Genomic DNA, 55288 nt, shown 5'->3' with positions numbered 1-55288 from the left:
GTACGCCGCCCGCGCTCCACCACGAGAGCTCGTCGCGGACCAGGTCGGGCAGGCGGGGAAGCCCGGCCGCCAGCAGCGCCGCCGGTGGATCGGTGAGGGCGAGAGCGGCCGAGCGCCACGCCGCCAGCGTGGCCGCCAGTTCGGCCGGCCGCCACGGGAGGGCGGGGATGTGGCCGTCGATCGCCGCCAGGGCCAGCACGTAGTAGCCGTCCACCTCGCAGGTCCACAGCGGGCGCGCGGCGGGCACGCCGTCCGGCAGCAGGGCTGTTATGTGCGCCTCGCGGGCGTACGCATAGCCGGTGTTTCCGAAGGGTGCGGCCTTGACGAACACGCGCCGGCCGGACCCGGTCGTCAGCACCCCGGCGAACGCGGTGGTGAATCCGCTGGTCGCGCTCGTGGCGGAGGTGATCGGCGCGTCCAGGCGCCGCGAGACGGCGTCGCGCACGGCGGCCGGCAGATCATCCCAATCAGGGCGTACGGCCGTCGCCGAGTACGGGATCTCGGGCAGCGATACCGGACGCATGACGTCCATCCTGCCGTTCGAGGCTCGGCCGCATTTTGTCGTACCCGAATGGCACGATCCTGTTCCATGAGAACCGACGACTTCTGGGCGGTCATCGCCCGCGCGACCGCCGACCGGCCGGGCTCGCCCGCGGTGGTGGCCGAGCGCGCGGTCGACGAGCTGACCTCGCGTGACCCCGAGGAGATCGCGGCCTGGGGGCGACACCTCGACAAGGTGATGGCGGCCTCCGGCACCGAAGACCTGTGGGCGGCGGCCTACCTGATCAACGGCGGGTGCTCCGAAGAGGGCTTCGACTCGTTCCGGGGGTGGCTGATCGCCCATGGGCGTGACGTGGTGGCGCGGTCGGTGCGCGAGCCCGATTCGCTGGCCGAGCTGCCGGCGGTGCGGGCGGCGGCGGCCAGCGGCGCGGTGTTCGAGGCGGGCGAGGTGCTGTCCATCGCGCAGTCCGCCTACCAGCAGGCCACGGGCACCGACCTGCCGCCGTCCGATGTCAAGGTGACCCGTCCCGACCCGGCCGAGTTGTGGGACTTCGACGACGAGGAAGAGATGGGCAAGCGCCTTCCGAGGCTGTCCGCGCTGTTTCTGGAGCCTCCGGAGTAACAGCGGGAGCCTCCGAAGCAGCAGCCTGGAGCCGCCGGAGTAAAACCACGCGGCGCGGCGTGGGACGATGGGAGGCGCTTGGACCCTGAGTTACTACGAGAACGGACGACCGTTGCCCGACCCCGTCGTGAACATCATCGGGGCGACCGACCCGGGTCGCATCCGCAACTTCTGCATCATCGCGCACATCGACCACGGCAAGTCCACGCTGGCCGACCGCATGCTGCAGATCACCGGGGTGGTCGACCCACGGCAGATGCGAGCGCAATACCTCGACCGGATGGACATCGAGCGCGAGCGCGGCATCACGATCAAGTCGCAGGCCGTGCGTATGCCCTGGGTGATCCGTCAGGGCGACCGCAAGGGCGACACGGCCGTGCTCAACATGATCGACACTCCGGGCCACGTCGACTTCACCTACGAGGTGTCGCGCAGCCTGGCCGCCTGTGAGGGCGCCGTGCTGCTGGTCGACGCGGCCCAGGGGATCGAGGCGCAGACGCTGGCCAACCTCTATCTCGCGATGGAGAACGACCTGCGCATCATCCCGGTGCTCAACAAGATCGACCTGCCGGCGGCCCAGCCCGAGAAGTACGCCGAGGAGCTCGCCAAGCTGATCGGCTGCGAGCCCGACGACGTGCTGCGCGTCTCCGGCAAGACCGGCGTCGGCGTGGAACACCTGCTGGACGAGATCGTGCGGAACTTCGTGGCGCCGGTGGGCGACGCGGCCGCGCCGGCCCGGGCGATGATCTTCGACTCGGTGTACGACGTGTACCGCGGCGTGGTCACCTACGTCCGGGTGATCGACGGCCGGATCGAGGCCCGCGACAAGATCAAGATGATGTCCACCGGCGCCGTGCACGAGCTGCTGGAGATCGGCGTCGTCTCGCCCGAGATGGAGAAGGCGGGCGCGCTCGGCGTCGGCGAGGTGGGCTACCTGATCACCGGCGTGAAGGACGTGCGCCAGTCCCGGGTCGGCGACACCGTCACCGGCCACGCCCGGCCGGCCAAGGAGGCCCTGGGCGGCTACAAGGACCCGAGGCCGATGGTCTACTCCGGCCTCTACCCGATCGACGGCTCGGACTACCCGGCGCTGCGTGACGCGCTCGACAAGCTCAAGCTCAACGACGCCGCGCTCACCTACGAGCCCGAGACGTCCACGGCGCTCGGCTTCGGCTTCCGCTGCGGCTTCCTCGGCCTGCTCCACCTCGAGATCATCGGCGAGCGGCTGGAGCGCGAGTTCAACCTCGACCTGATCTCCACCGCGCCCAACGTGGTCTACCAGGTGATCACCGAGGATCTTCAGGAGTCCACGGTCACCAACCCGAGCGAGTTCCCCGAGGGCAAGATCGCCGAGATCCACGAGCCGGTGGTGCGCGCCACGATCCTGGTGCCCAACGAGTACGTCGGCGCGGTCATGGAGCTGTGCCAGGGCCGCCGCGGCCAGTTGCTCGGCATGGAATACCTCTCCACCGAGCGGGTCGAGCTGCGCTACACGCTGCCGCTGGCCGAGATCATCTTCGACTTCTTCGACCAGCTCAAGAGCAAGACCAAGGGGTACGCGTCGCTCGACTACGAGCCGTCCGGCGAGCAGGTCGCCGACCTGGTGAAGGTCGACATCCTGCTGCACGGCGAGCCGGTCGACGCGTTCAGCGCGATCGTCCACAAGGACAAGGCCTACGGGTACGGCGTGGGGATCGCCGCGAAACTCCAGAAGCTGATCCCGCGCCAGCAGTTCGAGGTGCCGATCCAGGCGGCCATCGGCAGCCGGATCATCGCCCGCGAGACGATCCGCGCCATCCGCAAGGACGTGCTCGCGAAGTGCTACGGCGGTGACATCAGCCGGAAGCGCAAGCTGCTCGAGAAGCAGAAGGAAGGCAAGAAGCGGATGAAGATGGTCGGCCGGGTCGAGGTGCCGCAAGAGGCCTTCATTGCGGCGCTGAGCACCTCCGATTCCCCCGACGCAAAAGGGGCGAACAAGAAGTAATTCAGGGTCATAACCGCTCGAACGGGACTAGATCTCGATCGAGCGGTTTGGGTTCTGGAAGGGTCGGGAACTCCTCGGTTCGACGGACGCAACACCTTGCTCCATCCTGAGGAGGGACCCCCAATGACTGTCACCGGAATCATCATGGCCCTGATCATCGGTCTGGTCATCGGCGCGCTGGGCCGCCTGGTCGTACCCGGCAAGCAGCACATCCCGGTCTGGCTGACCATGCTGGTCGGTGTCGTGGCCGCGCTTCTCGGCACCGTGCTGGCCCGCGCGTTCGGCGTCAACACCGACTCCGGCGGCCTCATCAACTGGGCCGAGCTGGCCTTCCAGGTCGTGCTCGCGGCCATCGGCGTCGCCCTGGTCGCCGGCGTCGGCACCCGTCGCCGTCGCCTGACCCGCTGACCTGAGGCGCCGAAGTCGGCGCCAGGCCACGGAAGCACGCGAAGCGCCGAAGACGGCGCCAGGCAAGCGGAAGCACGCGAAGCGCCGAAGACGGCGCCAGGCAAGACAGGCAAGAGAAGCACGCGAGGCGCCGAGAAAGACGCGAGGCGCCCGAAGGGCAAGAGAGCGCCGGGCCCGTTTCCCCCACGGGTCCGGCGCTCTCGCCTTTCCCGGTCGAGGGTCCGGCCGAGCCGCAGCATGACGGCCATGTCGCAGGTCGATCTGTCCGAGGTGGTCCGCGGCCGCATCCGCGCTGGCCGCGCGGGTCGCCGGCGGGGTCGGCGCCGCGATGATCATGCCGGTCACCCTGGCCGTCATCACCTCGACGTTCCCCGACGAGCAGCGGTCGAAGGCGATCGGCGTGTGGACCGGCGTCGCGGCCGGCGGTGGCCTGCTCGGCATGTACCTGTCGGCGTTGCTGGGCGACGTGGCGACCTGGCGGTGGCTGTTCGTCCTGCCGGTCGTCCTGGTGATCGTGGCGGCGGTGCTGGCGCTGCGGGCGGTGCCGAACTCCCGCGAGGAGACGCGGCACGGCTTTGACGTCGTCGGCTCGCTGACCTCGATGGTGGCCACGGTCGGGCTGACCTTCGTCCTGCACGAGGGCCTTCGTCGACGGCTGGCAGCAGGCCATGTGGGCCGGTGTCGGCGTGATGGCGCTCCTGCTGGTCTTCGTCCTCGTGCGCGGGCCGGTGCGTATCCCGGTGACGGTTCAGTAGCGGAACTTCTGCCGGGCGTTGCGGCGGTTGACCCAGGCCGGCATGTCGTCGAGGTGGTCGACGTGGGGCAGGCGCTCGTCGGGCTCGTGGCCGGTCGGCACGTGGCGCATGGTCACCACGTAGCCCTGGACCAGGCGGTCGTCGCGCAGGTCGCGGTAGGTCGCCTCGACCAGGACCTGCCGGTCGTCGGCGCGTTGCAGGGTGCAGAAGAGCACGCCGTCGCCGTCGTCCTGGAGGGCCTGGCGGACCTGGATGCGGTCGTCGGGGTGGACCAGTTCGGTCAGGGTGGCCAGCGGCGGGAGCTCGTCCGCGCCGATCAGGTCGCGGAGCGCGGGGCTCGCGTACCGGATGCGCTGGTCCTCGTCGATCACCATCATCAGGTCGGCGGTGTTGCTGATGACCGCCCGCAGGTAGAGGTCGCTGTCGCGGCGGCCGACCGCCTCGACCAGGGAGATCCGGTCGAGGGCGAGCGCGGCCTGGCCGGCCAGCACCTCGAGGGCGTCCTGGGTGGCGGTCAGGTCCTCGCGGCGACCGGCCACGACCAGCGCGCCGCCGCTCGGGCGGGCCACCGCGAGCGGCTCCAGCCACAGCGGGCAGACCAGGGTGGCGGCGTCGTTGTCCGAGTCCTCGACCCACCAGCTGCGGCCGCGCGGATCGGCGCCGGCCGGCGGCACCGCCTCGCACGTGAGCTGGCGGTCGTCCATCGCGAAGACGACCTTCTCCAGCGCGTACGCCGGCATCAGGCCGCGGACCGCCGCCCGCACCGCCCGGTCCACGCCATCCAGGTCGGCCGTCGCCACCAGCGCCGCGCTGGCCTCCCGCAGGGCTCGCTCCCGCGACAGGGCCCGGCTGTTCTGCCCGACCGAGTCGGCGAGGCGGGTGATCGTCATGGTGAGCGTGAGCGCGCCCACCACGGCGATCAGCACGCCGTCGGTGACGCCACCACTGACCGCCTCGACGAACAGCACCACCGGCGGCGTGGCGACGGAGATGCCCAGCAGCGCCGCCCAGTGCCCGCGCCAGGGCGACGGGCGGACCGGCATCGGCGCGGTGAGCCGGGCCATCGAGGGGTGCAGCGCGGCCGCGCCCCAGGCCAGGTAGAGCACCCGGTAGCCGGACTCGGTGGCCCAGTTCTCGGCCAGGCCCCAGGCGATGTCCGAGCCCAGCATGCCGACCGCGCCGACCAGCAGCAGGATCGCCGACACGTTGCGGTTGCTCGCCACGATCAGCCGGGCGGCCACCCCGATCAGCAGCACGTCGCCGATCACGTCGGCGGCCGAGATCTGCCCGAACTGGCCGGTGTCGCCGATCACGAAGACCCAGACGACCAGCAACGCCGAGCAGGAGAAGGCGAGCAGGTCGATCAGGCGGGCGCGGTCGACCAGCACCGCGCCACCGCGGGTGAACTGCATCAGTCCACAGGCGACCAGCACGAACATGCCGTAGTAGCAGGCCTCGGCGAACGCGCCGTGGTCGAGGGCCAGGGCGGCGTCGCCGATGGCGAGCACCACGATGGACCCGGCCAGCAGGAGCCAGGGTCCGACTCGGGCCGGTCGGTGGCGGCAGACCCCGAAGACGATTGCGGCGGCGCTGCCGGCTCCCAGCACGATCCACTCGAGGGCGCTCAGCACGACTAACTAGTACCAGCCGCGGTCGCTATCTGTCCATGGCGGTGTATACGCAGCGCTATGACCTGCGAACCCGGTCGACATCACGGAGAGCAATGTGAATGTGTTGGCTCTCTGTTCAGCTGAAGACTTCGACGACCACATGAGCATTGCCGGCCTTGCGATCGTCGGTTACCGGCTGCCACTTGCCGGTGGGGGCATGCCACTCCAGGTCAGCGAAACGTACTCGTTCGAGACCGGTGTCCCGGGCGTGCGAGACGAGCCAGTGCGCGTACCGCCAACCGGTGTCGATGTTGCTGATGGCGAGGGTCAGGCCGGTCGGCTGGGTCACCGGCTGGCCCAGCCCGCGGCCCCAGTCCAGCTTCAGCCCGGCGGTCACCTTGCGGATCGCGGTCTGGCCGCGCATCGCCGGCTCGCCGGTGATCGTGCAGGCGACCGCGCCGGTGGCCTTGCCGGTCAGGGCCTTGGCCAGCACCTCGGCCTCCTCGGCCCACTTCTGGTACGCCTCCGGGTAGGCCGACTTCTGCACCCGCTGGGCCGCGTCGGTGACCCGCATGTTCTGCCAGCCCTTGACCCGCTTGAGCGAGGAGTAGAACTTCTTCGACGAGTAGCGCGGGTCGACGAGCTGGTCCGGCTTGCCCCAGCCCTGGCTGGGACGCTGCTGGAAGAGGCCGAGCGAGTCACGATCGCCGTGTTCCAGGTTCTCCAGCTTGGACTCCTGGAGCGCGGTGGCGAGCGCGACCACGATCGCCCGCTCGGGCATCTTCCGGATGACGCCGACCGCGGTGATGGTCGCGGCGTTGGCCATCTGGACGGTGTCGAGGGCGACCTCGCCGCCGTCGGCGGAGACCACGCAGGCCGGTCCGATGCGCGGCAGGTTGATCGACTTGATCGAGCTGCCCATCGAGTTGACCGCGGCGATCACCCCGGCCACGGCGGCGATGCCGAGCACCAGCAGCACCGCGACCGGCTTCTTGCTCACCCACACCCCTCTCGCTGACGGACGCCAAGCGTAGACAACGAGCGCATCAGGAGATGGTCACTGCGGGATCCACGCGGCCGGCCGCTTCTCGCGGTACGCCGCCACACCCTCGCGACCCTCCTCGGACTTGAAGTATCCGGCCGACCTGGCGGCCAGGTCGGCGAGATCGGCGCGGACGGACTCGGCCGGCGTACGCCGCAGAATCTGCTTGGTCCCGGCCAGCGCGAGCGGACCGCCGCGGACCAGCGAGTCGCAGTAGCGGGCCACGGTGTCGTCCAGCTCGTCGGCCGGCACCGCCGCCGTGACCAGGCCGATCTCGGCCGCGCGGGCCCCGTCGAAGGTGTCGCCGGTGAGGTAGAGCTCGGCCGCGGCGCGAGGGGCCAGCCGGGGCAGCACGGTGGCGCTGATCACGGCCGGGATCACCCCGAGACGCACCTCGGTGAAGGCGAACGTCGCGTCCCGCGTACACACCGCGATGTCCGCCGCCGCGATCAGGCCGAGCCCGCCGGCCCGAGCCGGACCACCGACCCGCGCGACGACCGGCTTGGGGAACTCCCAGATGGCCGCGAGCAGATCGGACATCATCTCGGCCGGCAGCCGACCGCGGCCGGAGGTGACCTGCTGGGTCTCCTTCAGGTCGGCGCCGGCGCAGAAGACCGGGCCGGTGTGGGTGAGCACCACGGCGCGGGCGGAGGCGTCGGTGAGCACGGTCGCCAGCGCGTCGAGCAGCTCGGACATCAGCGTGCTGGACAGCGCGTTGCGGTTGGCCGGGCTGTCCAGGGTCAGCGTGGTGATCCCGGCGGACGTCGAGGTGTGGACCAGCTCCATGCGGAGACCCTATCGGCGGCGGTGCACACTTGACGGATGCCTGGTCCGCTGCCCGAGGGTGAGCCCGTCCCCGCCGACGGGTCGCTGCCCGACGATGTCGCCGCCGGAGCCGGACAAAACGGATTCGGGGTCTATGTCCACGTGCCGTTCTGCGCCAGCCGCTGCGGCTACTGCGACTTCAACACGTACACCTCGACCGAGGCGAGCCAGGAGGGTTACCTGGACGCGGTGCTGGCCGAGTTCCGCCTGGCCGGCAAGGTCGTCAGCCCCCGGCGGGTGGACACCGTGTTCGTCGGCGGCGGCACGCCCACCCTGCTCGACCCCGGCGACCTGGCCCGGGTGCTCGACGCGATCGACGCCACCTGGGGACTCGCGCCGGGCGCCGAGATCACCACCGAGGCCAACCCCGAGTCGGTCACCCCCGGCTCGCTGCGGGCGCTGCGCCGGGCCGGCTTCACGCGCATCTCGCTGGGCATGCAGTCGGCCTCACCACACGTGCTGGCCGTGCTCGACCGCCGGCACACCGCCGGGCGCGCGCCCGAGGCCGCGACCGAGGCCCGCGAGGCCGGGTTCGAGCACGTCAACCTCGACCTGATCTACGGCACGCCGGGGGAGACCGCGGACGACTTCGCCCGGTCGCTCGACACGGTGGTCGCGGCCGGCGTCGACCATGTCAGCGCGTACGCCCTGATCGTCGAGGACGGCACCCGGCTGGCCGCCCGGATGCGCCGCGGCGACCTGCCCTACCCCGACGACGACGTGGCCGCCGACCGCTACCTGGCCGCCGACCAGCGGCTCGCCGCGGCCGGTCTGACCTGGTACGAGGTGTCCAACTGGGCGTCCGGCCCGGCCGCCCGCTGCGCCCACAACATGCTCTACTGGACCGGTGGCGACTGGTGGGGCGCCGGCCCGGGCGCACACAGCCACGTCGGCGGCGTCCGGTGGTGGAACGTCAAACACCCGTCCGCGTACGCCCGGAAGCTCGCCGACGGCGACTCGCCCGGACACGGCCGGGAGATCCTCACCGCCTCGGACCAGCGCATGGAAGATGTGATGCTGCGCGTGCGGCTGCGCGACGGCATGCCGCTGGCCGGGCTCGACCCGTCGGTGACCGCGCGGTTCCTCGGCGACGGCCTGCTCGACGCGGCGGCCTACGGCGCCGGCCGGCTCGAACTCACCCTTCGCGGGCGGCTCCTGGCCGACGCCGTGGTACGCGACCTCGTTACTTGACCATCCGGAACGTGGCCGGGTAGTGGTAGAGCTGACCCTCGTTCGCCTTCATGCCCGCGATGATCGAGAACACGATGACGACCACCCAGGTGATCATCGGCAGGAAGAACAGGATGCCCACCGTGCACGCCGCCAGGATCGAGGCGACGATCGTGGCGATGCCCCAGGTGATCTGGAAGTTCAGCGCCTCGACCGAGTGCGCGCGGACGGTCGGCGACTCGTTGCCCTTGGCCAACATCGCCACCAGCGGCGCGATGAAGCCGACGAGGATGCCACCGAAATGGGCGACGAGGGCCCAGGTCTTCTCGTCATTGTTGGCATAGCCGACCGGGGCGGGACCGGCGCCGGCCGCGCCGTAGCCGGGCTGCCCGTAACCACCGGGCTGGCCGTAGGCCCCGGGCTGGCCGTAGCCGGGATCGGGCGGGGGCGCGCCGTAGCCCCCCGCGCCCGAGCCGGGCGGCGGGCCGTAGCCACCGGCGCCGGAGGACGGCGGCGGACCGTACCCACCCGCCCCTGAGCTGGGCGGCGGGCCGTATCCACCGGCGCCGGAGGACGGTGGCGGGGAGCCGTAGGTCGGCGGCTGCGGCGAGCCGTACGTCGGCGGCGTCGGAGGCGGAGGCGGGGCCGATCCGGAGGTCGGCTCGTTACCCGGATATGGGTTGAGCGGCGTCGTCGGGTCGTACGGATTTCCGTCACCCGGCGGACGAGGCGGTTCAGTCATGGCTGACACGGTAGGACCGCAGCTCAACGTAGTCGAGACCAACCGCCGTGGGTGCGATCATCGCGCGGCGGCGAGTGGCGACGTAGACTGGCACTCGCCGATCAGGAGTGCCAACGAGCGGGGGAGGGGTCAGATGAGTCTCGATGACCGCAAACTCGACGTCCTCCGCGCCATCGTCGAAGACTATGTCGCCACCCAGGAACCGGTCGGCAGCAAGGCCCTGGTCGAGCGTCACCAGCTCGGCGTCTCCCCGGCCACCGTGCGAAACGACATGGCGGTGCTCGAGGAAGAGGGCTACATCCGGCAGCCGCACACCAGCGCCGGCCGGGTGCCGACCGACGCCGGCTACCGCCTCTTCGTCGACCGGCTGTCCCGGATCAAGGCGCTCAGCCCGGCCGAGCGGCGGGCCATCGAGCGTTTCCTGGCCAACCCGGTCGACCTCGACGACGTCGTGCACCGCACGGTGCGGCTGCTGGCCCAGCTCACCCGCCAGGTGGCCGTGGTGCAGTACCCGAGCCTGGCGCGCTCCTCCGTACGCCATCTCGAGCTTGTCCCGATCTCCACCACCCGCGTCATGCTGGTGATGATCGCCGACACCGGCCGGGTCGAGCAGCGCCTGGTCGAGATGCCCGGCCCGATCGCCGCCGACGACGTCACCGAGCTGCGGCGCAAGGTCAACGAGAAACTCGCCGGGCAGCGGCTCGCCGACACGCCGCCGCTCGTGCAGGCGCTGGTCGACGACTGTGCGCCGGAACGCCGTAGCACGATGGCCTGCCTGGCCACCGTGCTGCTCGAGACACTGGTCGAGCGCTCCGAGGAACGTCTGATGCTGGCCGGTACGGCCAACCTGACGCGCGGCGGCATGCTTGACTTCCAGGGTTCGCTCCGGCCCGTGCTGGAGGCGCTCGAGGAGGAGGTCATCCTGCTCAAGCTGATCGGCGAGGTCGAGCCCAGCACCACCCGGGTCCGGATCGGCGACGAGAACGAGATCGACAACCTGCGGTCGGCCTCGGTGGTGAGCACCGGGTACGGCCCGGGCGGCACCATCATCGGTGGGCTCGGTGTGCTCGGGCCGACCCGCATGGACTACCCCGGCAACATCGCCACCGTGCGTGCAGTGGCAAGGTACCTTGGCGACTTGCTGGCCCAGAATTGATGGATCTGCGCGAACATTGAGGACTCCAAAGCCCGTGGCGAAGGACTACTACGGAATTCTCGGCATCGGCCGGGATGCCACCGATGACGAGATCAAGCGCGCCTACCGCAAGCTGGCTCGCCAGTACCACCCGGATGTGAACCCGGACCCGGAGGCGCACGAGAAGTTCAAGGACATCAACGCCGCCTACGAGGTCCTCTCCGACGACCAGAAGCGGCAGATCGTCGACCTCGGCGGTGACCCCTTGGCGCCCGGGGGCGGTGGCGCCGGCCCGGGTGGGCCCGGGGCCGGACCGTTCGTCGGTTTCCAGGACATCATGGATGCCTTCTTCGGCACCGCCGCCGGTGGCGCGTCGCGGGGCCCGCGGCCGCGTACCCGTCCCGGGGCCGACGCGATCCTCCGCCTCGAGCTGGAACTGCAGGAGACCGCGTTCGGGGTCGAGGCGCCGATCACGGTCGACACCGCCGTGCTGTGCACCCAGTGCTCCGGCGCCGGCACCGCGCCCGGCACCCACCTGGCCACCTGCGAGACGTGCGCCGGCCGGGGCGAGGTGCAGAGCGTTCAGCGCACCTTCCTCGGGCAGGTCGTGTCGTCCCGCCCCTGCCAGGTCTGCCAGGGTCACGGCACGGTCATCCCGTCGCCGTGCCCGACGTGCGCGGGCGACGGGCGTATCCGTACCCGCCGCAGCCTGACGGTCAAGATCCCCGCCGGGGTCGAGGACGGCATGCGGATCCGCCTGGCCCAGCAGGGCGAGGTCGGCCCCGGCGGCGGCACGGCCGGCGACCTGTACGTGGAGATCCACGAGCGGCCGCACGACGTCTACAGCCGCAAGGGCGACGACCTGCACTGCCGGGTCACCCTCCCGATGACCGCGGCCGCGCTCGGCACCCGCCTGACCATCAAGACGCTCGACAGCGAAGAGTCCATCGAGGTCAAGCAGGGCACCCAGCCCGCCAGCACGCTCCGCATCCGCGGCAAGGGCGTCCCCCACCTGCGCGGCCAGGGCCGCGGCGACCTGTTCGTGCACCTCGACGTGAAGACGCCGACCAAGCTGACCTCCGACCAGGAGCGGATGCTGCGCGACTTCGCCAAGACCCGCGGCGAAGACGTGGCCGAGCTCAGCAAACAGGGCGGCTTCTTCTCCCGGATGCGGGACGCCTTCAACGGCCACTGATGTCGGCGTCCCTGTTCCTCGTCGCCGAGCTGCCGACGGGTCCTTCCTTCACGCTCGACGGCCCTGAAGGCCACCACGCGGCGGACGTCCAGCGCGTCCGCCCCGGCGCGCCCGTCACCCTGTCCGACGGCCGCGGCGGTTCCATCGCCGCCACGGTCACCTCCGTGGCCAAGGGCAGCGTCGTCCTCCACCTGTCCCCGCCGACCTTCGTCCCCGCCCCCACCCCGTCGCTCACCGTCATCCAGGGCATCCCCAAGGGCGACCGCGGCGAACTGGCCGTCCAGGCGATGACCGAGGTCGGCGTCGACGAGATCATCCCCTGGTCCGCCTCCCGCTGCGTCACCCAGTGGCGCGGCGACCGAGGCGCGAAGGCCCAGGCCAAGTGGGCGGCGACGGCGCGCGAGGCGGCCAAGCAGTCCCGCCGGCCGTGGCTGCCGGTCGTCTCCGGGGCGCCAGATCTGGGAACGTCGCAGGTCGCCGCCCGCTTGTCGGCCGCGGCGGCGGCGTTTGTGCTGCATGAGGACGCGACGTCGCCGCTCACCGCGGCTGAGCTGCCGTCTGAGGGGGAGATCGCGCTGGTGGTGGGGCCGGAGGGCGGCATCACCGACGCTGAGATCGACGCGTTCGTGGCCGCGGGGGCGGTGCCGGTGCGGTTGGGCGAGGCGGTGCTGCGGACCAGCACGGCCGGGGTCGCGGCGATCTCGGTGCTGTCGGCGCGGATGGGGCGCTGGTAGGCGAGCGGGATCGACTACGGGTTGGGGCTTCGGCTTTCGGGCATCCGGGCCCAGGCCGCGGCGCCGCGGGGGGAGAGCCGGTAGCCGACGGGGAGGCTCTCGGTCAGGCCTAGTTCTTTCAGGCGGCGTACGTCGCGCTTGAAGGTCAGCATGTCCGGATAGCCGAGGTCGGACCACAGGTCACCGGCCCGTGTCCCGGGATGGGTGGCTATCACGGCCAGCACCCGCCTCGTCCATGGGCCGCGCGCGCCGGTGGTGTCCATCCGGTCGAGCCGCGTGATCAGGGTCGCCCACTCGTCGTCGGGGAGGTCCGCCGTCTCCCGCAGGGCCACGCGGGGGTCGTCGCCGGCGTACGCCACCTCGATCCGGTAGACGTCGCCCGCCTTCTGGGGCAGGTCGGCCAGGGCTGACCGGGCGTTCGGGTAGCCGGCCGCCCGGGCGTCGGCGGCGGAGATCCGCTTGATCACCGAGACGGCGCGCACCTCGACGACGCCGATCATGGTGCGCAGCCGGCTGCCGGCGCGGACCCGGGCGCGCTCCCAGCGCCGGAAGACCACCGACACCCGTCCGTCGCGGATCCGGTCCAGCGCGTCCTGCCGAAACAGCATTGTCCCAGCCTGCAACCCGCCGCCCCGGCGATCAAGATGAAATGATCGAGGCGTGGATGAATTGATCAGTGAGCTGTCCCTCGAGGAAAAAGTGTCGTTGCTCGGAGGGCAGGACTTCTGGTCGCTGCCGGAGATAGCGCGGATCGGGCTGCGGTCGCTGGTGATGTCGGACGGGCCGGTGGGGGTCCGGGGCACGGGGTGGGCGCCCGAGGATCCGTCGGTGGCGTTGCCCAGCCCGACCGCGCTGGCCGCCACCTGGGACCCGGAGCTGGTCGAGCGGGCCGGGCGGCTGCTCGGGCAGGAGTCCCGGCGCAAGGGGGTGCATCTGCTGCTCGCGCCGACCGTGAACCTGCACCGGACGCCGCTCAACGGCCGGCACTTCGAGTGTTTCTCGGAAGATCCGCTGCTCACGGGCGAGATCGCCGCGGCCTTCGTGACGGGCGTGCAGGCGCTCGGGGTGGGTACGACGGTCAAGCATCTGGTCGGCAACGACTTCGAGACCGAGCGGATGACCGTGGACGTGCGGATCTCCGAGCGGGCGCTGCGTGAGGTCTATCTGCCGCCGTTCGAGCGGGTGGTGCGCGCGGGTGGCTGGGGTGTGATGTCGGCCTACAACGGCGTCAACGGGTCGCCGATGTCATCGCACGCGGAGCTTCAGCAGCGCGTACTCAAGGACGAATGGGGTTTTGACGGGATCGTCGTGTCGGACTGGCGGGCGGCCCGGGACACGGTGGGTGCGGCGCTGGGCGGGCTCGACATCGCCATGCCGGCCATGCAGAACCCGTGGGGCGAGGCGTTGGTCGAGGCGGTGCGCGCCGGGCTGGTTCCCGAGGAAGAGATCGATGCCAAGGTACGCCGGGTGCTTCGTCTCGCCGCCCGCGTCGGTGCGCTGGGCCCGCCGCCCTCGGGTGAATGGCCGGAGCTCGACGGGTCGGCGGTCGCGCACGAGGTGGCGGCCCGGTCGTTCGTGCTGGTGCGGAACGAGGACTTCACGTTGCCGCTGGAGCCGGCCGCGCTGACCCGGGTCGCGGTGATCGGGGCGCTGGCCCTGGACGCCCGGGTGCTCGGTGGCGGCAGCGCCACGGTGACCCCGCCGCATGTGATCTCGCCGCTGGAAGGCATCGGGCGGTCGCTGTCGGGTGTGGACGTGGCGTACGCCACCGGCGCCGACCCGCGGCCCTTCCTGCCGCCGGCACGTGGTCCGGAATGGACGGGGCTGCGGGTCGACCTGGCCGGGAAGTACGACTTCGCGGTGGGTGAGGCGGCGCTGCGCTGGATCGGGGACCTGCCGGGGCGGCTCGACCCGGCGGACGTCGACGGGCTCACCATCGCCGGCACGTTCACCCCGGCCGTGGACGGCGAGCACGTGTTCGCGGTATCGGGCTTCGGCACCTTTGTTCTCACGGTGGGTGAGCGCGAGGTTTATCGGGGCGCGCTTCATGTCGAGGGTACGGAGCGTGGCGAGCTGCTGCTGTCACCGCGGGAACATCGGGCCGCCGTGACGCTGGCGGCCGGCGTACCCGTCGAAGTGATCTTGACCCAGATCATTCCGGCCGGGATGGCGCACACCGTCTCGACCACGCTCGGGCACCGGCCGCCCGGCCCGGACGCGGCCGAGATGATCACCGAGGCGGCGGCGCTGGCGGCCGGCTCGGACGTCGCGATCGTCGTGGTGGGCACCACCGAGCAGGTCGAGTCGGAGGGCTTCGACCGCACCTCGCTGGCCCTGCCCGGCACCCAGGACGAGCTGGTCCGGCGGGTGGCGGCGGCCAATCCGCGCACGGTCGTGGTGGTCAACGCGGGCGCGCCGGTGCTGCTGCCGTGGGCCGATGACGTGGCCGCGGTCGTGCTGACCTGGTTCCCGGGGCAGGAGGCGGGCGCGGCGCTGGCCGACGTGCTGCTCGGCGTGCTCGAGCCGGGCGGCCGCCTGCCGACGACCTGGCCGCGCCGCGCCGAGGACTGCCCGGTCCTCGACGTCACCCCGCAGGGCGGGGTCGTGTCCTATGACGAAGGCGTCTTCGTCGGTTACCGAGCGTGGCAACGGGCCTCGCGGGAGCCGCACTACGCGTTCGGGCACGGGCTCGGCTACACCACGTGGAGTTACGAGGCGCTGCGCGTCGTCGACGGCACGGCGGAGATCACCGTGACCAACACCGGCGCGCGGGAGGGGCGCGAGGTCATCCAGGTGTACGTGCGCCCGGCCGCACCGGACGACGAACGCCCGGCGGAATGGCTGGCCGGCTTCGCGACGGTGACCGCCCACCCGGACGAGAGCGTGACCGCCCGCGTCGACCTGCCCGAGCGCACGTTCCAGACCTGGGCGGACGGCGGCTGGCACACGGTCGCGGGCGACTACGAGATCGTCGCCGCGCATGCCCTCGACGACCCGCGCCTGGTCGTCTCCCTCACCGTCGGGGCGTGAGCCGGCGCAGGCGAAACAAGCAGCCGTCCTCGGGCTGAACAAGCCGCCGGCCTCCGGCAGGGGAGCAGCCGGCCTCAGGTGCGCAGGTAGGACGCGCCGTTCATGTCGATGATCGCGCCGGAGGCCCACACGGCCTCCGGCGAGGCGAGCCAGTGCACGGCGGCGGCCACCTCGTCGGGCTGGGCGACCCGGCCGAACGGGCTCTGCGACCGGATCGCGGCGCCCCGCTCGGCCTTGAGGTGCTCGTTGGTCATGTCGGTCTCGATGAAGCCGGGCGCCACCGTGCCCACCGCGATGCCGAGGTGGGCCAGGGCCACGGCCAGGGACTGGCCCATCGAGTTCATGGCCGCCTTCGACGCGCCGTAGGCCGGCTGCTCCGGCTCACCCCGGAACGCCCCGCGCGACGACACGTTGATGATCCGGCCGCCCCCGGCCCGCATGTGCTGCACGGCCGCCCAGCAGGCGTTGGCCGCCCCGAACAGGTTCACGTCGAAGGTGCGCCGCCACATCTCCCGCCACTCGTCGTAGCCGGCCTCGAGAACCGGCACGGCCGGCGGCGACCCGAAGATCCCAGCGTTGTTGACCAGCACGTCCAGCCCACCCAGGCCGTCCGCGGCGGCGTCCACCATCGCCCGCACGGCCTCCGGCTCGGCCATGTCGGCCTGCACGATCACGTGCCCGTCGCCCGGCAGTTCCGAAACCAGCTGCTCGGCCTGGGCGCGGGTGGCCCGGTGATGCACCGCCACCCGATCGCCGCCCGCCGCGAACCGCTGAGCGATCGCCCGCCCCAAACCCCGCGAAGACCCGGTCACCAGGACCGCTCGTGATGTCATTCCGGGAGCTTAGGGCCTGAGCGACGCCGTTGATCTTGAGATTGCCACCGCCGCACCGCCGCCGCCCCCGCCCTTGTGGGTGGGCAGGAATGTAGCCGACGCGTGGGACGATTTTCGGCGTTGTCCACAGGCGCGGCGACCAAAGCGAGAGTGACCACGCACGCAGAATGAAGGGTGGGCGGCTCTGTTCTGGCCGGTCACGGCCTTGGAGCCGCGCGCCCGGCCTCGGCGGGAGCGACGGTCTGAACCACCCACCCGGCTACGACATGAAGTTCTTGATCTTGATTTTGGGCGGGGTCGGCCAACCGATCCCGATTACGATCTCCCGGTGGACAACTGCCTGTTCTGCCGGATTGTCGCGGGGGAGATCCCGGCCACGGTCGTGCACGAGACCGGGACGACGCTCGCTTTCCGGGACATCGACCCCAAGGCGCCAGTGCACGTGCTGGTGATCCCCAAGGCTCACCACGCCGACGTGGCCGCGCTCGCCGCCGCCGACCCCGCGCTCGCCGCCGACGTGCTGGCCGCGGCGGGGGCGGTGGCCGACGCCGAGGGAGTGCGCGGCGACGGGTTCCGGTTGATCTTCAATTCCGGGGGGTACGCGGGGCAGGAAGTGTTCCACGCGCACGGTCACGTTCTCGGCGGTACGCCGCTCGGGCCCATGCTGAGCATCGCGTGACCGCGGCCGAGAACCGCTACGAGCGGGAGGCCCGCAAGGTCCAGGCCGCGGCGCGCGTGCCCGCCCTGTCGGTCGCCGTGCACCGGGCCGACCGCGGCCTCTGGACCTGCACCGTCGGCGAGTCCGGCGACCCGGCCCGGCCGCTGGACGCCGGCTCCCGGTTCCGGATCGGCTCGGTGACCAAGACCTTCACCGCGGTGCTGATCATGCAGGCCCGCGACGACGGGCTGCTCGACCTGGACGACCCGGTCGGCAAGCACCTCGACCTGCCCGCGCACGGCGACGCCACGATCCGCCGGCTGCTCTCGCACACCGCCGGCTTCCAGCGTGAGCCGCACGGCGACGTGTGGGACATGCTCGAGATGCCGTCCGCCGACCGGATGATCGCCGAGATCGAGCGGGCCGAGCGGGTGCTGCCCAACGCGCGCCGCTACCACTACTCCAACCTCGCGCTGGGCGTGCTCGGGCAGATGGTCGCCCGGCTGCGCGGCGGCAGCTGGTTCGAGGTGCTCAGCGACCGGGTGCTGACGCCGCTCGGGCTGGCCTCGACCAGCTACCACCCGACCGAGGACGCCGTGGTCGGCTGGCTGGTCGACGCCTACTCGGACGCCGCCCGCCCGGAACCGGTCACCGACATGGCCGGCGCGGCTCCCGCGGCCCAGCTCTGGAGCACCGCCGCCGACATGGCGACGTGGGCCGCGTTCCTGGCCGACCCGCAGATCGTCGACCCGGACGGCAAGGTGCTCGCGGCGGCCACGGTCGACGAGATGCGCTGGCCGCTGACCACCACCGACGAGCAGCTCTGGGTCTACGGCTTCGGGCTGGGGCTGATCCTCCAGCCGGCCGGCAAGCGGATCCTGCACGTCGGCCACGACGGCGCCATGCCCGGGTTCCTCTCCGCCGTCTACGGCCGGCGGGGTGGCGACGGCAACCCGGGGGCGCTCGGCTGTGCCGTGCTCGCGTCGTCCGGCACCGCCATGGAGATCGCCGAGCTGCCGCACGACCTGCTGCGCCTGGCCACCGAGCTCGACCCGGCCGAGATCAAGCCGTGGCGGATCGGCGAGCCCGCCCCGGAGCGCTACCAGCCGGTGCTCGGCCGGTGGTGGGGCGAGGGCTTCCCGTACGAGTTCTCCTGGCACGACGGCACCCTGCAGGCGCGCGCCGGTGACGCGCCGGCCGACCGCCCGCCGGCCGTGTTCGAGCCGTCGCCCGACGACCCCGACGTGCTGCGGACGGTGTCCGGACGGGAGGCCGGCGAACTGCTCCGGATCACCCGGGACGAACACGGTGTGATCGTCCGGATGCACTGGGCGACCTATCGCTTCACCCGCGTCCAGGAAGCCTTCGACGGGCTCCCGGTCAGCCACGGCGAGCACCCGTAATGGTGTCGGCGGCACGGGCGCGGAACGGATACGATGGGGCGGTCCTTACGGCGCAAGACAGGAAGCAGGTGGCGTAGGTCCTCGGGGCCGCCCCTATGACCAGCACCGACCACACGTCGAGCGCGTCCGGCGCGGCGCGGGTGCAGACCAAGATCTCGGTCGCCGACCCGAAGATCATGGTGAACCTGCTCGGCGCCAAGGACGAGATCCTGCGCCTGATCGAGCGCACCCTCGCCAGCGATGTCCACGTCCGCGGCAACGAGATCACGGTGACCGGCTCGCCGGCCGACAACGCGACCGCGGAGCGTCTTTTCTCGGAGCTCATCGAGCTGATCGAGAAGGGTGAGACGCTGACCGTCGACGCGGTCCGGCGGACCGCCACGATGCTCGAGCAGAACACGTCCGAGCGCCCGGCCGAGGTGCTGACGCTCAACATCCTCTCCCGGCGCGGGCGCACCATCCGCCCCAAGACGCTGGGCCAGAAGCGCTACGTCGACGCCATCGACGAGAACACCATCGTCTTCGGCATCGGCCCCGCCGGCACCGGCAAGACCTACCTCGCCATGGCCAAGGCCGTGCAGGCGCTCCAGGCCAAGGCGGTCAACCGCATCATCCTGACCCGGCCGGCGGTCGAGGCGGGCGAGCGGCTGGGCTTCCTGCCCGGCACGCTGAACGAGAAGATCGACCCTTACCTGCGGCCGCTGTACGACGCGCTGCACGACATGCTCGACCCCGAGTCGATCCCGCGCCTGATGCAGAACGGCACGATCGAGGTCGCCCCCTTGGCCTACATGCGTGGCCGGGCGCAGCCGCTCGCGGCGAAGGTGCTGACCCCGGACGGCTGGCGCGCGATCGGCGATCTGGCGGCCGGTGACCTGGTCACCGGCTCCGACGGCCTGCCCACACCGGTGCTCGGTGTCTACCCGCAGGGCCGCAAGCAGGTCTACCGGGTCACCACGCAGGACGGTGCCTCGACGATCGCCTGTGGCGAACACCTCTGGACGGTGCGTACGCCGGACGACCGGAGCCACGGCCGTCCGTCCCGCACGCTCGAGACCCAGGAGATGATCGGCAACCTGCGCCGCGGACACGTCCACCGGTACGAGTTGCCATTGGTCGAGCCGGTTGAGTTCGTCGGGCAGGACGTGCCGATGGACCCGTACGCGCTCGGGCTCCTGCTCGGCGACGGCTGCCTGACCACCGCCACCACGCCGTCGTTCACCACCGCCGACCCCGAGCTGGCCGGGGCGCTGGACGCCGCGCTGCCGGGCGTCGAGCTGACCCGCAAGAACGAGGTCGACTACATCCTTCGCCGGGCGGGCGGTGGGGGCCGGGGCGGTGTGATCACGGCGAATCCGGTCACCGCGATCCTGCGTCAGCTCGACCTCGCCGGCACCAGGTCGAACACGAAGTTCGTCCCCGAGGTCTACAAGTTCAACCGCGCCGCGGTACGACTCGCGTTGCTCCAAGGACTGTTCGACAGTGACGGCGGTCCGGTGACCCAGCGCGGTCGCGCCTGCCGGGTGCAGTACTCCACGTCCTCCGAGCAGCTTCGCGACGACGTGCTCTTCCTGGTGCGGTCGCTCGGTGGTGTCGCCTACGTCCGGCGGCGTGCCGCGCTGGGGCGCCGGCCCGGTCTCGCCCGTGGCCGTGACGTGCACCACCGGCACGACGCGTTCGTGATGGACATCCGGCTGCCGGCCGGCCTCGAGCCATTCCGGCTGGAGCGCAAGCAGGCGCACTACAACGCCACCGGCGGCGGTCGTCCGATGCGGTTCATTCACGAGATCGAGCCGCTGGGCGAGGAGGAGACGGTCTGCATCCAGGTGGCGGCGCCAGACTCGCTGTACGTCACCGACGATCTGATCGTCACCCACAACACTCTCAACGACGCGTTCATCATTCTGGATGAGGCTCAGAACACGACGCCCGAGCAGATGAAGATGTTTCTGACCCGGCTCGGGTTCGGGGCGAAGATCGTGGTCACCGGTGACGTCACGCAGGTCGACCTGCCGGGCGGCACGTCCAGTGGGCTGCGGGTGGTGCGAGAGATCCTGCGCAACGTCGACGATGTGCACTTCGCCGAGTTGTCCAGCTCCGATGTGGTGCGACACCGGCTGGTGGCCGAGATCGTCGACGCCTATCAGCGCTTCGACGAGGCGCAGGAGCAAGAGAGCGCACAGCAAGTCCGGGCCGTTCCGGGCCGGGCCGCCGGGGGCGGCCGCGCCGGGCGGCGACGCTAGTTCAGGGGATGAGAAGCACCACTATGTCCATCGAGATCGCCAACGAGTCGGGAGTCGAGGTCGACACCGACGCGATCCTGGCGGTGGCCCGCCACGCCCTGGACGAGATGGGTGTGAACCCGCTCGCCGAGCTGTCCATCCTGCTTGTCGACATCGACTACATGACCGAGCTCAACCATCGCTGGATGGGTAGCGACGGTCCGACCGACGTGCTCGCCTTCCCGATGGACGAGGGCAGCGTCGACCACGGGCCGGGTGAGGCCGGCGCCGGTGAGCCGGCGCTGCTCGGCGACATCGTGCTGGCCCCCGAGGTGGCGGCCAAGCAGGCGGTCGCCGCTGAGCACACGCCGGCCGACGAGCTCCATCTGCTCACCGTGCACGGGGTGCTTCATCTGCTCGGCTACGACCACGCCGAGCCCGAGGAGGAACGCGAGATGTTCGCGTTGCAGGCCAGGCTGCTCCAAAGCTGGCGGTCCGCTCGCCAGGCCGGCTGATTCCGATGGACGGCGGACTACCCGACCTGCAACTGCTGATCTACGCGGTGGTGCTGGTCTTCCTGGCCGGGCTGGCCTCGATGACCGATGCGGCGCTGGCCACCGTGTCGCCGGCCCGCGCGGCCGAGATGGCCCGGGAGGGGCAGCGTGGCGCGGCGGCGCTGGCCGCGGTGGCCGGTGACGTGGTGCGCCACCTCAATCTGCTGCTCCTGCTGCGGCTGCTGTGCGAGCTGACCGCGACCACGCTGGTGGCGCTGGTCTGTGTGGACACGTACGGCGCCGGCTGGCGGGCCGCGCTGGTGACCGCGGGCGCGATGACGGTGGTGTCGTTCGTCGTGGTCGGCGTGGCGCCGCGGACGTTGGGGCGGCAGCACGCGTACGCGGTGGGCAGGGCCGCGGCGCCGCTGGTGCGCTGGATCGGCCGGGTGTTCAACCCGCTGGCCTCGCTGCTGATCCTGATCGGTAACGCGGTGACGCCGGGCAAGGGCTTCCCGGAGGGGCCGTTCGGCAGTCAGGTCGAGCTGCGGGAGCTGGTCGACCTGGCCGAGCAGCGCGGTGTGGTCGAGCACGGCGAGCGCGAGATGATCCACTCGGTGTTCGCGCTGGGTGACACGATCGTCCGCGAGGTGATGGTGCCCCGCACCGAGATGGTGTGGATCGAGAGTGGCAAGACCTTGCAGCAGGCGCTCTACCTGTTCCTGCGGTCGGGTTTCTCGCGGATCCCGGTGATCGGCGAGAGCGTCGACGACGTGCTCGGCGTGCTTTATCTCAAGGACGTGGTGCGGCGTACGCAGAACGGCGACCCGGCCGCGTCCGAGGCGGCGGTGGCCGAGCTGATGCGGGCGGCGACGTTCGTGCCCGAGTCCAAGCCGGTCGACGATCTGCTCTCCGAGATGCAGGCGGCCCGCAACCACCTGGTGATCGTCGTGGACGAGTACGGTGGGACGGCCGGCCTGGTGACGATCGAGGACATCCTCGAGGAGATCGTCGGCGAGATCACCGATGAGTACGATGTCGAGCGCCCGCCGGTGGAGACGCTGGACGACGGCGCGGTGCGGGTGACCGCGCGGCTGCCGATCGAAGACCTCGGTGAGATCTTCGGGGTGGAACTGCCCGCCGACGACGTCGAGACGGTCGGTGGCCTGCTCGCGCAGGCGCTGGGCCGGGTGCCGATACCGGGCGCCGAGGTGAACGTGAACGGCCTGCACCTGACCGCCGAGGGCACCACCGGGCGTCGTAACCGGATCGACTCGGTGCTGGTCAACCGGGCTGTGCCGGAAGGCGCGGCCGACGAAGAGACCGAGGAGAGGCAACACGCTGATGCCTGAGGCAGTCATCCCGCCCGCGACCGCGGACCTGACCGCGGAGGACCAGAAGCTGGTCACCCTGGCGCGCGGCTCACGCGCGCGGGTGGGCGCTGAAGAGGGTGCGGCGGTACGCGACCAGGACGGCCGCACGTATGCGGCGGCGAGCGTGGCCCTGCCGAGCCTGGCGGTGACCGCGTTGCAGCTGGCGGTGGCCTCGGCGGCCGCCGCGGGCGCGACGAAGCTGGAGGCGGCGGCGGTGGTGACCGAGGCGGCGACGCTGGACGAGCTGGGCCGGGCCGCGGTGCGTGACCTGTCGGCCGTCGCGCCGATCCACGTGGCCGGTCCGGGCGGGTCCTTGCTGGGAACGGTCACCACGTGACCGACGAGCGTGGCACCACGGGCTCCAGCGGGGCCAAGAAGGGCAGCGTGCGCAAGCCCCGGCACCGCAAGGCGGGCAGCACCGAGGCAAGCGGCTCGCCCGCCGGGCGTACCCATCGGGGTAAGCAGCACCAGCACAAGGCGGTGGCGCGGCAGGAGGCCGTGGCCGACGTCTATCGCGCGGGTTTCGCGTGTTTTGTCGGGCGGCCGAACGCCGGCAAGTCGACGCTGACCAACGCGATCATCGGGCAGAAGATCGCGATCACGTCGAGCAAGCCGCAGACCACCCGGCATGTGATCCGGGGCATCCTGCATCGGCCCGACTCGCAGCTCGTGCTGGTCGACACGCCCGGCCTGCACCGGCCGCGCACGCTGCTCGGCGAGCGGCTGAACGACCTGGTCAAAGAGACGTGGAGCGAGGTCGACGTGATCGGCGTCTGCCTGCCGGCGGACGAGCCGATCGGGCGTGGCGACCGGTTCATCTCGGCCGAGATCGCCGAGCTCAAGGCCGTGGTGATCGCCGTGGTGACCAAGGTCGACCTGGTCGATCAGCAGACCCTGGCCCAACATCTGCTCGCGGTGAGCGAGTTGTACGACTTCGCGCAGATCGTGCCGGTGAGCGCGGTGTCCGGGCACCAGGTCGAGACGCTGGTCGACGTGATCGTGGGGCATCTGCCCGAGTCGCCGCAGCTGTACCCGGACGACATGCTGACCGACGAGCCCGAGCAGGTGCTGATCGCCGAGCTGATCCGCGAGGCGGCGTTGGAGGGTGTGCGCGACGAGCTGCCGCACTCGATCGCGGTTCTGGTCGAGGAGATGCAGGAGGAGGGCAACCTGGTCCGGATCTTCGCCGACCTCTATGTCGAGCGGGACAGCCAGAAGTCGATCGTGATCGGCACGCGCGGGGCGCGGCTGAAGGACGTGGGCACCCGGGCCCGGCTCGAGATCGAGACGCTGCTCGGCCGCCGGGTGTATCTCGATCTGCACGTGCGGGTGGCCAAGGAGTGGCAACGTGACCCGAAGCAGCTGCGTAAGCTCGGTTTCTGATTAACCCAGCTGTATGTCGGGATTGTGGGTCTTCTCACGCCCGTTTGTAGCCGCCGCGAAGTTTGGGTAGGGCTTAGTTCCGTGCGCAACCGCTACCTGGATCTGCTCCGTGCCGCGGCTGTCGTCCGGGTGGTCGTCTACCACGTCACCGGATTGCCGGCGTTGACCGTTCTGTTCCCGGCGATGCCGATCATGTTCGCGCTCGGCGGCTCGATGATGGCCGCCTCGCTCGACCGGATGGGTCCGTTCGCCGTCGAGAAGCGGCTGCGCCGGCTGTTGCCCTCGGTCTGGGTGCTGTCCGCGATCGCCGTCCCGGCCATGATGATCGACGGGCTGGCCTGGGACTGGAAGCTGCTGATGTGGTTTTTCCCGCTGGAGGACCCGCCGGCCGGTGGCACGTGGCTCGAGGCCCTGAGCGCCATGTGGTACCTGCGTGACTTCCTGTGGTTCGTGCTGCTCTCGCCCATCCTGCTGCCGCTGTACCGGAAGTTCCCGCTGGTCACGATCGCGACGCCGTACGCCGCGCTGATCGTCACCCAGCTGCTCGGGCTGACCGTGCATCCGCCGCTCCTGCGCGACCTGGCTCTCTACGGCGGCGCGTGGCTGATCGGCTTCGCCCACCACGACGGCAAGCTGCGGGCCCGCCGGCTGCTGTGGGTGGCCGCGGCGGCTGCGGCGGCCGCGGCGGTGTGGGTGGTCACCCATCCAGGGCCGCGGGGGTACGACCTGAACGACATCCCGCTGGGCAACGGGCTGTGGTCGCTGGCGCTGATCCTGGTCCTGCTGCGCTTCTCGCCGTCGATCCCGGCGTGGCGCCCGGTGACCGTGCTGAACGCGCGGGCGCTGACGATCTACCTGTGGCACGTGCCGATCATCGTGGCGATGACCCACGCCGGTGAGGCGGCGGGCTGGCCGGTGCGCGGCTGGACCGGCGACGCCTGGCGGATGGCCGTGGTGCTGTCGCTGCTGGGTCTGGCCACGCTGGCCTTCGGCTGGGTGGAAGATCTGGCCGCCGGGCGGCGCGTGACGCTGGTGCCCGCGGATGTCGTACCCAAGGGTCAGGATGAACGGCATGACGTCCACGGCCGCCCAGGTCCGTCGCACGTACTACGTGCTCGGGTTCGGCAACACTCTCGCCGCGTCGCTCATCTGGGGCGTCAATACGATCTTCCTGCTCGACGCCGGGTTGAACAACTTCGAGGCGTTCGCCGCTAACGCGTTCTTCACCGCCGGGATGGTGCTGTTCGAGGTGCCGACCGGCATCGTCGCCGACTCGTGGGGGCGCCGGGCGTCCTATCTGCTCGGCACGATCACGCTGGCCGTCACGACCGGGCTCTACCTGTGGTTGTGGGTGATCGAGGGACCGTTCTGGGCCTGGGCGGTCTCGTCGGTGCTGCTCGGGCTGGGCTTCACCTTCTTCTCCGGCGCGACCGAAGCCTGGCTGGTCGACGCGTTGCGGGCCACCGGCTACCAGGGCGAACTCGACTCGGTGTTCGCCCGGGCCCAGGTGTTCATGGGCGGGGGAATGCTGCTCGGCGCGGGCGGCGGCGGTTACCTCGCGCAGTGGCTGGGGCTGGGTGCGCCGTACGTCGCGCGGGCCGCGGTGCTCGTGGTGGTGTTCGTGGTGGCGGCGGTGCTGATGCGCGACCTGGGGTTCACGCCCGATCGGAGTCAGGGCTTCGCCACCGAGGTACGCCGCATCGCCGGCGACTCGGCCCGGTACGGCCTGCGGGCGCGTCCGGTCCGGTGGCTGATGATCGCCTCGGTCTGCACCGGGGGCGTCGGCATCTACGTCGGGTACGCGCTCCAGCCCCACCTGCTCAACCTGTGGGGCGACGACACCGCGTACGGCGTCGCCGGTCTCGGCGCCGCGGTGATGGCCGCCGCCCAGATCGGCGGTGGCCTGCTCGGCCCGCGGCTGCGCCCGCTGTTCCACCGCCGCACCGGGATGATCCTGGCCATGTCGGTGGTCGGCGTGATCGTGGTGGCGCTGTTCGCGGTGATCCAGGTGTTCTGGGTCGCGCTGCTGCTGATCGTGGTCTGGGCGCTGTCCAGCGCGGCCCTGATGCCGGTGCGTCAGGCGTACCTGAACGGGATGATCCCCTCCCGGCAGCGGGCCACCCTGCTCTCCTTCGACTCGCTGATGTCCTCGACCGGCGGGGCGATCGCGCAGCCCGGCCTGGGCCGCTCGGCCGACGTGTGGGGCTACCCGGCCTCGTTCGGCATCTCCGCCGTGGTCTCGGCGCTCGCGCTGCCGTTCATCTGGCTGTCCCGGCGCTCACGCGACCGGGCCGACTTCACCGCTTCCGAACCAGCAGCGGTTGGGTGACCTGCGCGATCCGTCCGTTCTGGTCGAACAGGTCGCCGGTGCACAGGCCGATGCCGTCCTCGGTGACGTCCGACCGCGCGGCCAGCCGCACCCACTCGCCGGCCGGCGGGCGCAGGAACGTGGTCGCCATGCCGGGCGGGATGCTCAGCCACTCGTGCAGGTCGAAGTTGGTCGAGAGGCCGTTTGCGGCGTCGGCCACGATCAGCGTGCGGGCCACGCCGGTCAGGTCCACGCCGGCGATCAGCGGGTGGTTGACCCGGGTCCACACGTCGCCGCGGCCCTCGGCCGAGAGGATCCGCCCGCCCAGGCCGCGCCAGTCGGTCGCCCGGCCGTACCCGAAGAAGTCCATGCTGTCGTCGGTGGTCGCCGGGATCGCCGGTTGTGCCTCACCGGGTGTGACCACGGACGGCTTCGGGCCGGTCGCGATGTGCCAGCCCCGGGCCACCACTGCGACCTTGTCGTCGACCACCATCCGGGCCTCGACCAGCGAGGTCAGCCGGCCCGGCTTGATCGGCGTCACCTCGACCGCGAGCGGGCGGCGGGGGATCGGGCCGAGGAAGTCGACGGAGAGCCGGGTCAGCCGTTGTCCGTCACCGGGCGCCATGGCGTGCGCGAGCAGGGCCGCCGGTGGGCCGCCGTGCTGCATGCGCGGGTCCCAGGGGCTCTCGGTGAAGTCGGTCGGCTCGTAGCGGTCGTCACCCAGCGGGAGATAGAACGCGGTCATGCACAGATCATGACGTCCGACCGGGTGTGGGCGCCTCCGGGGCGTCGGGAACCAGCGGAATCACGTGCGTGCTGCCGTCGTCCGAGGGCAGGGAGGTGAGCGTCACGTCGCCGCTGTCGGCCGACATCACCAGCTTGAACTTGGCGTTCTGGTCGTTGACCAGGCCGGGGCCCTCGATCTGCTCCTCGCCGGAGGAGGCGCGGGTGACGATCGAGTAGGTGCCGGCCGGCACCCGGGCCATCACGTTGCCGCTGTCGGCCGTGGCGGTCACCGACATCGCCTGGACGGCCTCGACGTCCACGTCGCCGGAGTCGGCCCGCAGGTTGACCGGCCCGCCGGCGATCTTGATGGCGCGTACGTTGCCGGAGTCGACCGAGGCCGTGACCTTGCCGGTGACGTCGCTGATGGCGACGTCGCCCGAGTCGGCCTTGACCGCCACGTCGCCCTTGACCTCGCTGACCATGAGGTTGCCCGAGTCGAGGGTCAGGTCGACCGCGGCCACCCCGGTCAGGCCGACGTCGCCCGAGCCCAGCGAGCCGCGCACCTTGACGCCCACGGGCGCGGTGATGTCGTACGACACCCGGCAGTTGACCCCGCACTTGGTGTCGATGGTCAGGGTCGAACCCTCCAGGTGGTACGACGCGCCCGGGTCGGAGTTGCGGTGCACGATCCGGTTGATCTGGGTCTCGGTGACCGACGGCTTGGTGCGGATCAGCACGTCGCCGCTGTCGCCGGTGACCACGATGTCGGTGACCTTGGCCTTCTCGACGTCGTTGAAGGTCAGCTGGGCGCCGACCCCGCCGCAACCGGTGAGGGCGGTGGCGGCCACCGCCGCGATCAGAGTGGCGGCCCCGGCGCGGCGAAATCCGGGGTGGCGGGACAGAGTCGACGTCATGTCACAGACGCTATGACGGGCCGGATCGGGGACGCCATCAGTTTCATCACCCACCTGACCCTGATACGGCGTCAGGGTTGTCGTACCGGGCGGGCACAATGTTCACCGTGCCCGCCGGATATCGACGCCATGTCTACCGCGACGACGCGGTGGTCCTGCGTGTGCAGAAACTCGGCGAGAGCGACCGGATCATCACGCTGCTGACCCGCCGTCACGGCCGGTTGCGGGCGGTGGCCCGGGGAGTACGCCGCACGATGTCGCGCTTCGGGGCCCGGCTCGAGCCGTTCGGCCACGTCGACCTGCAACTGGCCGGGTCGCCCGAGGGCGTCGGCACCAGCACGCTCCAATCGGTGAGCCAGGTCGAGGCGGTCGCGCTGTACGGCAAGGAGTTCCTGGTCGACTACCCGCGCTACACCGCGGCCAGTGCCATCGCCGAGACGGCCGAGCGGCTCACCCCGATCGAGCGCGAGCCGTCGCTGCGCCTGTTCCAGCTGACCCTGGGGGCGCTCAAGGCCCTGGCCGCCCGCGAACACGCCGGTCCCCTGGTGCTCGACGCCTACCTCCTGCGGGCGATGGCCACGGCCGGCTGGGCGCCCGCGCTGATCGAGTGCGCGGTGTGCGGCCAGCCCGGGCCGCACGGCGCGTTCTCCGTCCCGGCCGGCGGCTCGGTCTGCCCCGACTGCCGCCCGCCCGGCGCCGCCCATCCGGCGCCCGCCACCATCGGCCTGATGGCCGCCCTGACCGCCGGCGACTGGCCGGTCGCCGACGCCACCGAGCCGCCGGTCCGCCGCGAGTGCAGCGGGCTGGTGGCGGCACATCTCCAATGGCACATGGAGCGCGCGATGCGCTCGTTGCCGCTGGTCGATCGACGGGAGAGTCCGTGAGCCCACGTCCGCCCACCCCGCACATCTCCGGGGTCACACCCCCGGCGATCCCGCGCGAGGCGCTGCCCAAGCACGTCGCCGTCGTGATGGACGGCAACGGTCGCTGGGCCAAGGAGCGTGGGCTGTCCCGCACCAAGGGGCATGAGCAGGGCGAACACTCGCTGTTCGACGCCATCGAGGGCGCCGTCGAGCTGGGCATCCCCTATCTTTCGGCGTACGCGTTCTCCACCGAGAACTGGAAGCGGTCGCCCGACGAGGTCCGGTTCCTGATGGGCTTCAACCGTGACGTCATCCGGCGCCGCCGCGACCAGCTCGTCGACCTGGGCGTGCGGGTGGTCTGGTCGGGCCGGCGTGGCCGGTTGTGGAAGAGCGTGATCAGCGAGCTCGAGACGGCCGAGGAGATGTCGCGCGGCAACTCCACGCTGACCCTGCAGTTCTGCGTCAACTACGGCGGGCAGGCCGAGATCGCCGACGCGACCGCCGCGATCGCCCGCGACGTGGCGGCCGGCAAGCTCAAGGCCGACAAGATCACCGAGAAGACGATCGCCAAGTACCTCTACCACCCCGAGGTGCCCGACGTTGACCTCTTCCTGCGTCCGTCGGGCGAGCAACGCACGTCGAACTTCCTGCTCTGGCAGTCCGCGTACGCCGAGATGGTCTTCCTCGACACCCTCTGGCCCGACTTCGACCGCCGCCACCTCTGGTATGCGTGCGAGCTCTTCGCCAGCCGCGACCGACGCTTCGGCGGGGCCCTGCCCAACCCGGTGGCGCCCGTTTAATTCTTGCGGCGGGTTCGCCATTTGGTTTCGAGGCCGTGCAGGTAGCGGTTCTCGAGGTCGGTGTGGTCCAGGGCCCGCAGCAGGAACCGCATGTGCCCGCTGATCTCCAGGGCCCGCCGCCGCGACGGGCACGTCTCGACCAGCTCGGTGGCGTAGCGGTCGGCCTCGGTCAGCTCGTCCCGCAGAACCAGGTCGCTCCACCGGATCACCGCCGACCAGATGTTGAAGATCCGGGCCCGGCGCTCGACGTCGAGCAGGTTCACCGCCTCTTCCGACCACTGCTGGGCCCGGGCCGGCTGGCCCGCGTGGGCGGCCAGCAGGGCCAGGTAGAACGGCGTGGTGATGGTGTTCGGCTCCAGGTCGTGCGCCTTCTGGTGGGCCTTCCGCGCGCCGTCGAAGTCTTCCTGGTCGCGGCGCAGCAGGCCGACACAGTTCCAGTTCGCGGCGTTGCGCGGCGCCGCTGAAAGGGCCCGCTCGGCGTGCTCGTCGGCCCGCGCCGGGTCGGTGTGCCGGAACAACCAGGCCAGCCCGCGCTCGCTGTGCTCCGGGTCGTGCCCGTCGGCCATGGCGGTGGTCAGCTCGGTCAGGGCCTCGTCGTCCCGGCCCAGGTTGGTCAGCGCGCGGCCCAGGCGGTAGCGGACCCGGGCGTTCTTCGGCTGGATCTGCAACGCCCGGCGGAGGAACTCGACGGCCTTGTCGTACTGGCCCTCGTGGTAGGCCTCCTCGCCCTGGTTGAACAGGTACGACATCTCGACCATGGTGTTCATCCGCTGGTCGAGCTCCTGGATCTGGGCCTGGAGGCGGGCGCTGAGCTGGCGTACCTGCTCGGTCTGCACCTCGGTCATGTCGACCGCGGTCCGGGCCCGTCCCAGCAGCGAGTTCGCCTCCTCGGAGAGGTCCTCGGCCGCCTTGATGGCCCGGTTCGTGTTGGACGTCACGTCCTGGGCGATCGCCTTCTGCTGGTCGAGCTCGCGCCGGGCGTCGGCGCCGGTCCGCCGGATCGACCGCAGCTCCCGGACGCCGAAGAAGCCGGCGCCCACGAACAGCACGGTCAAGATCGCCATCAGCAGCGCGAAGCCGCCCAGGACCACCCCCGACCAGGTGACAACGAGTTCGGCGATCTCCGCCAGATCATCGGTGGAGGGTGCGGCAATCGGCATGGGTCGGATTATGTCGGCTCAACCCGCTATCGTGCGCACTGCGTGGTCCACATCGGATAAATCGGGTAAAACGGCTTCGGCGCCCGCGTGGTGGAGTTCGGCCGCCGTGGTGCTGCCGGTGGCCACGCCGACCACGGCCACGTCGTTGGCCAGCGCGGCGGCGACGTCGTTGACGGTGTCGCCCACGACCACGGCCCGGAACGGTTCGGCGTACTTGTCGTGCGCCCGTTCCAGGCTGCGCCGCACCAGGGTGGCGCGGACGGCGTGATCCCCGCCGTACCCGCCGATCTCCTCGTCGAAGACGTCATGCAACCCGAACGCCTCCACCTTGGCCCGGGCCACCGGCGCCAGGTTGCCGGTGACCAGGGTCTGCACGATCCGCGGGTCGGCGGCCAGCCGGCTCAGCACCTCGCGGACGCCCGGCATGAGCGCGCCCTGCTCGGCGAACAGGTGCCGGTCGTGTTCGATCCGGCGGAGGTAGAGGTCGAAGAAGGACTCCGCGGTGTGGTCGGTCACGCCGTGCACCCGGAAGACCTCGGCGCAGATGTCCAGGTCGGTGCGGCCGCCGAACTGCGGCGTCTCGCGCCACTCCAGGCCGGTGAGCTCGGCGAAGGCCGCCTTCCAGGCCCGGGCCGTGACGCCGCCGCCGTGCAGCAGCGTCCGGTCGATGTCCCACATGACCAGCGTGCGTCTCGCCTTTTCGCTCCGGCTCGCCTTTTCGGCCCGGCTCGGCTCGCTTTCGCTCACTCGGCCAGCCGGCGCTCGATGTGGGCGACCTTGGCGTCCAGGGCGCCGGTCACGCCCGGCCGGATGTCCGCCTTGAGCACGACGCTGACCCGGGGCGCCGCCTCGGCCACCACATCCACGGCCCGCTTGACCACGGCCATCACCTCGTCCCATTCACCCTCGATGGTGGTGAACATGGCATCCGTACGGTTGGGCAGCCCCGACTCCCGGACCACCCGCACCGCCTCGGCCACCGCGTCCCCGACCGATTCCCCCACGCCGAGCGGCGTCACAGAAAACGCAACCAACATGCCTCCACCGTAGGTCGTTCGCGGGCCGGACCAGCAGGATTGCACGCATATAAATATCGGTCCATGCCGCACATGTGCGGCATGGACCGGACCTTCCCCCCGACTCACACTCGTCGATGCGAGCGATCAATAGTCAGGGAGGAACATTGACCAGATCAATCCGAAGTAGGGGGCGGCCGCCACGGCTGGCCGCAGCCCTCGTCGGTCTGCCGGTGGCGTTCGCGTTCATCGCGGGCGGTGGCACGGCGGCTCACGCGCGTACTCTGGCCGCTCCGCAAAAGGCGCCGGCCGCGAGCGACTGCCTTCAGCTCGACGCCGGCAGCGGTTGCAACCTCGTCATGACCCGGCCGGACGGCAAGACCGTGCAGCTGTCGCTGGCGATCGCCGAGGTCCGGCCGGCCGCCGACAAATCACAGCAGGTCGTTCTGGCGGTGTCCGCAGTGGACACGGCCAAGGCCTCCACCACGGACCTGTCCACCACCACAGAGACGTCGGCCACCGCCACCGACCTGGCAATGTCCGAGCTGGCCATGTCCGAGGCGCCCAGCATCAGCCTCAATGCGACACAGGCGACGCCGGCCATGGGGGCTGCGCCGGGTGGGCGTGCTCCAGCCCCCGGCACCAACCCGGCCGGCCGGCCCAACGGCACCGCGCCGACGCCGCCGCTGCCTACCGTCACGGTCACGGTCGCGAGGGGCGTCGGCGCTTCGTACACCTATGACCCGAACACCGGCTCACACACGGTGCTGGGCGTCTGGGGCAACAAGGTCGGGATCTCCACCAACGAGATGCCGCCGTCCACCGCGACCGGTGTGGGCTTCGTGGTGCAGGCGGAGATGGACTGGCTGGGCTTCACGTTCCAGTTCTCCCTCCGGGTGGGCCTGGACGGCAAGGTCAGCGGCCGGGTCCAGGGCACCCGCCCGATCGGCATCAACGCGGCCGGCGGCAAGACGAAGGTCGGCGGTGGCGCGAACTTCTCGATCGACAGCAAGGGGGTGCACGTCACCGGGGTGGCCGGTGCGGGCAGCGCCACGACGAAGACCGAGAAGCCGGCCAAGGGAAGCGCGCTGGAGTGGGTGCAGTCGCTCGTGCCAGGCTTCTTCGCGGGTGCGGGAGTTACCTACACCCCTGAGAAGACGCCGGCTCAGCCGCAGCAATCTGGGCAGAATCCGCTGCCTGATGCGCCGCCGGCGCCTGCGGCGAGTCCGCCGCAAGCGTCGCCTGGCAATCAGCCAGACCCTGGTTCCGGGAGTACGTCCATTCCGGACGCTGGCAACCAAGGTGGCGGTGGCGGTTCTGGTCAGGGCGGCGCGAGTGGCGGCTCCGGTTCTGCGTCCGGTTCGGGCTCCGGCTCTAGTTCGGGTTCCGGTTCCGGCTCTGGTTCCGGCTCTGGTTCGGGTTCCGGCTCTAGCTCCGGCTCTGGGTCCGGTTCCGGTTCTGGCGTCGGCGGTGGTGGCACCGGCCAGAGTGATGGCACTGGTGGTGCTACCGGTCAGAGCGGGACTCCCAGCAACAGTGGGCAGAGCAACGAAGCCCCAGCCGGGCAAGCACCGCAGGGCGAGGTGTCGCCTGCGACGGGAGCTGCTGCGGCAGCTGGACGTGACATAGGCCCGACCCTGCATCAGCCGGATGTTCCGGGCGTGCCGGACGACGCCCTGCCTCCGCAGGACTTGAACATCCCGGTGGCCGAGAACGACATGGTCGACCAGTACACCTCGGACTACACCTCGGCCCAAGCGGACGACGTCGACAGCGAAGACGTCGCCGCGGACACCGTCGCCGAGGACTCCGACGACAGCCAGAGCGAAAGCTCTGATTCGTCGGAGGCTGACGGCTCCGACGCTGCGGAGGGCTCTGCCGACGGTGATGTGTCCGATGCCGGAGACACTTCTGCCGATGGTGACGGGTCCGACGCTGGAGACACCTCGGCTGCCGGCGACAATTCCGCCTCGAGCGGCGAGGGCGCCGACGGCGGGGACGGTTCCGCCACTGGTGGGGAGAGTTCCGCTGGTGGGGAGAGCTCCGCTGGCGGGGACAGCTCCAGTGGTGGGGACAGCTCCGGCGGTGGGGACAGCTCCAGCGGTGGCGACAGCTCGGGGGGTGGCAGCACTGGCTCGAGCAGCCACACCTCCGGCAACAGCGGGTCGTCTGCCGGCGACGGTGGCTCTGACGGCGGTAGTTCTGCCGGTGACGGTGGTAGCTCCGGCGGTGACGGCGGTAGCTCCGGCGGTGACGGGGGCGGATCGGGAGACTGATCCGGGCACCGAATGTCGGTAAGCGAGTAGGGCGCGGGTGGGCCACGTATCTGGCTCACCCGCGCTTCGCGTCTGCCCCCGCTCGACCCGGCCGGCATGAGGCTCGGGTGTCAGGGTCGGTCACGGCCGGTCACCCAGTCCCGTATCGCGGCCGAGGTCTCGTCGACCGTGCGACCGGTGGTGTCGAACACCGGGACCGGCCACTCCGCGGCATGCGACGGCCAGCGATCCCAGGCCATCTCCGCCCACCCGCCGACGGTCAGAATCTCGGGGTGATGGCCCGGGTCGGCCGCGTGGCCGCGGTGCCATTGACCCCACTTGACGAACGCCTCGTGCTGGGCCGGCGACCACTTGCCGGGATCGCGGCGCTCGAGCCGACGAACGCGTTCGTCATCGGCGACGTCGAGCACGCAGGTAGCCAGGCCGTCCAGGAGCGGCGCGGACGGCGCGGCCAGCACCTCGCCCAGCGGCGACTGCCCCAGCAGGACGACGTCGATGTCCCCCGCCTGGTAGGCCAGCACCCGCCGCAGCCACGTCTCCAGGCCACGTTGCCGCCACTTCAGGTCCGCGCCGTCGGGCACGCCGAGCTCGTCGAAGTCGTGCACCACGACGCCGGGGATCGTGCCGCAGGCGCGCGCCGCGGTCGTCTTGCCGGAGCAACTGGAGCCGGCCACTGACCAGAGCATGCCCCGACGCTACGTGAGCAGACCGCGCTGGTAGGCCAACGCGACCGCCGACGCTCGATCGCGTGCGCCCAGCCGGTCGTAGATCTGCTGCAGGTACGCCTTCACGGTGGCCTCGCTGACGAACAGCTCGGCGGCCGCCGCCCGGTTGGTGGCGCCGCCCGCGACCAGCCGGAGCAGCTCGACCTCGCGCGGTTTGAGCAACGGCTCCGCCGGTTCGCGTACGCGGTCCATCAGCCGCCCGGCCACCTCGGCCGCCAGCACATGCTCCCCGCGGGCCGCCGCCCGTACCCCATCCACGATCTCGCTCCGGGAGGAGTCCTTGAGCAGATACCCGGCCGCGCCCGCCTCCACCGCCGGCACCACGTCGGCGGAGGACGCATAGGTGCTCAACACCATCACCCGCACCGCCGGCGACCGCCCCGATCGCCGACCAGGCGAACGCCCAGCGGCTGGAGAACAGCGCGCAGGCGTGCAGGAAGACGATCCAGATCCCGAAGACCACCCACGGATCCGTGACGAGGGCGACCGTCATGAGGGTCAACAGTCCCACGTAGTAGACGAACGCGTTCGTGACGATCCAGTTCGTGGCGAAGCCGGCGGCCACCAGGTAGGCGACCAGAAGCAGGGCGGCGATCGAGGGTGGCCAGGCGGTAGCACTGGCCGTGGCCGTCACGCCCGCGGCAATCCACGCCGTCCGCCGGAACACCCCGGGCTTGTTACCCAATATTCGGATTCCGACTCATGAGCTCCTGACCGCCCGTGATGGGATCATGACGAGATGCTCACTGTTCTCGATGTGCTGCGGGGCGAGGTGGACGCGCTCATCCACGCGCTCGGCGACCTGCCGGCGGCGGCGTGGGAGCGGCCCACCCGCTGCGCGCCGTGGCTGGTCAAGGACGTCGTAGGCCACCTGGTCACGACGATGTCCCGGTTGCCCGGCATGATCGCCGGCCCGGCGCCCACGGTGGCCTCAGTGACCGCGGCGGACTACTACCGCGCCGGCAGCCGCTTCGCCGGCGACACCGACGCCGACCGCATCGAGTCCGCCCGCCGCCGTGCCGCCTCGGCCGACCCCGCGACCCTCGTCGAAGCGTTGTCCATGGCCTGCCACGAGTCGATCTCGCTCGGCGCCAACCAGCTGCCGGCCCGCGTCGTGCAGACCCGCCACGGCGACGCGATGCTGCTCAGTGAGTTCCTGTCTACCCGCGTCGTCGAACTGGGCCTGCACGGCCTCGACATCGCCGACGCCGCCGCCCGTCCACCATGGATCACCGCCGCCGCCACCGACCACCTGCTGCGGTTGCTCTTCCCGGACACCGCACCAAAGATCGCCCTGCTCCGCCTGGCCACCGGCCGTGGCCCCGAGAACCGCCTGACCTTCGGCCCCGACTCCTGACCTCCGCCACGCAGCCGCCAGTCGACGCGTCGCTCGTGGTTGTGCCGCCAAGACGTGGTTGAGCGTCGTTGGTCCGGCCAGGTCTTGCGGCGCGTCCTCCGCGGGTTTGCGGCGCTGTCAAGAGCGCGTTTGAGCGGCGGATAGGCGTCGTTGGGCCGATCGGGTCCTCGCGGTGCGTTGCTCGTGGTCGGCGGTCGGGTCCTGGCGGCGGGTTGCTCGTGGTCGGCGGTCGGGTCCCCGCGGCGGGTCACTCTTGGATGTGACGGCCATCAAAAACGCGGACTCCGTGCGCCGATTCGTCGCGGTCAGGCCGATGTAGCCACTCGGTCAATCCCACGAGTGACATACAAACCTTCGCGTTCGCGATAACGTGCCGGATGTGTCCGATCCATACGCATCTCTGCCCGACGACAACAACGAACCGGACCACTGGGTGCTAGACCTGCCCGACAACAACAACGACGAACCGACCCATTGGGTTCTGGACCTTCCGGACGACTTCTACGGGGACGCCGCGTACGTGCCGCTCCGGGATCAACCTCTGCATCTCCGGCCGTTCGGCGTCTTCGACGAAGTCCCCGGCATGCGCACCCTGAACTGAGCGTCGCCGGAGGTGGTCACCCGGTGTGGATGAAGGTGACTTCCTGACGGGCCAGGTCGACGCCGTCGACTCTCCAGCCGGCGTTCATCCACGCATGCGCCTGCACGTGGTTGCCGCCGATCTCGTTGCTCCACCAGGCTTGATAGCGAAAGGCGCTGCGCGGCAGCTGCGCGTCGATGATTCCCTCGAATCGCAGGAATGACATCCGCACGACGCTTCGGAAGCGGGCCACGCGCGGCCCGAAAGAAGAAGGCGGAGCCGCCTGAGGGATGGCAGAAGGAGTAGGGGCCGCCCGAGGACGAAAGTAGAAGTAGCGGTCAGCCCGCGGGATGGCAGAAGAAGTGGCTGACCGTCTGCCGGGACGACAGAAGAGGTGGCGGGGTCGCTTTGGGGCGACCCCGCCAAACTCAGTGGGCGGCGCAGCAGGGGGTGGGGTTGCGGGTCTCGAACGGGACCACGTGACCGTCGGCCGCCGGCATCACCGTCAGCACCAGCTCGCCGTTCCGCCAGATGGGGCGGACGAAGTCGCAGGTGTCGAGGATCAGGGACGGGTCGGCGGGGCCGCTGCCCAGGATCTCGACGTGGTCGATCGCTGACGTGGCCACCACCTGGGCGAGCGGCATCGAGCCGGTCAGCTCGTCGACGCCTGGGTAGCGCACCGCCCTCGCCCCCTCGCGGGGAACCGTCACGACCTCCACGTGCGGCTGCGGGAGGTAGACCAGCAGCGTGCACGCCGTCGCCGGCACCGGGTCGCTGGTCGCGATCCAATGCTCGGCGGCGGCCACGTCAGCGAAGGACGCCGGCGCGGTAGGTGAGGACGCCGGCGCGTGAGAGGAGGCCGCCGGCGTGGAAGGTGAGGACGCCGGCGCGTGGGAAGAGGCCGCCGGCGTGGAAGGTGAGGACGCCGGCGCGTGGGAAGAGGCCGCCGGCGTGGAAGGCGGGGGTGGCGCGGGAGGCAAGGAGGGCGGGGAAGCGGGGGATGACGTCACTTGGGCAGGACCCAGATCGGGTTGGAGTAGAACCAGAGGTCGCCCCACGGGTCGGCGTTGCCGATGGCGTCGAGGGCGGGCCCGAACGGGTCGGTGGCGGCGCCCATCAGGCCGGGCTGGGTGCGGTTGCCGTCGGTTCCGCGTACCCGGAGGTAGAAGGGCTTGTCGAGGCGGCCGAGCTGGTAGCGGACCGTCAGTCTGCCGGTGCGGGCCGAGACGTCGAAGGACTTGACGACCTTGGTGTCGGGCGCGGTGAACTGGTCCTTGCCGGCGGCGGGACCGGTGACCGTGCCGACGATGACGTCGACGCGCTCGAGGACCGGAACGAACTGGCGCCAGTTCGGGATGTCCTGCAGGTCGATGTCGAGGGCCAGCTCGGTGGCCACGCCCTTCTTGACGCGGAGGACGCCGCCGAGCGGGGTGCCCGCGCCGGACGAACCGGCGATCCGGACCCGCGCGTCCAGGTTCTTGATCAGGCGACCGTGGTCGACCCAGACGCGGCCGTCGCGGAGCCCGTCCATGACCGCGCGGTAGCTGCGGTTGCGGGCGCCCACGTTGGTGCGGCCGTAGAAGCCGGGCCAGAAGTCGCCGGCCGACGTGTTGACGACACCGGTGTAGACCGGGTCGTTGTGCCGGCCGTTGGCCTCGAAGTCGCCGCCGGGGCCGCGGTCGGACTGGTCCAGGTAGTTGACGTGGCTGTCCGAGTTGACCGTCACCCACCAGGCCCGGCCCTCGGCGAGCAGGCTGTCCCACAGGCCGCCGACCGTGGCGGTCATCCAGTCGAAGCCGCCCCACGTGCGGTAGCTCTCCGGCGGGTAGCCGGGGAACGACGCGGCCGACGGGTTGTTGTCGTAGTAGCCGCGGGCGCCGCCTCGACCGTTCGGGGCGGGGATGCCGGCGGCCTGGTGGCCGGGTGCGCCCTCCATGCCGATCGCGACCGTGGGGTCGGCGTCGCGCCAGTTGCGGATCTCGTGCGGCGAGTCGATGCCGCGGCGGGCCGGGTGGTTGGCCAGGAACAGCGCGCCCTCGACCTTGCGGGCCCGGACCTGCTCGCCGAGGAACTGGATGCCGGCGATGGCGGCGGCCTCGTTCTGCTCGTTGGTGTTGGTGGCGGGCAGCTGCGATCCGTCGTACGCCTGCTCGAATCGTTTGAGCACGTCGACCTCGTTGCGGCCGGGGTGCACGAAGACGGTCGCATGCTCGGCGCCGGGGATGTTCCACTCCAGACCCTGGAAGGTGAGGAGCTCCGGCAGCGCGGACCGGGTGTTCAGGATGTCCGGGTTGACCTTCTCCACACCGATCTTGGCGTGCGCGTTGCTGCCGTGGTCGGTGATGACCAGCCAGTCCAGCCCGTACGCATGACCGTGTTTGGCCTGGTCGATGACCCGGTACTGTGCGTCCGAGCTGTACTGGGTGTGAATGTGGTGGTCACCGGCGAGCCAGGTGAGACCGCCGGTGGAGGGCTTGTCCGGCGACGACGAGGCGGCGACGGCGGGGGACGAGGGCGAGGCGAGCACGGACGCGGCCGCGCCGGCGCCGAGAAGACCGGCGCCACGCAGGAAACCACGCCGGGAGACGTCCGCGGGTGACAGCTCCGCGTCGGGGATGGTCAGATCCAGAGCCGGGGGTACGTCCGAAGTGCCGCCGACGTGGTCGTGATGGTGGTGGTGGCCGTGACCCATGGGTTGAGCTCCCAAATGATCAAGAGGGTTGACTGCACGAGCGTCCCGGCAGCATCCCAACGCCACATGTCGTGCGTCTGACCTGCGGGCGAACAAGCAAGGCAGGCCTCAGCCGATGATCGGCCGGAACAGTCCGGTCACGACACTCGCGGCGACCGCGGCAGCCGAGAGCAGGGCCGCCGCGACGATCAGCGTTCCGTCGGCCGGGCCGAAGATCTGCCTGCGGGCGTACGTCCGGGGGGTGCCCGAATCGAACCCGCGCGCGTCCATCGCGGTGGCCAGCCGCCCGCCCCGCCGCAACGCCCCGACCAGCAGCGCGAACGCCGTCGAGGCGAAGAGCCGCAGCCGGGCGACCGGGTTGCGCCCGGCGTCCAGTCCGCGGGCCCGCCGGGCCAGGGTGAGCGCCTGCCACTCCTGCCCGAGCAGCGGCAGCAGCCGGAACGCGGCGAGCGCCCCGATCGCGAACCGGGCCGGCGCCTTGGCATTCTGCACCAGCGCGTCGGCCAGGTCGGTGGGGTCGGTGGTGAGGAACACGACGACACCGGGCAGCGCCACCGCGAACACCCGCAGCACCAGCCCGAGCGCCCCGAGCAGCACCCCGGTGGTGACGTCGACCGGCCCGACCGCGAACAGCAGAGCGCCACTGCGGTCGGCGGCGAACAGCACCATCGTGACCAGGATCCCGCCGGCCGCGAGCAGCAGCGGCCACACGCGCCGGGCCAGCTCACGCGCCGAGACGCCGAACAGCGGCAGGACGGCCAGCTCGATCGCCAGCCCGAGCGCGGGCGTGAGCGGGTCCAGTGTGGACACCAGGGGCAGCGCGAAGATCAGGGCGGCGGCCAGCTTGGCGACCGGGTTGCGGCGCGCCAGGGGTGCGGTGGCCGAGGTTGTCGCCGGAGCGGTCATGTGTCGTCCCGGGAGAGAACGTGCGTCCGGTCGGACAGTGACGAGACGAAGTCGGCGTCGTGGGTGACCGCCACGATGCCGTGCCCGTCGTCCCGCAGCGACGCGAACAGCGTGGCCAGCTCGATCCAGGTGCGGCGGTCCTGGCCGAAGGTGGGCTCGTCCAGGACCAGCAGCCGCGGCGCGCGGACCAGGGCGGTCGCCACGCTGAGCCGCCGCGCCTCGCCGCCGGAGAGCGTGTGCGGGTTGGCGTCGGCCAGATGCGAGAGCCGCAGACGCGACAGCAGATCGTCGACCCGCGAAGCGACGGTGGGGGAGACGCCGGAAAGGGAGAGTTCGTCGCGGACCCGGGACGTGACGAACTGGTGCTCCGGGTTCTGGAACACCGACCCGATGCGCCCGGCCAGGTCGCGCGCCCGCCACTGCCAGGGCGAGCCGCCCGGCGCGGCCCACACACGACCCGAGGTGGGCCGGAGCAGTCCGCCCAGGAGCAGCGCCAGCGTCGACTTGCCCGCGCCGTTCGGTCCGGTCACCGCGAGGATCGACGCCTCGTCGGCGGACAGCGTGACCTGACGAACGCGTTCGTCGAAAGAGGCGTGCTCCGCGCGTACCAAAGGGGAACCGGGCGGAAGAACGGCCGGGAACCGGGGCAGCGGCCGGCCTGGCACCCAGACCCCGTCCGCCGCGAGTTGGTCGCCGTGCGCGTCGAAGACCGCCGCCGGCGGCCCGTCGGCCCGCACCCCGCCGCCCGGCGACAGCACGATCACCCGGTCGACCAGCGGCAACGCCTCGGCGACCCGGTGTTCGACCAGGATCATCGTGGTGTCGCGGCCGACCGCCCGGGTCAGCGCCGCGCGGATCAGCGCCGCGCCGTCCGGGTCGAGGTTGGCGGTGGGCTCGTCCAGCAGCAGCAGCCCGGGCCGCAGCGCGATGACCCCGGCCAGGGCGAGCCGTTGCGCTTCGCCGCCGGAGAGCGCGGCGGTGGGCCGGTTCAGGGGGTACGGGAACCCGACGCGATCGAGCGCGTCACTGACCCGCGCCCAGATGTCCTTGCCGGGCACCCCGCGGTTCTCCAGCCCGAACGCCACGTCGTCGCCGCTGCGCGCCATCACCAGCTGGGTCTGCGGGTCCTGGAACAGCAGCCCGACCCGCTCGCGGGCCTTGCGTGGTTCGAGCCCGTCGATCTCGACGCTGCCGGCCGCCTCACCCGAGTCGTCCGGCAGCAGCCCGGCCAGCGCGGACAGCAGCGTGCTCTTGCCCGCTCCGGACGGGCCGAGCAGCAGCACCCGCTCGCCGTGGGCGATCCGCAGATCGACCTCGCGAGCCGCCCAGGCGCGCCGACCGGCGTGTCGCCAGCCGAACCCGCGGAGGACGACCTCAGACAAGCGCGCGTTCTCGCCCGGCGCCGAAGCGGTCGAGCACGCCGGTCGGGGCGAGCGCCTTGACCAGCGCCCAGCTGCCGGCGCCCGCGACCACGGTGCTGCTGACCATGGTGAGCAGCGCGTACGGGACGCGGTAGTCCCACAGGTCGTACGCCGCGTTCCAGGCGAAGAAGTCGAACAGCGCCGCGCTGACGCCGGTGAGCAGGCCGGCCAGCAGCGCGGCGGGCAGCCGCCAGGAGCGGTAGAGCAGGATCGCGAAGGCCAGCTCGGCGCCCAGCCCCTGCACCAGGCCCTGGGGGATGACCAGCGCGCCCCATTGCGCGCCGAGCAGGGCCGAGATGGTCGCCGCCACGGCCTCGGTGAACAGGGCCGCGCCGGGTTTGCGGATGATCAGGCCGCCGAGCACGGCCGGGATGAGCCAGACGCCGTAGAGCAGCGTCTGCGCGGGCGGGAAGAACGCGAAGGCGCCGCCGGTGGCGCCCCAGAGGATGTTCCACGCCCAGAAGATCACGCCGAACGCGACGGCGATGACCGCCGCGATGACGATGTCGATGGTCCGCCAACGATTGTCACGTGCCATTGGATTCCTCCAACTCCCTGCGCCGGCATTACCCGGATCAGGTTCGAGGGTCTGCGGTTGCCCGCACTCTCAGCGCTTGTGCGCTCCCCTGTCGGAACTATGTTGGGATGAAGCTAACACCGTACGGCCGTACCAGGAAGGAGCCCCGTCACATGCAGGTCGAGGCACGTGGATTCAAGTTCGACGTGGTCGTGGAGGGCCCTTCCGACGGCCCGGCCGTGCTGCTCCTGCACGGCTTCCCCCAGGACCACCGGGAATTCGAGCCGATGCTGCCGCGGCTGCACGCCGCCGGCCTCCGGACGTACCGCTATGACCAGCGCGGATACGCTCCCGGAGCACGCCCGGCCGAGGTGTCGGCGTACCGGCTGAACGAGCCGGTGGCCGACGCGGTGGCGATCCTGGACGCCCTGAACATCGAGCGGGCGCACGTGATCGGCCACGACTGGGGCGCCCAGGTCGGCTGGCTGCTCGCCGACGGTCATGCGGATCGGGTGCACACGCTGACCGCGGTGTCCGTGCCTCATCCGCGGGCGCTCGGGCTGGCCCTCCGGGTCCGGGCGTCGCAGCGCGCGCGGTTCGCGTACATGGGCGTGTTCCGGTCGCCGGTCGCCGAGCGGCTGCTGCTCGCCCGCGACGGCCTGGTGCTGCGGCAGATGATGAAACAGATCGGAAGCCGGGCCACGCTGTACGCCGACGCGATGCGCGAACCGGGCCGGCTGACCGGCGGGCTGAACTGGTACCGGGCGCTCGACCGCGAGGGGCTGACCGGGGTGGGCACGACCCAGGTGCCCACCACGTACGTATGGAGCGACAAGGACCCGGTGGTCGGCCTGACCGCCGCGCTGCGTACCGCCGACTGGGTGGACGCCGACTATCAACTGGTCGCGCTGAAGGGGATCAGCCACTGGGTGCCCGAGGAGGCGCCGGACGCGCTGGCCGACGCCGCGCTGGCCCGCATCGGCGGCGTTTGATGGCGCCCTGAGCGGGGAAAACTCCCGGCCATGCCGCCGGAGAAGAAGAGCATGCCCGACGAGCCGGAGAAGAAGCGCTGGGACCGCAACTTCGCCGACCTGCTGCAGGAGCTCCGTGTCGCTCAGACCGGCGTGCAGATCCTCTTCGCGTTCCTGCTCACCCTGCCGTTCAGCAGCGGCTTCCCGAAGACGACGGCGTTCCAGAAGGACACGTACGTGGTCGCGCTGGTCACCGCCGCCTTCGCCACCGCGATGATCATCTCGCCGGTCGCCTTCCACCGCGCGCTGTTCCGCCAGGGCCGCAAGCCCGAGCTGGTCCGGTTCGCGCACCGGATGGCCACCGGCGGGCTGGCGTTCATGCTGATCTCGATGGTGAGCAGCGTGCTGCTGATCACCGACTACCTGCTGACCCTCCTGCCGGCGCTGATCATCACCGGCGCCACCGCGGTCTGGTTCCTGGTCTTCTGGTGGCTGCTGCCGGTGGTGCGCCGCAACTGGGGCGAGGACGAGGACAACGACGGCTTCATCGACGACGCCCCGAGGGAGTCAGGCCAAGGCGATTGAGTTCCAGCGCGGCCAGCGAGTTCACCGCGTCGGCGTCACCGTTGCGCCAGGACTGGGCGATGTCCGGGCCGAGCCGGGTGAGCTTGTTGAGCGGCTGCGACGACAGCGCGCGCAGGGCGAGCAGGTCCTTGCCGGCCGGTTGGTCGCGCACCTTGGCCGCCACCCCGGCCCGCCGCATCCACCGCACCCGCAGCGGCAACCAGAGGAACAGAACCAGGGCCAGGGGTACGGCCACCAGCAGCAGAGCCAGCACGACGGCCAGGTTCTGGACGATCTCCTGCTGCTCCCGCCCCGCGTCGGCCAGCGAGCGGGCCGCCTCGGCCGCCTTGGTGAACGGCGCGGTCAGCTGGTCGCCGACCAGGGGCACCCGGCCGACCTTGCCGCCCGCGTCGGCCAGGTTGTCGGCCAGGCCGGTGCCGGCGCCCTCCAGCTTCTGACCGGGTACGCCCAGCTTGAGCACCAGGTCGTGGACCCAGAGGCCGGCGCGGATCCAGGCGTACACCCAGATCACCACCGCGAGATCGGTGAGGAGTTGACGGATGGCGTGGGGTAGCCGGTCGGCGTAGAGCTTCACTTGTTGCCCGCGCACTCGGTGCAGGTCCCGAAGATCTCCAACGTGTGCGACACGTCCTGGAAGCCATGTTGAGCAGCCACCTTGTCGGCCCAGGACTCCACCGCCGGGCCCTCGACCTCGACGGTACGGCCGCAGGAGCGGCAGACCAGATGGTGGTGGTGACCCTGGCTGCAGCGGCGGTAGAGGTGTTCGCCGCCGGGCGGGCGCATCACGTCGATCTCGCCGGCGTCGGCCAGCCCCTGCAGGGTGCGGTAGACCGTGGTCAGGCCGACCCGCTCACCCCGGTCGCGCAACATCGCGTGCAGGTCCTGGGCACTGTGGAAGCCCTCGACCTCGGCGAGGACGGAACTCACCGCACTGCGCTGGCGGGTGTTGCGTACCACCTCGTTCACGAGCGGGCCTCCCTGGCATGGCTGACGGCGTCGGCGACGATGTGGGCGATGTGCTCGTCCACCAGCGAGTATGCGATCTCACGCCCCCGCCGCGCGCCTCGCACCACCCCGGCGCCCCGCAGCACCCGCAGGTGTTGTGACACCAGCGGCTGTGGTGCGCCGAGCTTCTCCACCAGCTCGTGCACGCAACGCTCGCCGACGCCCAACTCTGCCACAATCGCCACCCGGATCGGCGCGGAGAGGGCCCGGAGGAGTTCCCCCGCGCCCTCGTACGCCTCGTACCCGGTCGTCGCCTCAGCCATGCAACACCACGTCCGGGGGTTCCCGTTCCTCCAGCTTGGTGTGGTTCCGCGCCCGGTTTCGCAATGCCCCGGCCACGGTCAGGGTCAGGAACAGCACCAGCGCCACGATCACGATGGTCGCGCCGGGCGCGGTGTTGACCTCGGCCGACAGCGCCACGCCGGCCGCCGCGGCCACCACGCCGGCCGCCATCGCCACCGCCATCGTCGTCCGGAAGCCCCGCGTGACCTGTTGCGCCGCGGCCACCGGGACCACCATCAGGGCCGAGATCAAGAGCAGGCCGACGGTGCGCATGGCGATCGTGACGGTCACCGCGGTGGTCACCGCGAGCAGAAGATTGAGGGTACGGACGGGAAGGCCGGAAACCCGCGCGTACTCCTCGTCGTCGCAGACCGCGAACAGCACCGGCCGCAGCAGCAACATGGCCGCGAGCACGGCGACGCCGAGCACCGCGATCACCACCAGGTCGCCGCCGGACGTGGTGGTCAGCGAACCGAACAGGTATTGCACCAGGTTGGCGTTGCCGCTGTCGTCGGAGAGCCCGACCAGCACCACGCCACCCGCGATGCCGCCGTAGAACAGCAGCGCCAGGGCCAGGTCGCCGGAGGTGCGGCCGCGTTCCCGGACCAGCTCCACGCCGACCGCGCCGACGGCCGAGACGATCACCGCGGTGAGTACGGGGGACTGGTTGAACAGCAGGCCGACACCGACGCCGGTCAGGGCCACGTGGCCGATCCCGTCACCGATCAGCGACAGCCGGCGCTGGACCAGGTAGATGCCCAGGGACGGCGCGGTGACCCCGATGATCAGCGCGCCGGCCAGGGCCCGGAGCATGAAGTCGTAGTTCAGCAGATCCATCAGTTGCGTACCCGATCCGTCGGCGCGACACAGATGCCGGGCCGCTCCGCCTCGGCGTGCGGGTGGACATGGTCGTGCTCCGGGTCGGCGTGGTGGCCGGCCGGGTCGGGCACCGGGCCGTCGTGGGCGATCCGTCCCTCGTGGACCACCACGGCCCGGGTGATCAGCGGCCGCAGCGGGCCCAGTTCGTGGGCCACCAGCAGCACCGTCCCGCCGCGCTCCCGGAACCGGCCCAGCGTGGCCGCGAACGCCTCCTGGCTGGCCGCGTCCACCCCCGCCGTGGGCTCGTCCATGATCAGCAGGTCGGGCTCGCCGGCCAGGGCCCGGGCGATCAGCGTGCGCTGCTGCTGGCCGCCGGACAGGGTGGACACCGGGTCGCCGGCGCGGTCGGTCAGCCCGACGTCGGCCAGCGCGGCCTTGACCGCGGCCCGGTCGGCCGAGCGGGAGAAACGCAGTACGCCCCGGCGGGCCAGGCGACCGGCCGCGACCACCTCGCCGACCGTGGCCGGGACGCTGCTGCCGGCGCCGACCCGCTGCGGGACGTAGCCGACCCGCGCCCACTCCCGGAACCGGCGGCGCGGCGTGCCGAACAGCTCGATCTCGCCCCGGGACAGCGGCACCAGGCCGAGCACGGACCGCACCAGCGTCGACTTGCCGGAGCCGTTGGCGCCCAGGATGGCCACCACGGTTCCGGCCTCGACGCCCAGGGTCACGTCGTGCAGCACCTCACGGGCGCCGTACCCGACGGCCGCGTTGGTCACCCGGACCGCATCAGTCATGCTGAGCCTTCTTTGTCATGCCCTCGTGGCCCTCGCGTTGCGGCGCCGTTCTCCGGCGTCATCACCTGCCGCTCGGTGCAGTCGGTCATGACGTGCACCCTAAAGCTTCGGTCAGCGCCGTGAGATTCGCCCGCATCATCGTGAAGTAGTCGGCGTTCGGATCGGTCTTGCCCTCGATCGGGTCGAGCACCGCGGTCCTCGCGCCGACCTCCTTGGCGATGGTCTCGGCGACCTTGGGGCTGACCAGGGTCTCGAAGAAGATCGTGGTGGCGCGGGTCTCCTTCGCCTCCTTGGCCACGTCGGCAAGCCGCTGCGGCGAGGCCTCGGCCTCGGGCGAGATCCCGGTGATGCCGACCTCGTGCAGGTCGTAGCGGGCGGCCAGGTAGGCGAAGGCGGTGTGGCTGGTGACGATCTCGCGGCGCTCGCAGGTCTTCAGCCGCGCGGCGTACTCCTCGTTGAGCTTGTCCAGCTCGGCGTGCAGGGCCGCGGCCCGGGCGCGGTGGTCGGTGGCGTGCGCCGGGTCGGCCTGCGCGAGGCGGTCGCCCAGCTGGTCGGTGATCGTGGCGAAGCGGACCGGGTCGAGCCACACGTGCGGGTCCTTGCCGCCTTCCGCGTGCTCCCCTTCTTCTTCGCCGCCGTGCTCGTGACTCTCCGCGGCCGCCAGCAGCTCGACGGTGCTGCCCACGTCGAACCCCTTGTCGCCGGCCTCCTGACCGACCGCCTGGTCGACCGCGGGCTGGAACCCCTTCAGGTAGACCACCAGGTCGGCGTCGCTGATCGTGCCCACCTGGCGAGGGTTCAGCTCGACGTCGTGCGGCTCGGCGCCCGGCTTCGTGAGGTCGGTGATCGCGACCTGGTCACCGCCGATGCGCTGGGTCAGGAACTGCAGCGGATAGAACGCGGTCACCACCTGGGGGCGGTCGTCGCTGCTGCCGCTGGCGCCCGAGCCGCACCCGGTCGCGACGAGCAGCACGGACAGGGCGGCGATCGCGAGGCGCGTTCTCATACCGGCAACTGTCGCCGACAATGACAATGATTGTCAAAAACGCATGCGTTCACATGCTCTTGGCGATCACCGTCACATGCTCTTGGCGATCACCGTGGCGAACAGGAGAACGAGGAGAACCACGCGGACGACGCGGGTGGCCGGCTTCTGCACCGGCCAGGTGGTGAAGGTCAGCACGGCCAGGCCGACGCCCAGCACGAACAGCACGGCCGCGCCGATGATCCCGGGCAGGAAGAGGCCGGCCAGCAGCAACGCCAGCGCTCCCACGAAGGCCGCCGTCGGGCTGACCCGGGCGAGCCGGCGAAGGAGGTTGTCGGACGATGTCACCGAAGGCTCCTGATCTGACGTGCGTACGCTGAATCACATGCTCGTGCTCAACCGCTTCGTGGTCCCTGACGGCGCCGAGGACGGCTTCGCCGAACGGGGGCACGCCGCCCTCGCCGCGCTCGCCGCCAGCCCCGGATATCTCTCCGGGCGCCTGACCCGTGCGCTGGACGATCCCGCGCACTGGGCTCTCGTCACCGAGTGGGAGTCCGTGGGAGCCTACCGGCGGTCGCTGGGCCGCTTCGACGTCAAGGTCCACGCCACCCCGTTCCTGTCCCAGTCGCGCGACGAGCCGTCCGCCTTCGAGACACTGGCCAGCGCCGCGCCCGGCGCCGAGGTCGCCGTGGTGGCCAGCGACCGGGCCGCCGAACCGTGGCGATGACTACTACGCTGGATTCATGACCCAGGTCCCGCCGGCTGCTCCGGGCGCCTACCCCGGCAGCGCTCCGCCGGCCCCTGTTTTTCCGGCCTCCGCTCCGCCCGCTGGTGGGTCGGTCGCTCCGGCGCCGCCGCGAGGGCCCGGTGTCGTCCCGCCGTTCCCGGCGCCGCCGACCGAGGGCCGCCGCCGGCGCGTCGGGCTGGGTCTGGGCATCGGTGCCGGTGTGCTCGTGCTCGCCTGCGGCGGCGGGGTGGCCGCCGTCGCCGGGCTGGGCGTGGTCATGACCAACGCGCTCAACGAGCAGGCCCAGGTCGTCATCGGCGACTACCTGACCGACGTCAAGGCCGGGCGCTTCGGCGAGGCGTACGACTCCCTCTGCGCCCGCACCCGTGCCACCGTCACCAAGTCGGAGTTCACCACCGACGCACAGACCGGCACACCCCTCGAATCCTGGAGCATCGGCGACCTCGACCTGGCCAGCGTCGACCTGGCCGTCCCGGTCGACGTCAAGTACTCCGACGGCAGCACCGGCGAGCTCGAGGCCCGCCTCGGGCAAGACCAGCAGACGGGCCAGTTCCAGGTCTGTTCGGTCGAGGAGTAATCTCCGGAGCTGTCCGTTTCCCACCTACCGTCCCCGCCGACAAACCAGCCGGCGTAGGAGGAACATGCCCGCCGATCGCATCGACGCCGTCGTCAGCCTGGCCAAGCGCCGGGGCTTCGTCTTCCCCTCCAGCGAGATCTACGGAGGCACCCGTTCGGCCTGGGACTACGGTCCGCTCGGCGTCGAGCTCAAGGAGAACGTCCGCCGGCAGTGGTGGAAGGCGATGGTCCAGGAACGCGACGACATCGTCGGCCTCGACTCCGCCGTCATCCTCGCCCGCGACGTGTGGGCCGCCTCGGGTCACCTCGACGCCTTCGTCGACCCGCTGACCGAGTGCCAGTCCTGCCACAAGCGCTTCCGGGCCGACCACCTGGAAGAGGCGTACGAGGCCAAGCACGGCAGCCCGCCCTCGTCGCTGCAGGAGCTGAACTGCCCGAACTGCGGCAACAAGGGCACCTTCACCGAGCCGAAGATGTTCAACGGCCTGATGAAGACCTACCTCGGCCCCACCGAGAGCGCCGAAGGACTTCACTACCTGCGCCCGGAGACCGCCCAGGGCATCTTCGTGAACTACAACAACGTGGCCACCGCGGCGCGCAAGAAGCCGCCGTTCGGCATCGCGCAGACCGGCAAGAGCTTCCGCAACGAGATCACGCCCGGCAACTTCATCTTCCGTACGCGTGAGTTCGAACAGATGGAGATGGAGTTCTTCGTCGAGCCCGGCACCGACGAGAAGTGGCACGAGTACTGGCTCGAGCAGCGCTGGAACTGGTACCTCGGCCTCGGCCTGTCCGAGTCGAACCTCCGCTACTTCGAGCACCCGGCCGAGAAGCTCTCGCACTACTCGAAGCGCACCGTCGACATCGAGTACCGCTTCCAGTTCGGCGGCACCGAGTTCGCCGAGCTCGAGGGCATCGCCAACCGCACCGACTTCGACCTGAGCACGCACAGCAAGCACTCCGGCGTCGACCTCTCCTACTTCGACCAGGAGAAGCAAGAACGCTGGGTGCCGTACGTGATCGAGCCGGCGGCCGGCCTGACCCGCGCGGTGCTGGCCTTCCTGCTCGAGGCGTACGACGAGGACGAGGCGCCGAACACCAAGGGCGGCGTGGACAAACGCACGGTGATGCGCTTCGACCCGCGGCTGGCCCCGGTCAAGGTGGCGGTGCTGCCGCTCTCGCGTAATCCCGACCTGTCGCCGAAGGCGCGCGAGCTGTCGTCGATGCTGCGCAAGCGGTGGGTCGTCGAGTTCGACGACTCGCAGGCCATCGGCCGCCGCTACCGCCGCCAGGACGAGATCGGCACCCCGTTCTGCGTGACCGTCGACTTCGACACCCTCCAGGACAACGCCGTGACCGTCCGCGACCGCGACACCATGAAGCAGGAGCGGATCTCCCTGGACGCGATCGAGGACTACTTGATCAAGCGCCTGCCCGGCTGCTGACGCTTCACCCCGGTCCCCGTCACTCTTGCCGGAGTGGCGGGGATCTCCTTGCGCACTGACGAACATGTTCGTTACGATCGTGTTCGTGAGCCCTAGACGAGTGCCGGTGAGCCGGCGTGACCGCCCGGCCAAGCCGCCACTCAGCCGCGACGGCCTGATCACCCTGGCGTTCAGCATCATGCGGGAGGAGGGGCTCGAGCGCGTCACCATGCGGCGGCTCGCAACCGAGCTCAACACCGGGCCGTCGTCGCTCTACGTCTATATCCGCAACACCGCCGAGCTGCACGGGGCTCTGCTCGACGAGTTGCTGGCCGAGTTGGTCCTGCCCGAGACCGACAACCCGGTCGGCTGGCAGGAGCGGCTGGTCGACCTGCTGTGCCGGTACACCGAGCTGCTGTTCCGCTATCCGAGCCTGGCCCGGTCGATGCTGACCCTGCTGCCCTATGGGCCGCGTTACCTGCGCCTCATCGACTGCGTGCTGTGGCTCCTCCACATCGGCGGCGTGCCGGCGCGGCAGGCCGCGTGGGGCGTCGACCTGCTGGTCCAGCATGCGGCCACGATGGCCGCCGAGCAGGGCACCCGGCAGGAGTCGGCCACGGGGCAGGACGAGTTCGACACGCTCGCCTCGGTCGCCGGCGAGGCGTCGCCGGAGCAGTACCCGAACCTCGTGCGGGTGCGGGACGAGCTGTTCTCCGGGACCGGCGAGGACCGGATGCGGTGGTCCTTCGAGGTATTGCTGCGAGGCATCTCCGGCCTCGGATGACGCCGGCCGCGGCGAGGGATTTGGGCGCGCGAGGGAGTTAGGCGCCCGAAAAAGTTGGGCGGCCAGGGGTTGGGCGCGGCCGGGTAGTTGGGCGCGGCCAGGGACTTGGGCGCGGTGAAGGGTTTGCGGCGCGGCGAGCAAGTTCGGCGCGGCGAAGGAGTTATGGCAAGCCAGGAGGATCTGGGCGGTATCCGGGCACCCTCGGCGGCAGCCTGCGCTTGGGGTTGGTGCTGCGGGAGTTGTTTTGTCCATGGCGAACATGTTCGTTACGAACAAGTTCGTCGACGCGCGTTCTTACCGAACGCGTTCAAAGCGAACGCGTTCAGCGTGAGTGGGTTCCGGAAGTTTGTCTCAAGCGAACGCGTTCGTTACGAACCAGTTCGTCAACGAAAGGAGTCGGAGATGGAGAAGGTCACGATTGTCGGGGCGGGGCTCAGCGGCCTCGTGCTGGCTCGGGTGCTGCATCGGCATGGCATCGCTGCGGAGATCTTTGAGGCAGACGGCTCGGCGATGGCTCGGACCCAGGGTGGGATGCTTGACATCCACGCCGAGAACGGGCAGGTCGGGCTGCGTGCGGCCGGGCTGATGGATGAGTTCGAGGCGATTATTCACCGGGGCGGCCAGGCCGTTCGGGTGCTCGACAAGCACAACACTTTGCTCTTCGCCGAGGGCGACGACGAGACCGGCGGGCGGCCCGAGGTCGACCGGGGTGCGCTGCGGCGGATCCTGATCGAGTCGCTGCCCGAGGGCATGATCCGGTGGGGCATGAAGGTCGCGGGGGTGCGTGCGCTCGGTGGTGGGCGGCACGAGGTCACGTTCGCGGACGGTACGTCGACCACGACCGAACTGCTGGTCGGTGGGGACGGGGCCTGGTCGCGGGTGCGGCCGCTGGTGTCCGGCGTGCTCCCGGCGTACGCGGGCATCTCGTTCGTGGAGATCGACCACCGCGAGGCCGACACCCGCCATCCCGGCCCGGCCCGCGTCGTGGGTGACGGCATGCTCTTCGCCGTCGAACCCGGGCAGGGCTTCCTCGGGCACCGCGAGCCGGACGGCAGCCTGCACATCTACGCCGCGCTGAGCAAGCCCGCGGACTGGATCGACGGCCTCGACCTCACCGACCCGGACGGTGCGAAGAAGCTGCTGGTCGACGAGTTCGCCGGGTGGGCGCCGGAACTCCTCGCGCTTATCACCGAGGGCGACGGCGAGCTGATCCCGCGCACGATCCACGCGCTGCCGGCCGGGCACCGCTGGGCGCGCATACCGGGGGTCACGCTGCTCGGTGACGCGGCGCATCTGATGTCGCCGTTCGCCGGGGAGGGCGCCAACCTCGCCCTGCTGGACGGCGCACGCCTGGGCGAGGCGATCGTCGCGCACCCGGGTGACGTCGAGGCGGCGCTGGCGGCGTACGAGCAGGAGCTGTTCCCGCGCAGTGAGCAGGCGGCGCGCGAGGCCGCGCAGGGGCTGGAGGCCGTCCTCGGCCCGTCGGCGCCGCACGCCCTCGCCGCGTTCTTCGCAAACGGTCCGGACGTCCCCGACGCCTCGGGCCCCGACCCCGCCGCCGCTTCGGGCGCAGACGGCACCGCGATGGGCGCCGCCGGGACCGCGACGCGGATGGCTGGAACGGGGGAGGGCGCGTGACCACGATCGGGGTGATTCTCGCCAGCACCCGGCCCGGCCGGAAGGGCGAGGCGGTGGCCCGCTGGGTGCTCGACGAGGCCGGCCAGCGCGACGACGCCACGTTCGAGCTGGTCGACCTGGCCGACCACCACCTGCCGGCGATCGACGAGCCGTTCCCGCCCGCCCTCGGCCGCTACACGCTCGACCACACCCGGGCCTGGGCCTCGACGGTGGCGCGGTTCGACGGCTACGTCTTCGTCACGCCCGAGTACAACCACGCGATGCCCGGGTCGCTGAAGAACGCCCTCGACCGGGTGTACGCCGAGTGGAACACCAAGGCGGCCGGCCTGATCTCGTACGGCGTGGAGGGCGGCATCCGCGCGGCCGAACAGCTGCGCCTGGTCCTGGGCGCCCTCCGCGTGGCCGACGTCGGCCCGCACGTGGCGTTCAACATCTTCACCGACTTCGACGCCGGCTCGCTCAACCCGGCCGACCGCCACCGCGACGCCCTCACCAGGGTCCTGGACGACGTGGTGGCCTGGAGTAAGGCGCTGGCGCCTCTCCGGTCGTGATGGGTCAGAACTCGAAACCGCCGGGGCGGTTGTTGCGGTCGGCGATCAGGCCGGCCAGCGTCGCCACGGCGATCTCGGGTGGGGTTTTGCTGCCGATGTTGAGGCCGACCGGGCGGTGGACCCGGGCGATCTCCTCGTCGGGCACGCCGAGTTCGCGCAGCATGGCCACGTGGGGGCCCTCGTGGTGGGGGTTGCCGAGGATGCCGATCCAGCGGGTCTTCGCGGCCAGCGCCTGCTTGAGCAGGTCGCCGATCTCGGGGCGGTGGTGGTCGGTGAGGATCACGTCGGTGTGCTCGTCGAGGCCGGCCGCGGCCAGGTCGGCGACCAGCTGGTCGCCGTGCGGGCGGGCCACCGGCGGGACCTGGCTCGGGTCGGGCTCGACCAGCACCGAGTGGAAGCCCAGCTCGACCGCCAGGCGCAGGATGAACTCGGACGTGGGGGTGTGGAAGACGGCTACCAGTTTGCGTGGGACCACGCTGACACCCTCCCACAGGCGGGACCGCCGCACCCGCGTGGCAACCTTGAGCGGTGACATTGAAGTTGGGGACCCACGCGGTGACGCCGCCGGTCGTGCTGGCGCCGATGGCCGGCATCACCAACGTCGCCTTCCGCCGGCTCTGCCGCGAGCAGGGCGGCGGGGTGTATGTGTGCGAGATGATCACCACGCGCGCGCTGGTCGAGCGGATCCCCAAGACGCTGAAGATGATCGCGTTCGCCGAGGACGAGGGTTTCCGCAGCCTCCAGCTCTACGGCGTCGACCCCGAGGTGACCGCGGCCGCCGTGCGGATGATCGCCGACGAGGGACTGGCCGACCACATCGACCTGAACTTCGGGTGCCCGGTGCCCAAGGTGACCCGGCGGGGCGGCGGCTCGGCCCTCCCGTGGCGGCGCAAGCTGTTCGGCCGCATCGTCGAGCAGGCGGTGAAGGCGGCGGCCCCGGCCGGCATCCCGCTCACGATCAAGATGCGTAAGGGCATCGACGACAACCATCTGACGTACGTGGAAGCCGGCCTGACCGCCCAGGACGCGGGGGTGGCCGCGGTCGCCCTGCATGCCCGCACCGCCGAGCAGCGTTACTCGGGGCAGGCCGACTGGGAGGCCATCGCCACCCTCAAGCAGGCGCTGGACGTGCCCGTGCTGGGCAACGGCGACATCTGGGAGGCGAGCGACGCCCTGCGGATGGTCGAGCAGACCGGCTGTGACGGCGTGGTCGTCGGCCGCGGCTGCCTGGGCCGCCCCTGGCTCTTCGCCGACCTCGAGGCGGCGTTCACCGGCCAGCCGACCCAGAAGCTGCCCACGCTGGGCGAGGTCGCCTCGATCATGGCGCGGCACGCCGCCCTGCTGGTCGAGGCGCTGGAGGACGAGAAGCACGGCTGCGCCGACTTCCGCAAGCATGTCGCCTGGTACCTCAAGGGCTTCCCGGTCGGCGGTGACCTCCGCCGCGCCCTGGCCATGATCTCGTCGCTGGCCGAGCTCGACGACCTGCTCGGCCAGCTCGACCCGGCCGAGCCGTTCCCGCGCGAGTCGCTGGGCCAGCCCCGTGGCCGGATCAACGCCCCGGGCAAGGTGTCGCTGCCGTACGGCTGGCTGGACAGCCGCGACGACGACACGGTGCCCGAGGGCGCCGAGATGGAGAACAGCGGCGGCTAGTCCCGTATTCCGCAGGTCGGCGATCGTCAGCACCATTCCAGCGGATTGACGTCGAGCAGGTCGAGGATTTCGAGTTGCAGGGGTGTGGGTTGAGGG

The 55288-nt window shown here is 71.0% G+C and carries 58 protein-coding genes, 4 pseudogenes and 1 riboswitch (1 of these 63 cut by a window edge); of the genes and pseudogenes, 34 read left to right on the top strand and 28 right to left on the bottom strand.

Features of this window, described 5'->3' with window-relative positions:
* Nucleotides 1-523 carry the 5' portion of a phosphotransferase gene (locus AB0M54_RS40885; protein WP_364477505.1) on the bottom strand. The gene continues 461 nt to the left of window position 1, outside the view, so 523 of the gene's 984 nt are visible here — the first part of the coding sequence; its start codon is at nt 521-523; its stop codon lies beyond the left edge, outside the window.
* 66 nt (nt 524-589) lie between these two features.
* Here AB0M54_RS40885 and AB0M54_RS40880 point away from each other — a divergent pair, with 66 nt between their 5' ends.
* The 4 genes and pseudogenes from AB0M54_RS40880 to AB0M54_RS40865 form a co-directional block, all read left to right on the top strand.
* Nucleotides 590-1123 carry a DUF4240 domain-containing protein gene (locus tag AB0M54_RS40880; RefSeq protein WP_364477503.1) on the top strand — a complete coding sequence of 178 codons (534 nt, stop codon included), beginning with the start codon at nt 590-592 and terminating at the stop codon, nt 1121-1123.
* A gap of 112 nt (nt 1124-1235) precedes the next feature.
* The gene (lepA, locus tag AB0M54_RS40875; protein ID WP_364320577.1) at nt 1236-3107 is read left to right on the top strand and encodes a translation elongation factor 4; all 1872 of its coding nucleotides are present in this window, start codon (nt 1236-1238) and stop codon (nt 3105-3107) included.
* 123 nt (nt 3108-3230) lie between these two features.
* The gene (locus AB0M54_RS40870; protein WP_364320579.1) at nt 3231-3515 is read left to right on the top strand and encodes a GlsB/YeaQ/YmgE family stress response membrane protein; all 285 of its coding nucleotides are present in this window, start codon (nt 3231-3233) and stop codon (nt 3513-3515) included.
* A 328-nt stretch (nt 3516-3843) separates the two neighbouring features.
* A pseudogene (locus AB0M54_RS40865) lies at nt 3844-4023 on the top strand (MFS transporter); the annotation flags it as partial.
* 240 nt (nt 4024-4263) lie between these two features.
* Here AB0M54_RS40865 and AB0M54_RS40860 read toward each other — a convergent pair.
* The 3 genes from AB0M54_RS40860 to AB0M54_RS40850 form a co-directional block, all read right to left on the bottom strand.
* Nucleotides 4264-5901: a PAS domain-containing protein gene (locus AB0M54_RS40860; protein ID WP_364477500.1), complete on the bottom strand. Its 1638-nt coding sequence runs from the start codon at nt 5899-5901 to the stop codon at nt 4264-4266.
* Between the two features lie 115 nt (nt 5902-6016).
* Nucleotides 6017-6886 carry a hypothetical protein gene (locus tag AB0M54_RS40855; RefSeq protein ID WP_364477497.1) on the bottom strand — a complete coding sequence of 290 codons (870 nt, stop codon included), beginning with the start codon at nt 6884-6886 and terminating at the stop codon, nt 6017-6019.
* A 51-nt stretch (nt 6887-6937) separates the two neighbouring features.
* Complete coding sequence (locus AB0M54_RS40850) at nt 6938-7708, bottom strand: enoyl-CoA hydratase-related protein (protein WP_364320585.1); 771 nt, start codon at nt 7706-7708, stop codon at nt 6938-6940.
* A 36-nt stretch (nt 7709-7744) separates the two neighbouring features.
* On the opposite strand from AB0M54_RS40850, the gene hemW reads away from it, so the two are divergent.
* Complete coding sequence (gene hemW / locus AB0M54_RS40845) at nt 7745-8938, top strand: radical SAM family heme chaperone HemW (protein ID WP_364320587.1); 1194 nt, start codon at nt 7745-7747, stop codon at nt 8936-8938.
* Here hemW and AB0M54_RS40840 read toward each other — a convergent pair.
* Entirely contained in the window at nt 8931-9659 is a 729-nt protein-coding gene (locus AB0M54_RS40840; RefSeq protein WP_364320589.1) for a DUF4870 domain-containing protein, read from the bottom strand. The two genes, hemW and AB0M54_RS40840, sit on opposite strands and share 8 nt — an antisense overlap.
* A gap of 133 nt (nt 9660-9792) precedes the next feature.
* Here AB0M54_RS40840 and hrcA point away from each other — a divergent pair, with 133 nt between their 5' ends.
* From hrcA to AB0M54_RS40825, 3 genes are read left to right on the top strand one after another with little or no spacing between them, the layout of a single operon-like run.
* Nucleotides 9793-10815, top strand: coding sequence for a heat-inducible transcriptional repressor HrcA (hrcA, locus tag AB0M54_RS40835; RefSeq protein ID WP_364320591.1), 1023 nt, complete (start codon nt 9793-9795; stop codon nt 10813-10815).
* A gap of 34 nt (nt 10816-10849) precedes the next feature.
* Entirely contained in the window at nt 10850-11989 is a 1140-nt protein-coding gene (gene dnaJ / locus AB0M54_RS40830) for a molecular chaperone DnaJ (protein ID WP_364320593.1), read from the top strand.
* Complete coding sequence (locus AB0M54_RS40825) at nt 11989-12723, top strand: 16S rRNA (uracil(1498)-N(3))-methyltransferase (RefSeq protein WP_364320595.1); 735 nt, start codon at nt 11989-11991, stop codon at nt 12721-12723. Before dnaJ ends, AB0M54_RS40825 begins: the two co-directional genes overlap by 1 nt.
* Before the next feature lie 14 nt (nt 12724-12737).
* On the opposite strand, the gene AB0M54_RS40820 is transcribed toward AB0M54_RS40825, so the two are convergent.
* Nucleotides 12738-13331 carry a hypothetical protein gene (locus AB0M54_RS40820; RefSeq protein WP_364320597.1) on the bottom strand — a complete coding sequence of 198 codons (594 nt, stop codon included), beginning with the start codon at nt 13329-13331 and terminating at the stop codon, nt 12738-12740.
* A 52-nt stretch (nt 13332-13383) separates the two neighbouring features.
* Here AB0M54_RS40820 and AB0M54_RS40815 point away from each other — a divergent pair, with 52 nt between their 5' ends.
* Nucleotides 13384-15753 (top strand): glycoside hydrolase family 3 C-terminal domain-containing protein, encoded by a 2370-nt coding sequence (locus AB0M54_RS40815; RefSeq protein ID WP_364477494.1) that lies wholly within the window; start codon nt 13384-13386, stop codon nt 15751-15753.
* Between the two features lie 74 nt (nt 15754-15827).
* On the opposite strand, the gene AB0M54_RS40810 is transcribed toward AB0M54_RS40815, so the two are convergent.
* Nucleotides 15828-16586, bottom strand: coding sequence for an SDR family oxidoreductase (locus tag AB0M54_RS40810; RefSeq protein ID WP_364320601.1), 759 nt, complete (start codon nt 16584-16586; stop codon nt 15828-15830).
* A 328-nt stretch (nt 16587-16914) separates the two neighbouring features.
* On the opposite strand from AB0M54_RS40810, the gene AB0M54_RS40805 reads away from it, so the two are divergent.
* The 11 genes and pseudogenes from AB0M54_RS40805 to AB0M54_RS40755 all read left to right on the top strand — a co-directional run bounded on the left by AB0M54_RS40805 (nt 16915) and on the right by AB0M54_RS40755 (nt 26445).
* A complete protein-coding gene (locus AB0M54_RS40805) occupies nt 16915-17265 on the top strand; it encodes an HIT domain-containing protein (RefSeq protein WP_364320603.1) in 351 nt (116 codons plus the stop codon).
* The gene (locus tag AB0M54_RS40800; protein ID WP_364320605.1) at nt 17262-18647 is read left to right on the top strand and encodes a serine hydrolase domain-containing protein; all 1386 of its coding nucleotides are present in this window, start codon (nt 17262-17264) and stop codon (nt 18645-18647) included. Before AB0M54_RS40805 ends, AB0M54_RS40800 begins: the two co-directional genes overlap by 4 nt.
* A gap of 95 nt (nt 18648-18742) precedes the next feature.
* Nucleotides 18743-19450: pseudogene (locus tag AB0M54_RS40795) on the top strand (PhoH family protein); the annotation flags it as partial.
* A pseudogene (locus AB0M54_RS40790) lies at nt 19439-20248 on the top strand (LAGLIDADG family homing endonuclease); the annotation flags it as partial. The pseudogenes AB0M54_RS40795 and AB0M54_RS40790, both read left to right, overlap by 12 nt.
* Nucleotides 20249-20527: 279 nt before the next feature.
* A pseudogene (locus tag AB0M54_RS40785) lies at nt 20528-20890 on the top strand (PhoH family protein); the annotation flags it as partial.
* Nucleotides 20891-20913: 23 nt separating this feature from the next.
* Nucleotides 20914-21384: an rRNA maturation RNase YbeY gene (ybeY, locus tag AB0M54_RS40780; protein ID WP_364320607.1), complete on the top strand. Its 471-nt coding sequence runs from the start codon at nt 20914-20916 to the stop codon at nt 21382-21384.
* A 5-nt stretch (nt 21385-21389) separates the two neighbouring features.
* Complete coding sequence (locus AB0M54_RS40775) at nt 21390-22712, top strand: hemolysin family protein (RefSeq protein WP_364320609.1); 1323 nt, start codon at nt 21390-21392, stop codon at nt 22710-22712.
* Nucleotides 22705-23070, top strand: a complete 366-nt coding sequence (locus tag AB0M54_RS40770) for a cytidine deaminase (RefSeq protein ID WP_364477491.1) — start codon at nt 22705-22707, stop codon at nt 23068-23070. Before AB0M54_RS40775 ends, AB0M54_RS40770 begins: the two co-directional genes overlap by 8 nt.
* A 161-nt stretch (nt 23071-23231) precedes the next feature.
* The gene (era, locus tag AB0M54_RS40765) at nt 23232-24116 is read left to right on the top strand and encodes a GTPase Era (RefSeq protein ID WP_364321284.1); all 885 of its coding nucleotides are present in this window, start codon (nt 23232-23234) and stop codon (nt 24114-24116) included.
* Between the two features lie 81 nt (nt 24117-24197).
* A complete protein-coding gene (locus tag AB0M54_RS40760) occupies nt 24198-25331 on the top strand; it encodes an acyltransferase (protein ID WP_364477488.1) in 1134 nt (377 codons plus the stop codon).
* The gene (locus AB0M54_RS40755) at nt 25228-26445 is read left to right on the top strand and encodes an MFS transporter (RefSeq protein WP_364477564.1); all 1218 of its coding nucleotides are present in this window, start codon (nt 25228-25230) and stop codon (nt 26443-26445) included. Before AB0M54_RS40760 ends, AB0M54_RS40755 begins: the two co-directional genes overlap by 104 nt.
* On the opposite strand, the gene AB0M54_RS40750 is transcribed toward AB0M54_RS40755, so the two are convergent.
* Both AB0M54_RS40750 and AB0M54_RS40745 read right to left on the bottom strand, forming a co-directional pair.
* Complete coding sequence (locus tag AB0M54_RS40750; RefSeq protein ID WP_364477485.1) at nt 26414-27169, bottom strand: thioesterase family protein; 756 nt, start codon at nt 27167-27169, stop codon at nt 26414-26416. The genes AB0M54_RS40755 and AB0M54_RS40750 overlap by 32 nt on opposite strands.
* A gap of 7 nt (nt 27170-27176) precedes the next feature.
* The gene (locus AB0M54_RS40745) at nt 27177-28064 is read right to left on the bottom strand and encodes a DUF4097 family beta strand repeat-containing protein (RefSeq protein ID WP_364320617.1); all 888 of its coding nucleotides are present in this window, start codon (nt 28062-28064) and stop codon (nt 27177-27179) included.
* 98 nt (nt 28065-28162) lie between these two features.
* Between AB0M54_RS40745 and recO the strand changes: the two genes are divergently transcribed.
* Complete coding sequence (gene recO / locus AB0M54_RS40740) at nt 28163-28948, top strand: DNA repair protein RecO (protein WP_364477482.1); 786 nt, start codon at nt 28163-28165, stop codon at nt 28946-28948.
* Complete coding sequence (locus AB0M54_RS40735) at nt 28888-29727, top strand: isoprenyl transferase (RefSeq protein WP_364477479.1); 840 nt, start codon at nt 28888-28890, stop codon at nt 29725-29727. The genes recO and AB0M54_RS40735 overlap by 61 nt, the downstream gene beginning before the upstream one ends.
* On the opposite strand, the gene AB0M54_RS40730 is transcribed toward AB0M54_RS40735, so the two are convergent.
* Genes AB0M54_RS40730 through AB0M54_RS40720 form a run of 3 tightly spaced genes read right to left on the bottom strand, consistent with a single transcriptional unit; the run spans nt 29724 to nt 31924 of the window.
* Nucleotides 29724-30887: a tetratricopeptide repeat protein gene (locus AB0M54_RS40730; protein WP_364320623.1), complete on the bottom strand. Its 1164-nt coding sequence runs from the start codon at nt 30885-30887 to the stop codon at nt 29724-29726. The genes AB0M54_RS40735 and AB0M54_RS40730 overlap by 4 nt on opposite strands.
* 18 nt (nt 30888-30905) lie before the next feature.
* Nucleotides 30906-31634, bottom strand: a complete 729-nt coding sequence (locus AB0M54_RS40725) for an HAD family hydrolase (RefSeq protein WP_364477476.1) — start codon at nt 31632-31634, stop codon at nt 30906-30908.
* Entirely contained in the window at nt 31631-31924 is a 294-nt protein-coding gene (locus tag AB0M54_RS40720; protein WP_364320627.1) for an MTH1187 family thiamine-binding protein, read from the bottom strand. The genes AB0M54_RS40725 and AB0M54_RS40720 overlap by 4 nt, the downstream gene beginning before the upstream one ends.
* Nucleotides 31925-32136: 212 nt before the next feature.
* Here AB0M54_RS40720 and AB0M54_RS40715 point away from each other — a divergent pair, with 212 nt between their 5' ends.
* Nucleotides 32137-34179 (top strand): hypothetical protein, encoded by a 2043-nt coding sequence (locus AB0M54_RS40715; RefSeq protein ID WP_364477473.1) that lies wholly within the window; start codon nt 32137-32139, stop codon nt 34177-34179.
* A gap of 110 nt (nt 34180-34289) precedes the next feature.
* Here the strand turns inward: AB0M54_RS40715 and AB0M54_RS40710 are convergent, their stop codons facing one another.
* Together AB0M54_RS40710 and AB0M54_RS40705 are read right to left on the bottom strand one after the other, a co-directional pair.
* Nucleotides 34290-34865 carry a hypothetical protein gene (locus tag AB0M54_RS40710; RefSeq protein ID WP_364320631.1) on the bottom strand — a complete coding sequence of 192 codons (576 nt, stop codon included), beginning with the start codon at nt 34863-34865 and terminating at the stop codon, nt 34290-34292.
* Between the two features lie 9 nt (nt 34866-34874).
* Nucleotides 34875-35255 (bottom strand): response regulator transcription factor, encoded by a 381-nt coding sequence (locus tag AB0M54_RS40705; protein WP_364477470.1) that lies wholly within the window; start codon nt 35253-35255, stop codon nt 34875-34877.
* Nucleotides 35256-35643: 388 nt separating this feature from the next.
* On the opposite strand from AB0M54_RS40705, the gene AB0M54_RS40700 reads away from it, so the two are divergent.
* Nucleotides 35644-36261: a maleylpyruvate isomerase N-terminal domain-containing protein gene (locus AB0M54_RS40700; RefSeq protein WP_364477467.1), complete on the top strand. Its 618-nt coding sequence runs from the start codon at nt 35644-35646 to the stop codon at nt 36259-36261.
* A 379-nt stretch (nt 36262-36640) separates the two neighbouring features.
* Nucleotides 36641-36862, top strand: a complete 222-nt coding sequence (locus tag AB0M54_RS40695; RefSeq protein WP_364320639.1) for a hypothetical protein — start codon at nt 36641-36643, stop codon at nt 36860-36862.
* A 16-nt stretch (nt 36863-36878) separates the two neighbouring features.
* Here AB0M54_RS40695 and AB0M54_RS40690 read toward each other — a convergent pair whose 3' ends face one another.
* From AB0M54_RS40690 to AB0M54_RS40665, 6 genes are all read right to left on the bottom strand, one after another.
* Nucleotides 36879-37067, bottom strand: a complete 189-nt coding sequence (locus AB0M54_RS40690) for a hypothetical protein (RefSeq protein ID WP_364477464.1) — start codon at nt 37065-37067, stop codon at nt 36879-36881.
* A gap of 202 nt (nt 37068-37269) precedes the next feature.
* Nucleotides 37270-37647 carry a hypothetical protein gene (locus AB0M54_RS40685; protein WP_364477462.1) on the bottom strand — a complete coding sequence of 126 codons (378 nt, stop codon included), beginning with the start codon at nt 37645-37647 and terminating at the stop codon, nt 37270-37272.
* 200 nt (nt 37648-37847) lie between these two features.
* Nucleotides 37848-39533: a histidinol-phosphatase gene (locus AB0M54_RS40680; RefSeq protein WP_364320645.1), complete on the bottom strand. Its 1686-nt coding sequence runs from the start codon at nt 39531-39533 to the stop codon at nt 37848-37850.
* A 108-nt stretch (nt 39534-39641) separates the two neighbouring features.
* Nucleotides 39642-40439: an energy-coupling factor transporter transmembrane component T gene (locus AB0M54_RS40675; protein ID WP_364320647.1), complete on the bottom strand. Its 798-nt coding sequence runs from the start codon at nt 40437-40439 to the stop codon at nt 39642-39644.
* Entirely contained in the window at nt 40436-41821 is a 1386-nt protein-coding gene (locus AB0M54_RS40670; RefSeq protein ID WP_364477459.1) for an ATP-binding cassette domain-containing protein, read from the bottom strand. The genes AB0M54_RS40675 and AB0M54_RS40670 overlap by 4 nt, the downstream gene beginning before the upstream one ends.
* Nucleotides 41814-42398, bottom strand: a complete 585-nt coding sequence (locus AB0M54_RS40665) for an ECF transporter S component (RefSeq protein WP_364320651.1) — start codon at nt 42396-42398, stop codon at nt 41814-41816. Before AB0M54_RS40665 ends, AB0M54_RS40670 begins: the two co-directional genes overlap by 8 nt.
* Nucleotides 42396-42498: riboswitch (TPP riboswitch) on the bottom strand. Its footprint overlaps the gene before it by 3 nt.
* Before the next feature lie 52 nt (nt 42499-42550).
* Here AB0M54_RS40665 and AB0M54_RS40660 point away from each other — a divergent pair.
* Both AB0M54_RS40660 and AB0M54_RS40655 read left to right on the top strand, forming a co-directional pair.
* Nucleotides 42551-43369 (top strand): alpha/beta fold hydrolase, encoded by an 819-nt coding sequence (locus tag AB0M54_RS40660; protein ID WP_364320653.1) that lies wholly within the window; start codon nt 42551-42553, stop codon nt 43367-43369.
* Nucleotides 43370-43420: 51 nt separating this feature from the next.
* Nucleotides 43421-43933 (top strand): DUF6328 family protein, encoded by a 513-nt coding sequence (locus AB0M54_RS40655; protein WP_364321289.1) that lies wholly within the window; start codon nt 43421-43423, stop codon nt 43931-43933.
* Here the strand turns inward: AB0M54_RS40655 and AB0M54_RS40650 are convergent.
* The 7 genes from AB0M54_RS40650 to AB0M54_RS40620 all read right to left on the bottom strand — a co-directional run bounded on the left by AB0M54_RS40650 (nt 43893) and on the right by AB0M54_RS40620 (nt 48169).
* Nucleotides 43893-44522, bottom strand: coding sequence for a hypothetical protein (locus AB0M54_RS40650; protein WP_364477456.1), 630 nt, complete (start codon nt 44520-44522; stop codon nt 43893-43895). The two genes, AB0M54_RS40655 and AB0M54_RS40650, sit on opposite strands and share 41 nt — an antisense overlap.
* The gene (locus tag AB0M54_RS40645) at nt 44504-44899 is read right to left on the bottom strand and encodes a transcriptional repressor (protein WP_364320657.1); all 396 of its coding nucleotides are present in this window, start codon (nt 44897-44899) and stop codon (nt 44504-44506) included. The genes AB0M54_RS40650 and AB0M54_RS40645 overlap by 19 nt, the downstream gene beginning before the upstream one ends.
* Nucleotides 44896-45201: a metalloregulator ArsR/SmtB family transcription factor gene (locus tag AB0M54_RS40640; protein ID WP_364320659.1), complete on the bottom strand. Its 306-nt coding sequence runs from the start codon at nt 45199-45201 to the stop codon at nt 44896-44898. The genes AB0M54_RS40645 and AB0M54_RS40640 overlap by 4 nt, the downstream gene beginning before the upstream one ends.
* Nucleotides 45194-46057: a metal ABC transporter permease gene (locus AB0M54_RS40635; protein WP_364320661.1), complete on the bottom strand. Its 864-nt coding sequence runs from the start codon at nt 46055-46057 to the stop codon at nt 45194-45196. Before AB0M54_RS40635 ends, AB0M54_RS40640 begins: the two co-directional genes overlap by 8 nt.
* Nucleotides 46057-46836, bottom strand: a complete 780-nt coding sequence (locus tag AB0M54_RS40630; RefSeq protein WP_364320663.1) for a metal ABC transporter ATP-binding protein — start codon at nt 46834-46836, stop codon at nt 46057-46059. Before AB0M54_RS40630 ends, AB0M54_RS40635 begins: the two co-directional genes overlap by 1 nt.
* Before the next feature lie 85 nt (nt 46837-46921).
* Entirely contained in the window at nt 46922-47842 is a 921-nt protein-coding gene (locus AB0M54_RS40625) for a metal ABC transporter substrate-binding protein (RefSeq protein WP_364477453.1), read from the bottom strand.
* A 72-nt stretch (nt 47843-47914) separates the two neighbouring features.
* The gene (locus tag AB0M54_RS40620) at nt 47915-48169 is read right to left on the bottom strand and encodes a DUF6703 family protein (protein ID WP_364320667.1); all 255 of its coding nucleotides are present in this window, start codon (nt 48167-48169) and stop codon (nt 47915-47917) included.
* A gap of 37 nt (nt 48170-48206) precedes the next feature.
* On the opposite strand from AB0M54_RS40620, the gene AB0M54_RS40615 reads away from it, so the two are divergent.
* From AB0M54_RS40615 to AB0M54_RS40590, 6 genes are all read left to right on the top strand, one after another.
* Nucleotides 48207-48548, top strand: coding sequence for an antibiotic biosynthesis monooxygenase (locus AB0M54_RS40615; RefSeq protein WP_364320669.1), 342 nt, complete (start codon nt 48207-48209; stop codon nt 48546-48548).
* A gap of 16 nt (nt 48549-48564) precedes the next feature.
* Complete coding sequence (locus AB0M54_RS40610; RefSeq protein WP_364477450.1) at nt 48565-49146, top strand: hypothetical protein; 582 nt, start codon at nt 48565-48567, stop codon at nt 49144-49146.
* 64 nt (nt 49147-49210) lie between these two features.
* Entirely contained in the window at nt 49211-50590 is a 1380-nt protein-coding gene (locus AB0M54_RS40605) for a glycine--tRNA ligase (RefSeq protein WP_364320675.1), read from the top strand.
* 85 nt (nt 50591-50675) lie between these two features.
* Nucleotides 50676-51353 (top strand): TetR/AcrR family transcriptional regulator, encoded by a 678-nt coding sequence (locus tag AB0M54_RS40600; RefSeq protein WP_364477447.1) that lies wholly within the window; start codon nt 50676-50678, stop codon nt 51351-51353.
* 402 nt (nt 51354-51755) lie between these two features.
* Nucleotides 51756-52991: an NAD(P)/FAD-dependent oxidoreductase gene (locus tag AB0M54_RS40595; RefSeq protein WP_364477444.1), complete on the top strand. Its 1236-nt coding sequence runs from the start codon at nt 51756-51758 to the stop codon at nt 52989-52991.
* Complete coding sequence (locus AB0M54_RS40590; RefSeq protein ID WP_364477441.1) at nt 52988-53542, top strand: NAD(P)H-dependent oxidoreductase; 555 nt, start codon at nt 52988-52990, stop codon at nt 53540-53542. The genes AB0M54_RS40595 and AB0M54_RS40590 overlap by 4 nt, the downstream gene beginning before the upstream one ends.
* Before the next feature lie 4 nt (nt 53543-53546).
* Here the strand turns inward: AB0M54_RS40590 and AB0M54_RS40585 are convergent, their stop codons facing one another.
* Nucleotides 53547-54017, bottom strand: a complete 471-nt coding sequence (locus AB0M54_RS40585; protein ID WP_364320687.1) for an XdhC family protein — start codon at nt 54015-54017, stop codon at nt 53547-53549.
* Nucleotides 54018-54070: 53 nt separating this feature from the next.
* Between AB0M54_RS40585 and dusB the strand changes: the two genes are divergently transcribed.
* The gene (gene dusB / locus AB0M54_RS40580; protein WP_364477438.1) at nt 54071-55192 is read left to right on the top strand and encodes a tRNA dihydrouridine synthase DusB; all 1122 of its coding nucleotides are present in this window, start codon (nt 54071-54073) and stop codon (nt 55190-55192) included.
* The last annotated feature ends 96 nt before the right edge of the window (nt 55193-55288 follow it).

It is taken from the genome of Actinoplanes sp. NPDC051470 (assembly GCF_040682035.1).
Taxonomy (GTDB): Bacteria; Actinomycetota; Actinomycetes; order Mycobacteriales; family Micromonosporaceae; genus Actinoplanes.
The sequence above is the reverse complement of the archived record's forward strand: the minus strand, read 5'-3'. Positions and strand labels throughout refer to the sequence as shown.

Bases quoted from the DNA above. Each gene is read 5' to 3' on its own strand.
- AB0M54_RS40880 (WP_364477503.1), top strand. From the start codon at position 590: ATGAGAACCGACGACTTCTGGGCGGTCATCGCCCGCGCGACCGCCGAC.
- AB0M54_RS40870 (WP_364320579.1), top strand. From the start codon at position 3,231: ATGACTGTCACCGGAATCATCATGGCCCTGATCATCGGTCTGGTCATC.
- AB0M54_RS40850 (WP_364320585.1), bottom strand. From the start codon at position 7,708: ATGGAGCTGGTCCACACCTCGACGTCCGCCGGGATCACCACGCTGACC.
- hemW (WP_364320587.1), top strand. From the start codon at position 7,745: ATGCCTGGTCCGCTGCCCGAGGGTGAGCCCGTCCCCGCCGACGGGTCG.
- AB0M54_RS40840 (WP_364320589.1), bottom strand. From the start codon at position 9,659: ATGACTGAACCGCCTCGTCCGCCGGGTGACGGAAATCCGTACGACCCG.
- hrcA (WP_364320591.1), top strand. From the start codon at position 9,793: ATGAGTCTCGATGACCGCAAACTCGACGTCCTCCGCGCCATCGTCGAA.
- AB0M54_RS40825 (WP_364320595.1), top strand. From the start codon at position 11,989: ATGTCGGCGTCCCTGTTCCTCGTCGCCGAGCTGCCGACGGGTCCTTCC.
- AB0M54_RS40820 (WP_364320597.1), bottom strand. From the start codon at position 13,331: ATGCTGTTTCGGCAGGACGCGCTGGACCGGATCCGCGACGGACGGGTG.
- AB0M54_RS40810 (WP_364320601.1), bottom strand. From the start codon at position 16,586: ATGACATCACGAGCGGTCCTGGTGACCGGGTCTTCGCGGGGTTTGGGG.
- ybeY (WP_364320607.1), top strand. From the start codon at position 20,914: ATGTCCATCGAGATCGCCAACGAGTCGGGAGTCGAGGTCGACACCGAC.
- AB0M54_RS40775 (WP_364320609.1), top strand. From the start codon at position 21,390: ATGGACGGCGGACTACCCGACCTGCAACTGCTGATCTACGCGGTGGTG.
- AB0M54_RS40770 (WP_364477491.1), top strand. From the start codon at position 22,705: ATGCCTGAGGCAGTCATCCCGCCCGCGACCGCGGACCTGACCGCGGAG.
- AB0M54_RS40750 (WP_364477485.1), bottom strand. From the start codon at position 27,169: ATGACCGCGTTCTATCTCCCGCTGGGTGACGACCGCTACGAGCCGACC.
- AB0M54_RS40745 (WP_364320617.1), bottom strand. From the start codon at position 28,064: ATGACGTCGACTCTGTCCCGCCACCCCGGATTTCGCCGCGCCGGGGCC.
- recO (WP_364477482.1), top strand. From the start codon at position 28,163: ATGTTCACCGTGCCCGCCGGATATCGACGCCATGTCTACCGCGACGAC.
- AB0M54_RS40735 (WP_364477479.1), top strand. From the start codon at position 28,888: ATGGCACATGGAGCGCGCGATGCGCTCGTTGCCGCTGGTCGATCGACG.
- AB0M54_RS40730 (WP_364320623.1), bottom strand. From the start codon at position 30,887: ATGCCGATTGCCGCACCCTCCACCGATGATCTGGCGGAGATCGCCGAA.
- AB0M54_RS40720 (WP_364320627.1), bottom strand. From the start codon at position 31,924: ATGTTGGTTGCGTTTTCTGTGACGCCGCTCGGCGTGGGGGAATCGGTC.
- AB0M54_RS40710 (WP_364320631.1), bottom strand. From the start codon at position 34,865: ATGCTCTGGTCAGTGGCCGGCTCCAGTTGCTCCGGCAAGACGACCGCG.
- AB0M54_RS40700 (WP_364477467.1), top strand. From the start codon at position 35,644: ATGCTCACTGTTCTCGATGTGCTGCGGGGCGAGGTGGACGCGCTCATC.
- AB0M54_RS40690 (WP_364477464.1), bottom strand. From the start codon at position 37,067: ATGTCATTCCTGCGATTCGAGGGAATCATCGACGCGCAGCTGCCGCGC.
- AB0M54_RS40680 (WP_364320645.1), bottom strand. From the start codon at position 39,533: ATGGGTCACGGCCACCACCACCATCACGACCACGTCGGCGGCACTTCG.
- AB0M54_RS40675 (WP_364320647.1), bottom strand. From the start codon at position 40,439: ATGACCGCTCCGGCGACAACCTCGGCCACCGCACCCCTGGCGCGCCGC.
- AB0M54_RS40665 (WP_364320651.1), bottom strand. From the start codon at position 42,398: ATGGCACGTGACAATCGTTGGCGGACCATCGACATCGTCATCGCGGCG.
- AB0M54_RS40660 (WP_364320653.1), top strand. From the start codon at position 42,551: ATGCAGGTCGAGGCACGTGGATTCAAGTTCGACGTGGTCGTGGAGGGC.
- AB0M54_RS40655 (WP_364321289.1), top strand. From the start codon at position 43,421: ATGCCCGACGAGCCGGAGAAGAAGCGCTGGGACCGCAACTTCGCCGAC.
- AB0M54_RS40640 (WP_364320659.1), bottom strand. From the start codon at position 45,201: ATGGCTGAGGCGACGACCGGGTACGAGGCGTACGAGGGCGCGGGGGAA.
- AB0M54_RS40635 (WP_364320661.1), bottom strand. From the start codon at position 46,057: ATGGATCTGCTGAACTACGACTTCATGCTCCGGGCCCTGGCCGGCGCG.
- AB0M54_RS40630 (WP_364320663.1), bottom strand. From the start codon at position 46,836: ATGACTGATGCGGTCCGGGTGACCAACGCGGCCGTCGGGTACGGCGCC.
- AB0M54_RS40625 (WP_364477453.1), bottom strand. From the start codon at position 47,842: ATGAGAACGCGCCTCGCGATCGCCGCCCTGTCCGTGCTGCTCGTCGCG.
- AB0M54_RS40615 (WP_364320669.1), top strand. From the start codon at position 48,207: ATGCTCGTGCTCAACCGCTTCGTGGTCCCTGACGGCGCCGAGGACGGC.
- AB0M54_RS40610 (WP_364477450.1), top strand. From the start codon at position 48,565: ATGACCCAGGTCCCGCCGGCTGCTCCGGGCGCCTACCCCGGCAGCGCT.
- AB0M54_RS40605 (WP_364320675.1), top strand. From the start codon at position 49,211: ATGCCCGCCGATCGCATCGACGCCGTCGTCAGCCTGGCCAAGCGCCGG.
- AB0M54_RS40595 (WP_364477444.1), top strand. From the start codon at position 51,756: ATGGAGAAGGTCACGATTGTCGGGGCGGGGCTCAGCGGCCTCGTGCTG.